Annotated in this window: 43 protein-coding genes; 23 read left to right on the top strand and 20 right to left on the bottom strand. The window is 61.6% G+C overall.

What is annotated here, in order from left to right; translation table 11 throughout:
* On the bottom strand, positions 1–194 hold a 194-nt coding region (locus VII69_11025), incomplete at its 3' end, for a hypothetical protein (GenBank protein ID HEY5095640.1).
* A gap of 298 nt (positions 195–492) precedes the next feature.
* Between VII69_11025 and VII69_11030 the strand changes: the two genes are divergently transcribed.
* From VII69_11030 to VII69_11045, 4 genes are all read left to right on the top strand, one after another.
* Positions 493–2,883: a diguanylate cyclase gene (locus VII69_11030; protein ID HEY5095641.1), complete on the top strand. Its 2,391-nt coding sequence runs from the start codon at positions 493–495 to the stop codon at positions 2,881–2,883.
* Between the two features lie 115 nt (positions 2,884–2,998).
* Positions 2,999–3,436, top strand: a complete 438-nt coding sequence (locus VII69_11035) for a hypothetical protein (protein ID HEY5095642.1) — start codon at positions 2,999–3,001, stop codon at positions 3,434–3,436.
* Between the two features lie 46 nt (positions 3,437–3,482).
* A complete protein-coding gene (locus VII69_11040; protein ID HEY5095643.1) occupies positions 3,483–4,211 on the top strand; it encodes a hypothetical protein in 729 nt (242 codons plus the stop codon).
* Positions 4,208–6,796, top strand: coding sequence for a zinc-dependent metalloprotease (locus VII69_11045; protein HEY5095644.1), 2,589 nt, complete (start codon positions 4,208–4,210; stop codon positions 6,794–6,796). Before VII69_11040 ends, VII69_11045 begins: the two co-directional genes overlap by 4 nt.
* Positions 6,797–6,953: 157 nt before the next feature.
* Here VII69_11045 and pbpC read toward each other — a convergent pair whose 3' ends face one another.
* Positions 6,954–9,287: a penicillin-binding protein 1C gene (gene pbpC, locus VII69_11050; protein ID HEY5095645.1), complete on the bottom strand. Its 2,334-nt coding sequence runs from the start codon at positions 9,285–9,287 to the stop codon at positions 6,954–6,956.
* Between the two features lie 64 nt (positions 9,288–9,351).
* On the opposite strand from pbpC, the gene VII69_11055 reads away from it, so the two are divergent.
* Both VII69_11055 and VII69_11060 read left to right on the top strand, forming a co-directional pair.
* Positions 9,352–15,141 carry an Ig-like domain-containing protein gene (locus VII69_11055; GenBank protein ID HEY5095646.1) on the top strand — a complete coding sequence of 1,930 codons (5,790 nt, stop codon included), beginning with the start codon at positions 9,352–9,354 and terminating at the stop codon, positions 15,139–15,141.
* Between the two features lie 201 nt (positions 15,142–15,342).
* Positions 15,343–15,972, top strand: a complete 630-nt coding sequence (locus tag VII69_11060) for an acyltransferase (GenBank protein HEY5095647.1) — start codon at positions 15,343–15,345, stop codon at positions 15,970–15,972.
* Between the two features lie 7 nt (positions 15,973–15,979).
* On the opposite strand, the gene VII69_11065 is transcribed toward VII69_11060, so the two are convergent.
* Positions 15,980–16,711, bottom strand: coding sequence for a hypothetical protein (locus VII69_11065; protein HEY5095648.1), 732 nt, complete (start codon positions 16,709–16,711; stop codon positions 15,980–15,982).
* A gap of 190 nt (positions 16,712–16,901) precedes the next feature.
* On the opposite strand from VII69_11065, the gene VII69_11070 reads away from it, so the two are divergent.
* Entirely contained in the window at positions 16,902–17,495 is a 594-nt protein-coding gene (locus VII69_11070) for a formyltransferase family protein (protein ID HEY5095649.1), read from the top strand.
* Here the strand turns inward: VII69_11070 and VII69_11075 are convergent.
* From VII69_11075 to gyrA, 10 genes are all read right to left on the bottom strand, one after another.
* The gene (locus VII69_11075) at positions 17,492–17,947 is read right to left on the bottom strand and encodes an Rrf2 family transcriptional regulator (protein HEY5095650.1); all 456 of its coding nucleotides are present in this window, start codon (positions 17,945–17,947) and stop codon (positions 17,492–17,494) included. The genes VII69_11070 and VII69_11075 overlap by 4 nt on opposite strands.
* Positions 17,948–17,983: 36 nt before the next feature.
* The gene (locus tag VII69_11080; GenBank protein HEY5095651.1) at positions 17,984–18,976 is read right to left on the bottom strand and encodes a TOBE-like domain-containing protein; all 993 of its coding nucleotides are present in this window, start codon (positions 18,974–18,976) and stop codon (positions 17,984–17,986) included.
* 2 nt (positions 18,977–18,978) lie between these two features.
* On the bottom strand, positions 18,979–19,767 hold the full coding sequence (gene cysW / locus VII69_11085) for a sulfate ABC transporter permease subunit CysW (protein HEY5095652.1): 789 nt from the start codon (positions 19,765–19,767) through the stop codon (positions 18,979–18,981).
* Positions 19,757–20,590, bottom strand: coding sequence for a sulfate ABC transporter permease subunit CysT (gene cysT, locus VII69_11090; GenBank protein HEY5095653.1), 834 nt, complete (start codon positions 20,588–20,590; stop codon positions 19,757–19,759). The genes cysW and cysT overlap by 11 nt, the downstream gene beginning before the upstream one ends.
* The gene (locus tag VII69_11095) at positions 20,580–21,587 is read right to left on the bottom strand and encodes a sulfate ABC transporter substrate-binding protein (protein ID HEY5095654.1); all 1,008 of its coding nucleotides are present in this window, start codon (positions 21,585–21,587) and stop codon (positions 20,580–20,582) included. The genes cysT and VII69_11095 overlap by 11 nt, the downstream gene beginning before the upstream one ends.
* Before the next feature lie 105 nt (positions 21,588–21,692).
* On the bottom strand, positions 21,693–23,579 hold the full coding sequence (selB, locus tag VII69_11100) for a selenocysteine-specific translation elongation factor (GenBank protein HEY5095655.1): 1,887 nt from the start codon (positions 23,577–23,579) through the stop codon (positions 21,693–21,695).
* Positions 23,570–24,946: an L-seryl-tRNA(Sec) selenium transferase gene (gene selA / locus VII69_11105; GenBank protein ID HEY5095656.1), complete on the bottom strand. Its 1,377-nt coding sequence runs from the start codon at positions 24,944–24,946 to the stop codon at positions 23,570–23,572. Before selA ends, selB begins: the two co-directional genes overlap by 10 nt.
* A 58-nt stretch (positions 24,947–25,004) precedes the next feature.
* Positions 25,005–25,340 (bottom strand): thioredoxin, encoded by a 336-nt coding sequence (gene trxA, locus VII69_11110; protein HEY5095657.1) that lies wholly within the window; start codon positions 25,338–25,340, stop codon positions 25,005–25,007.
* A gap of 120 nt (positions 25,341–25,460) precedes the next feature.
* Positions 25,461–27,956, bottom strand: coding sequence for a sugar phosphate nucleotidyltransferase (locus tag VII69_11115; GenBank protein HEY5095658.1), 2,496 nt, complete (start codon positions 27,954–27,956; stop codon positions 25,461–25,463).
* 100 nt (positions 27,957–28,056) lie between these two features.
* A complete protein-coding gene (gyrA, locus tag VII69_11120; GenBank protein ID HEY5095659.1) occupies positions 28,057–30,609 on the bottom strand; it encodes a DNA gyrase subunit A in 2,553 nt (850 codons plus the stop codon).
* Positions 30,610–30,753: 144 nt separating this feature from the next.
* On the opposite strand from gyrA, the gene tsaE reads away from it, so the two are divergent.
* The 6 genes from tsaE to VII69_11150 are packed head-to-tail and all read left to right on the top strand — an operon-like array spanning position 30,754 to position 33,610.
* A complete protein-coding gene (tsaE, locus tag VII69_11125) occupies positions 30,754–31,191 on the top strand; it encodes a tRNA (adenosine(37)-N6)-threonylcarbamoyltransferase complex ATPase subunit type 1 TsaE (protein ID HEY5095660.1) in 438 nt (145 codons plus the stop codon).
* A complete protein-coding gene (gene tsaB / locus VII69_11130) occupies positions 31,188–31,850 on the top strand; it encodes a tRNA (adenosine(37)-N6)-threonylcarbamoyltransferase complex dimerization subunit type 1 TsaB (GenBank protein HEY5095661.1) in 663 nt (220 codons plus the stop codon). Before tsaE ends, tsaB begins: the two co-directional genes overlap by 4 nt.
* 30 nt (positions 31,851–31,880) lie before the next feature.
* On the top strand, positions 31,881–32,402 hold the full coding sequence (gene rimI, locus VII69_11135; GenBank protein ID HEY5095662.1) for a ribosomal protein S18-alanine N-acetyltransferase: 522 nt from the start codon (positions 31,881–31,883) through the stop codon (positions 32,400–32,402).
* A gap of 47 nt (positions 32,403–32,449) precedes the next feature.
* Complete coding sequence (gene yqeK / locus VII69_11140; GenBank protein ID HEY5095663.1) at positions 32,450–32,998, top strand: bis(5'-nucleosyl)-tetraphosphatase (symmetrical) YqeK; 549 nt, start codon at positions 32,450–32,452, stop codon at positions 32,996–32,998.
* Positions 32,982–33,440, top strand: a complete 459-nt coding sequence (rsfS, locus tag VII69_11145; protein HEY5095664.1) for a ribosome silencing factor — start codon at positions 32,982–32,984, stop codon at positions 33,438–33,440. Before yqeK ends, rsfS begins: the two co-directional genes overlap by 17 nt.
* A 5-nt stretch (positions 33,441–33,445) precedes the next feature.
* A complete protein-coding gene (locus VII69_11150; GenBank protein ID HEY5095665.1) occupies positions 33,446–33,610 on the top strand; it encodes a hypothetical protein in 165 nt (54 codons plus the stop codon).
* Between the two features lie 88 nt (positions 33,611–33,698).
* On the opposite strand, the gene VII69_11155 is transcribed toward VII69_11150, so the two are convergent.
* Positions 33,699–34,868: an acyl-CoA dehydrogenase family protein gene (locus VII69_11155; protein ID HEY5095666.1), complete on the bottom strand. Its 1,170-nt coding sequence runs from the start codon at positions 34,866–34,868 to the stop codon at positions 33,699–33,701.
* A gap of 179 nt (positions 34,869–35,047) precedes the next feature.
* Between VII69_11155 and VII69_11160 the strand changes: the two genes are divergently transcribed.
* The 10 genes from VII69_11160 to VII69_11205 all read left to right on the top strand — a co-directional run bounded on the left by VII69_11160 (position 35,048) and on the right by VII69_11205 (position 45,037).
* Positions 35,048–36,562 carry an AMP-binding protein gene (locus VII69_11160; protein HEY5095667.1) on the top strand — a complete coding sequence of 505 codons (1,515 nt, stop codon included), beginning with the start codon at positions 35,048–35,050 and terminating at the stop codon, positions 36,560–36,562.
* A gap of 424 nt (positions 36,563–36,986) precedes the next feature.
* Positions 36,987–37,604, top strand: coding sequence for a hypothetical protein (locus VII69_11165; protein HEY5095668.1), 618 nt, complete (start codon positions 36,987–36,989; stop codon positions 37,602–37,604).
* Between the two features lie 76 nt (positions 37,605–37,680).
* On the top strand, positions 37,681–38,112 hold the full coding sequence (locus VII69_11170; protein HEY5095669.1) for a hypothetical protein: 432 nt from the start codon (positions 37,681–37,683) through the stop codon (positions 38,110–38,112).
* 1,057 nt (positions 38,113–39,169) lie between these two features.
* Positions 39,170–39,988, top strand: coding sequence for a kelch repeat-containing protein (locus VII69_11175; protein HEY5095670.1), 819 nt, complete (start codon positions 39,170–39,172; stop codon positions 39,986–39,988).
* Between the two features lie 231 nt (positions 39,989–40,219).
* The gene (locus VII69_11180; GenBank protein ID HEY5095671.1) at positions 40,220–40,492 is read left to right on the top strand and encodes a DUF4242 domain-containing protein; all 273 of its coding nucleotides are present in this window, start codon (positions 40,220–40,222) and stop codon (positions 40,490–40,492) included.
* Positions 40,493–40,515: 23 nt separating this feature from the next.
* Positions 40,516–41,178: a peroxiredoxin gene (locus VII69_11185; GenBank protein ID HEY5095672.1), complete on the top strand. Its 663-nt coding sequence runs from the start codon at positions 40,516–40,518 to the stop codon at positions 41,176–41,178.
* Positions 41,179–41,269: 91 nt separating this feature from the next.
* Positions 41,270–42,043 carry a CPBP family intramembrane glutamic endopeptidase gene (locus VII69_11190; protein ID HEY5095673.1) on the top strand — a complete coding sequence of 258 codons (774 nt, stop codon included), beginning with the start codon at positions 41,270–41,272 and terminating at the stop codon, positions 42,041–42,043.
* Positions 42,044–42,244: 201 nt separating this feature from the next.
* Positions 42,245–43,417 (top strand): hypothetical protein, encoded by a 1,173-nt coding sequence (locus VII69_11195; GenBank protein HEY5095674.1) that lies wholly within the window; start codon positions 42,245–42,247, stop codon positions 43,415–43,417.
* 244 nt (positions 43,418–43,661) lie between these two features.
* Complete coding sequence (locus VII69_11200) at positions 43,662–44,312, top strand: energy transducer TonB (protein HEY5095675.1); 651 nt, start codon at positions 43,662–43,664, stop codon at positions 44,310–44,312.
* Between the two features lie 230 nt (positions 44,313–44,542).
* A complete protein-coding gene (locus VII69_11205; GenBank protein ID HEY5095676.1) occupies positions 44,543–45,037 on the top strand; it encodes a hypothetical protein in 495 nt (164 codons plus the stop codon).
* Between the two features lie 54 nt (positions 45,038–45,091).
* Here the strand turns inward: VII69_11205 and VII69_11210 are convergent, their stop codons facing one another.
* From VII69_11210 to VII69_11235, 6 genes are all read right to left on the bottom strand, one after another.
* The gene (locus VII69_11210; protein HEY5095677.1) at positions 45,092–45,559 is read right to left on the bottom strand and encodes a DoxX family membrane protein; all 468 of its coding nucleotides are present in this window, start codon (positions 45,557–45,559) and stop codon (positions 45,092–45,094) included.
* A gap of 320 nt (positions 45,560–45,879) precedes the next feature.
* Positions 45,880–46,869, bottom strand: a complete 990-nt coding sequence (locus VII69_11215) for an alkaline phosphatase family protein (GenBank protein HEY5095678.1) — start codon at positions 46,867–46,869, stop codon at positions 45,880–45,882.
* Entirely contained in the window at positions 46,809–47,303 is a 495-nt protein-coding gene (locus VII69_11220; GenBank protein HEY5095679.1) for a YqeG family HAD IIIA-type phosphatase, read from the bottom strand. The genes VII69_11215 and VII69_11220 overlap by 61 nt, the downstream gene beginning before the upstream one ends.
* Before the next feature lie 20 nt (positions 47,304–47,323).
* The gene (locus tag VII69_11225) at positions 47,324–48,235 is read right to left on the bottom strand and encodes a lipid kinase (GenBank protein HEY5095680.1); all 912 of its coding nucleotides are present in this window, start codon (positions 48,233–48,235) and stop codon (positions 47,324–47,326) included.
* Between the two features lie 111 nt (positions 48,236–48,346).
* Positions 48,347–49,351 carry a hypothetical protein gene (locus VII69_11230; GenBank protein ID HEY5095681.1) on the bottom strand — a complete coding sequence of 335 codons (1,005 nt, stop codon included), beginning with the start codon at positions 49,349–49,351 and terminating at the stop codon, positions 48,347–48,349.
* Between the two features lie 40 nt (positions 49,352–49,391).
* Positions 49,392–50,327 (bottom strand): hypothetical protein (locus VII69_11235; protein HEY5095682.1); only part of this gene is annotated, 936 nt, incomplete at its 5' end.

Genomic DNA, 50,327 nt, shown 5'->3' on the forward strand with positions numbered 1-50,327 from the left:
CCGTCGTCCACGCCTGAATTCCAAAGCTCGCGCGGTGCGAAATCCGGCGCCTGCGCGTACCACAGACTTCGCACGCCGCGCTCGTCCAAAACGTATGCGATGCTGTGGCCCTTTTGGCCGGAGACGAGCGCCAACGGCATCGGGAAACTCAATACTTGGCTAAGCGAGAACAACACGCTTAAGAGTAGGTACATATTGCAGACCCTCCGTCGGGACGTGCGTTTCGCTACGGTTTTCGGCTTGCCCTACGGAAAAAATGGTGGTGTAGGGCCACTGTACTAGGGCAAGCATCGCTTGCCCGAAAAACGGGTGAGCGCTGCTCACCCTAGTACGGGTTGCCTACCCTCCCACAGAATCGCGAGGGGGGGGGTAATATCTGCTACGAGGACACGGTTCCTGTGAATGCTACGCGCCGACCCTTAATGACCGAAACATAATAGTATAGATAAAGCGCTCGCGCGATCGTAAGTCTTACAACGAGCGGGAGAATCAATGTCCCCGAATACGAAGAATATCTCCAATTCCGGGTCGCCTGCCCGACTCGCACTGTTCAGCGCCACAGCCCGCTTGCTGGCAAAAGATCTGTCGCTCGATGATATGTTCAAACAAGCCGCATCGCTATTGGACGACGCCTTCGATACGGCATCGATCGAGATCTCGCTCTCCGGCGGCGCGCCGCGAAGATTCCACTACGGCGTCAAAGCCGAATTCGAACTAGGCGCGACCGTAAGTCTGCCACTTCAATTTCACGAAAGCGACATAGGCACGCTCCGTATCGTACGAAAAACCGTGCAGGCATTCTCAGCCGCAGAAATCGAGTGCCTCGAGACGTTCGCGCTATCCATTGCGGCTCGCCTAAACGAGGCGACGATCACCTCTGAGAAAGATCACTATGCGTCGCTCGCGGGCATCGACCCGCTGACCGGAATCCCGAGTCGCCGAGAGTTCAACGCGCGGTTCGAAGCGGAGTGGTCACGCGGGGTGCGACAAGGCGGCTTGCTTTCGGCGATGATGATCGACGTAGATTTCTTCAAACAGTATAACGATCACCACGGGCATATCGCAGGCGACGCTTGCCTGCATATGATCGCGCAGATATTGACGCAGTGCACCGCGCGACCTGGCGACACGGTCGCGCGCTACGGTGGCGAGGAGTTCGCCATCATATTGCCTCAGACAGACAATGCCGGAGCGGTCGCGCTCGCCGAAAAGATGCGGTCTGCCGTAGCAGCGCAAAGGATCGCTCATGACGGTGCGGTGCTTGAAGTGGTCACGGTGAGCATCGGCGTGGCGACACAGACCCCGCTGCAATCAACCACTTCGTCGGAATTGCTCGAAATAGCAGACATCGCGCTCTACTCGGCAAAGCAGGCGGGTCGCAATACGGTTGTCGGCGATCGCTATCGAACGGACGCGGCTCAAACAGGCAAGCCCCCGATCCAATCGAATCTACCCCCGAAGCTCACGAGTTTCTTCGGCAGAGCCGCGGAACTCGACGCCATCGAATACCTTTCCGCTCAGACACGGTCGATTACGATCACCGGCATCGCCGGAATCGGCAAGACGCGCGTGGCGCTGCAAACCGCCAACAAGGACTTGCACAAATATCCCGACGGCGTGTGGTTCATCGACCTTGCGAGAATCACGGACGCCGCTCTGGTCGTCGGCAGCGTCATGTATGTGCTCGGACTCAGCGAAGAACAAGGAAAGCAGCCGGTGGCGACGCTGGTCGAACGCATCGGCAGCCGGCGGATGCTTATTGTGCTCGACAACTGCCAACGTTTGATCGAGGAATGCGCAGCGTTGACCGAGTCACTTCTGCGCAAATGTCCAAATGTCTCAGTCATCGCCACCTGCAGGAAACCCCTCGGCATCGCGGGCGAGATCGCGTACAGAATCCCGGCATTGGCGTTTCACGATGCGGCGGATCTTTTCGTCGCACGCGCGACGGCGATCAACCCCGATTGCGATTTCAAGGCCGAAGACCGGGGATTGGTCGAACGCATCGTGGCTCGGCTTGCGGGCGTTCCCATGGCCATCGAATTGGCCGCAGCCCGCATCAAAGTGATGACGTTCAACGAGCTCGAGACTCGGCTATTGGAACGCTTTCCGGTGCTGCTCCCGGGCGGCGACATCGCCTCATCGCGCGAACATATCTTGCCGGCATTGGTCGATTGGAGTTACATCATCCTCGACGACGAAGAGAAGCGCTTGCTGCGCCGGCTCGCAGTGTTTCCCGGCGACTTCACGATCGATGCATCCGCGCACGTCTGCATCGAGCGAGAAGACGAACGACGCGCGGAGCTTGAAGTTCTTTCACGTCTCGTGGACAAGGCTTTCTTGCTCGACGAGAAGCGCGGCGATTCTCGATACGACATGTTCGAAACGGTTCGCGACTATTGCCGTCGGATGATGAAAGAGCGCAACGAAATAAGCGATTTGCAGAATCGTCACGCGAATTACTATCTTGAACTAGCGACGCGTATCGAACTCAACCGGAACGACTCGTCAACCGCGAACTGGAAAAAAGACGTGGAGACGGAGCTACATAATTTCCGCTCGGCGCTTGAGTGGTCCGTTCTTGGCGACGGAGATCTCGTCGTCGGCACGTCGCTCGCCGTCGAACTAGCGACGTGGTGGGCCGAAACAAGCCATTTCAGTGAAGGACGTTATTGGCTCGACCACATCATCTGGCGGACGAACGACGGGAAGATGGCCACCGATCTGCACACGCGACTCTTCGCTGCGGCAGGCCTTATCGGCAGCCGCCAGGCGGGCGCCTCGACAAACGGCCATCCACTGAACGGCCATCCAATGAACGGCAATGCGCTAAACGGCCATGCGGCAATCGATCACGCGACTGAACCGCAAGGCGCAACATAGGCCACGGATCCTGTTTCCAAGGGAACGGTCGGTGACGCGAATTTTAGCCCACTCTCATCTGCCAGCGATATCCGTTGCTGTGGGACGGGTATAAGTACGGTGGGAGATTATGATAATGATGAAACGCTTCACCGCAGCGGTCGCCGCGACCGCACTCGTCGCGATTTCGGGGGCCATCACAATGCCGGCCGCGGCATCCGCCAGCTCCGCGACGCAAATGTCTTATACCACTACCCTGATGCAGGTCGAGCCGATTTCGGCGCCGGGCGAATTTGACGGAAAACTGAAACTCACCGTCTCATCGGCGGGCCTTGTCAGCGGTTACTATATCCCGGCCGATTCTGGACAGATCATGTCGGTTGTCGGTGGCGTTGCCGACAGCAAGTACTGGATGGACATCGGCGGCACAGCGCCGTTGCATATCATCGCCTCGCTCGGCAAGGACGGATCGCTAGTCGGCACAGCCACGCCGAGTCCGTTCTCCCGCAGCCAGCGCTACGAGGCAGCGGCGGAGACGTACTCGTTCGTCGCAAAACCGCAACCGGCGACATAACCGCCGCAAAGGTCGCGTAGAATGACCATGCGAACCCCAGCGCCTGATGAAGGCCAAGCTGGGGTTCGCTTTAGTTTGGGGGCTCACTGCGGCCGCTCTTGCGATGCAAGTTCCCGCCGACGCCCAGCCATTTGCTGCGGTATCCGATGCAACGCCGGCCCCGACGGCGACGCCGAAAACCTTGGGCCATCAAACGGTTAGCGCGTTCTGCACCGCCTTCGTCACGCGATACAATGACGCCGAAACAACATTGCTAGGCGACGACAGACTACTTGACGACGCGATCGCGGCCGAGACCGACTTCGAGAACGATTTCTTCAGGCTCGACGGCGAATCTCGCCGGTGGAATCACCGCCTCGCGATGATCGCGGCGCTGACCCAGATCATTCACACAATACCGAAAACGCAAGCCGCGGTGAACGATCTCCGCGCGCAAGCAGCGGCCAGCGTCGACGCCGAACGCCGGGCCGCATTATCTGAAGGAGCGTCCGAACTCCAATCGTCGGTGGACCACCAGCGCATTGTGGCCAATGAGTTGACCGACGCCGTCGATTCGATGCTTGACGTGCACACGGGCGACGATGCAGTTTCCGCCCATCATGGTGGTGATTTGCCGCCGGTGCGGGCCGCCGGTGCGTATTACGGATCGGCGCTCGAGGTCGTCATGCACATGCCGCGCGACCGCCAGCTCGCGGCGGATGCCGAATCAAACGCTGCGATGGCCGTCACCGCAGTCGTGAGGAGCTGCGCGCTGGAGTCTAGGAGCGTGCAATGAAGAGCATCGCGTCAATCGTCGCGTTCGCAGCAATTTTAGGTCTTGCCATTCCAGCCAATGCCGAAGGTCAGAGCTCGCTCGGCGAGTACGACTCGTTCACCCAATCGGCGCAAGCGCAGCACGGGCTGTTCACCGTTTGGCGCAAGGACGATCACGTCTACCTCGAGCTGACGCCGGCGCAGCTCGATCATGATTTCATCGAGACCATCGTACCGGGCACCGGCGCGGGCGGCTGGTTCATCGTGTGGGGCAACACCGATCATCTGCCGGCGATGCTCGTGCGCTTCGAGCGCATCGGCGACAAGGTGGCGATCACGTGGCCCAACACCAGCTTCGCCGCCCAAAACGGGTCGCCGGCGGCGCTGGCCATCGCACGAAACTTCCCGCAGTCTGTCGAGGGCGTGGGCCAAATCACCGCGACCGACGCCAAGACGGGCGACGTCATCTTCGATGCGTCGCCGCTGCTTCAAGACGAATTGGATTTCAACAACATCATCAACCCGTCGTTGAACGTCGCGGACACGCCGAAGGAATATCGCCTCGATGACAGCCGCACGTTCTTCGGGCCGACCAAGTCGTTCCCCAACAACGTGCTGATCGAAGCCGATCAGACTTGGGCGACGTCGGCGGCCCACGTGCTCGACACCGCGCCGGACGCGCGCAGCGTGCAGATCCGCGTCGAGTATAATTTTGCCGAGCCGCCCGGCGACGTGGACTACACGCCCCGCTACGCAGACGATCGCGTGGGCATATACGATGACATCTATCTGCAGTTCGACCGCGACCAGCAGCAAGAGCGCCAGTTGCGCTACCTCATCCGCTGGAACATGCAGCCGTCCGATCCGTCCAAGCGGATCTCGCCGGCCAAGCATCCCATGATCATGTACATCAGCAACACTATTCCCGTGCGCTATCGCGCTTCCATCAAAGGCGCCGTCCTCGCGTGGAACGCCGCGTTCGAGCGCATCGGCATCAGCGACGCGCTGCAAGTGCGCGATCAACCGAGCGACCCGAATTGGGATCCCGACGACATCCGCTACAATGTCATCCGCTGGGTCCCCGAATGGCAGCCGTCGTTCGGCGCGGATTCGCAAACCTTGTACGATCCGCGCACCGGACAAGAGTTTCGCACGGGCATTCTCTTGAGCGCCGATTCTGTGGGCTTAGCGAATTGGATCGACAACATAGATCCCGTGGGTCACGGCGGCGCCGGCCAGAGTCCGGCGTCTGAAGAAGATGCATTCGTCCAGCAGGACCGCGCATTCGGCGCGGCGGCGCTGGAGGTGATGAATCCACTGTGGGGCGACCGCCTTCCAGACTGGTACGTCGACGATGCGATGCGCTCGACCGTGCTGCACGAGATGGGGCACAACATGGGCATGCAGCACAACTTCATCGGCTCGGAAGCGTACACGGCCAAGGATCTGCAAAGCCTCGACTTCACGCGACGTTATGGCACGACGTCTTCCGTCATGGAATACGCCCCGCTCAACATCTGGCCGAAGGGCTACGGTCAAGGGATGTACTTCGCCGACGCGCTCGGCCCATACGATTACTACGCCATACGATTCGGATACGCGCCCATTCCCGGCGCCACCACGCCCGACGCCGAATGGCCAACTCTCGAACGTTGGGCGCAAGGCTGGTCGGACCCGAAGTACCGCTATGCGTCGGACGAGGACGTCTCATGGGGCGACGGACACGCCGCGGATCCGCGCGCGCAGACCGGCGATCTCACCAACGACTCGTTGAGCTGGTGCGCGGTGCGCTTCGGACTCGTCCACTCGCTGGTCAGCACGCTCGACAGCCGGCTCCCGCGTACGGGGCAGCCGTATCAGTTCGAGCGCAACGCATTCCAAGCGTTTTTCCGCCAAGATGCCGCGCTCGCGCGCATCGGCGAGAACTTCATCGGCGGCCAGTACCTTTCGCGCGCGCACCGCGGTGACCCGGGCGCCGCCGCGCCCATCGTGCCCGTGCCGCGCGCCGAGCAAGAACGCGCGCTCGCGCTCCTCGACCGGTTTGTGTTCTCACCCGACGCCTGGAACTACTCGCCTGTGCTGCTCAGCCACCTTGGCTATTCCGAATGGTCGGGATACGGCTATGTAGGCTGGACGGGCTACGGCAACTTGCCGTTTTGGGCATACAACCCGCCGGCCCAACACGACGTCTCCATCGTCGAAGCGATCGGCGGCCTTCAACAGAACACGATCGATGCGATGTTCAAGCCGGCCGTGCTTTCGCGGATCGAGCGTAATCCGCTCGAATCGCCCAGCGGTCCGACGCTCACGCTTGCCGATCTTTTCGACCATCTGCAGGCCACCGTGTACGGCGATCTTTCGAAGGGTTCGTTGCGCGATATCCCATTGCTGCAGCGGAACCTGCAGGAGCGTTATGCGCAAACGTTGGCCACCGTCGCCACGGCGCCCGCAGAGGGGACGCCGTTCGAGGCGCAAGCGTTGGCGCGCGAGCACCTTGCCGCGCTCGGCCACAACGTGGATTTAAGTCTTCGCGGGACCAGCCTCGACGCGGCCACGCGAGCGCATCTTGACGCGTTGCGCGCGCGGGTCGCTAAAGCGCTTAAGTAGGAATCTCGGCTCGTAGGAGGGTGAGCTGTACTGGGGCAAGCATCGCTTGCCCGTTCCAAAAAAAATCTGGGCAAGCGATGCTTGCCCTAGTACGCGCGAAGAAAAAAAAGGGGCAAGGGATGCTTGCCCTAGTACAGCCGACCATAAAAGTCGGCCCCTACGTGGATCGGCCCGGCAACGAGAATCCGGTGGGCAGCGGCTGAGCGACGGTGCGCCGCACATAGATGTGGACTTGGTCGGCTGCTGAGCCATCGGATGCCTCCACCGTCCACGCGCCGTCGCGCAACTTCCAGATCGCGCGCAACCCATTTGCGGTCAGCGCTGCGATTGGTTTGCCGTTCACGCGCCACCGCACATACGAATTCGGCGCCGCCGCAGCCTGCAATTCGAGCGCTTGCGCATCGCCGATCTCGACGCCCGCGTTGGTGGCGTGCAGCACGAACTCGTCGCCTTCCCGGGGAAACACGATCCGCACGCGCGGAATATGCATGGCCACCGGCTTCGATGCGATCGTCGCGGCGGTACCGATCGAACGAGCCGGCGGCATGGCCGTGCGGAAATATCCCGTTAGATCCTGGGGATAAAGATACTCCGAGACGACCGCCGGACAATTAGGGCCCGGAACGTTGCCGGTCGTCGCGCAGATCGGTTCTCGCACGAGCGTCGCCGGAAGCGCGAACGGCGCCGGATCGCGGCTCTCGTGCAGATGCAGCATGATGCGGTTCCACAACGGCGCAGCGCCCACAACACCCGAAACGCGCCGCATTGGGCGGCCGTCGAAGTTGCCGGCCCAAACGCCGACGGTGTAATCGGTGGTGTAGCCCACGGTCCACGTGTCGCGGTAGTCCGACGATGTTCCGGTCTTGACGGCCGCCGGAAATGGCGGCGCGAGCATGGAGTCGACACCGAACGACGCGGCGCGAGCGTGCGGATCGGCCAGCATGTCGGTGATGAGTTGCCAGGCGGCCGGATCGCCGATCTGACGGCCGGCGGCGACGGCGCTTCCATGAGGGCTCGCATCTCCAGCGCCGGCTAGCAGCACTCGCAGCGGAATCTCGTCGCCCGAGCGCGCCGCAGTGAGATACGCGTGCGTCAGCTCCCACAGGCTCACCTCGCCCGAGCCCAACGTGAGACCAAGGCCATAAAATTCCGCCGGCTTGTCCAAGTGGACAAACCCGAGCGCGCGCAGCCGGTCGAGAAACGTTCCCACACCGGTGAGCGACAGAACACGCACGGCCGGAACGTTGAGCGAATCCGCAAGAGCCACGCGCACCCGCACGGGACCCAGATACGTCTCGGAGTAGTCGCTGGGACTGTAGAGCTGCCCGCCGGGAATAGCGTAGTACGCTTGCGTGTCTTGGAGTATCGTGTTCGGCCGGATGACGTGACTTTCGAGCGCATCTTGATAGAGGAACGGCTTCAACGTCGAACCGGGTTGGCGCAGACTTTGCACGCCGTCGTTGCGGCCGAGCGCGAGATCGTCGAAGTAGTCGGCCGAGCCGGCGTACGCGAGGACGTCGCCCGTCCGATTGTCCACCACCAGCACGGCCGCTTGGCTGACATCGTGGCCGGCAAGTCCGGCTAACGTCTGGCGTATCTGCGTCTCGACGAACTCCTGCAGCGGACGATCGAGCGTAGTTCGGGCGCGCGTGGTCCCAGGCGGCAGCGTCCCCGCCGTATAGAAGAGGAAATGCGCGCCGGCGACGATGCCTTCATCGCGCGGCTGCAACGCCACCGATTCGTCGCCCGCGGTGTTTTCTTGCGCGGTCGTGATGTAGCCATCGGCTACCATCCGCGCCAGCACGTATCGCTGACGGCTTCGCAGCGCGGACAGATGGCCGTACGGATTCAAGCCGGTCGGATCGTTCGGAAGCGCCGCGAGCAGACTTGCTTGTGCAAGGTCGAGCTTTGCCGCGGGAATGCCGAAGTACGTCCGCGAGGCCGCTTCGACGCCATAGATGTTGCCGCCCATGGGCAACCGGTTGACATATGCCTCGAGGATCTGCTCGCGATCCATGCCGGCGGCGATGCGCCAAGCACCCCATACCTCGAGCAGCTTGCCGGAGATGCCAATATGGCCGGCCGACAACATCCGCGCGAGCTGCATTGGGATCGTCGACGCGCCGCTCACCACCCGGCGCGTTTCGATCATCTGCCAGGTCGCGCGTGCGACCGCGGCCGCATCGACGGGCCCATGATGGTAGTAGCGGCCATCCTCGGCGGCGATGATCGCGTGCAAAAAATAAGGCGACACTTGCGCGAGCGACACGAACGCGGTATGCTCTTGGTCGCGCGATAACAACGTGCCGAGCGGCAAACCATTGCGATCGGAAAAATCTATGGCCGCCGACGTCGCATGAAGGTCGGCGGCGCGGATGGGTGCCAGGTAGGCCGAGAGCCGGATCGCGATGCACGCGAACACGGCCGCAGCCACCGCCCGCCAAAGCGGGCTGAGGGGCCGCGAGGTGAGACCGACGAGGAATGTGCGCACGGGCTAAAGCATTTCTTGGAGCGCGCGTTTGACGCAATGCATTCGCAGGGACGGATGGCCAGTCATGCCGAGCAACGGTGCCACAGCCCGCGGGGCGAGATTTTTCGCCTGCACGATATTCCTATTGGGTCTTGGCGCGTTAGGGGCCGGATGCGCGCATAAAGAAGCGCCGCTGCCTGCCGTGGCGCCCGTGCCTGCACCCACTCTGCAGTCCTGGATCGCCGAGATAAGTCCGCAAGGCGAGGCCGATCCGCTTTCGCAGATACGCATCATCTTCAAACAGCCGGTCATTCCGGTCGAAAGCATCGAGAGTCCCGACGCGCAAACCGAGCTCGCGAGGTTTTCCTTGCTGCCGTCGCTGCCCGGACATTTCCGCTTCCTCACGCCGCGCATGGTGGGTTTCCAAGCCGACGCTGCGATACCCGTGGCGACGCGAGTTCAAGTCAGGATCGCAGCCGGTCTCACCGACGTCAAGGGCGACCGGCTCGACCGCGACCTGACCTGGACATTTCAAACCGAATCGGTCACCCTGACCGGCTTGCCGGGCACGGACGAAAACGGCGCGTTGATGGAAAATCCCGATCCGGGCGTCATCCGGCCGCGCTTGGTGGTCCGCGCGAATACCGAACTCGACATCGCGTCGCTGCGGTCGCATACGTCGCTCGCGCCCGAACGGGGCGGCGCCACCGCGTCCGTCGATGTCGAGCGCGACACGTCGTCGCCGCCGCCGTGGCAATGCGATGCGTGCGACGGCGACAACGCAAGCTCGGGCTTCGACCCTTCGAAGGCCGACTGGGCCTACACCATCACGCCGACAGCCGACTTGGCGAAGGGGACCCGCTACGCGTTGGTGTTCTCTCCGGGCATAAACCCGACGCACGGCAATCTGCCAAGCACGGACAAATTCGCCGGCCGGGTCGTCACGTTCGCGCCGTTAGCGCTACAGAAGCACGAATTGACCGGTCAGCCCGGCCCCGACGGACCCTCCGGCCGGTTCGTCAACGGCGTGCTCCAGCTTGCGTTCAACAACGGCATCGACGCGGCGTCGGCAGGCACGAACATCACGATTTCGCCGGCCTCCTCGGATGCATCGCACCTGCTCGATGTGTACGATGGCGACAACACGGCGACGCTCAATCCGCTCGTTCTCGCTCCGGACACCGCCTACACCGTCACCATCGGCGCGGGTTTGAAAGATCAATTCGGTCAGACGCTCGGGGCGGCGCAGACGGTCGCCTATAGCACCGGCGATTTGGCCGGCGATATCTGGGCAGCCGAGGGCCTGCACGTCTTTCCGCTGGACACCGGTCTGCGAATCGATGTCGCGACGGTCAACCTTCCCAAAAAACGATACAGCGCGGCGTATCGCGTGTTGACGCCGGCCGATCTCGTATGGCTCGATCCGCAGGATACCGATATCTCGCGCATCTTGCCCGATTCGAAGGCATGGACGAACTATCCGGTGACGGCGCCGAAGAACCAACTCGTCACCACTGCGGTGCCGATCGCCGACAAGCTCGGCGGCCCCACCGGCCTGCTGGCCTACGGTATCCAAGCGGACACAAACCAGTACGGAGCCGACAGCCCGAAGGCGTGGCGCACTCGCCAACTCTTCGGTGTGGTGGAGTTGACAAACCTCGGCGTCTTCGCACAGTGGTACCCGTCATCGGGCCTGGTTCGAGTCAGCCGCCTCTCCGACGGCGCACCGGTCGGCGGCGCAACGATCGAAGTTTATCCGTCGCGCGTTTCCTACGACCCTACGCCGGCCGGCGCGACCGCGCCATGCGCGACCGCGATGACCGACTCCACAGGGACGGCGCACTTCGGTTCTGCAGACGTGAAGCCGTGCATGACGTTCTCGCAGTCACCGGATCAGGCGCCGGACTTGCTCACGGTCGTGAAGACGTCCGCCGATTGGGCGTACGTCCGCACGTCGTCGTGGGATGGCTCGTACGGCTATGGTCTCTACGGCGGCTGGGACGGGGGAGGCGTGCCGCAATCGTGCGGGTCCGTTTACTCCGACCGGCAACTCTATCAACCCGGCGAAACCGTTCGTTTGAGCGGCGCGGCGTTTGCGTTGAGCGGCGGCAAGATCCAGCGCGAAAGCGGCGTGCGATTCCGCGTGACCCTCGACGATCCGAACGGAAATCACACGCTCGCCGGCACGACCGCCGCCGATGCGTTCGGCGCCTTCACGTTGTCGATTCCACTTGCCATGAATCAGGCTCTCGGCTACTACAGCGTGACCGCCAAAGGCGATGACGGGGTCGTGATCAACGGCGACTTCCGCGTGGCGCAGTTCCGCGCTCCTAACTTCAAAGTCGCGCTGACGTTGGACAAGCAGTACGCGCCCGCCGGCGGCACGGTCAGCGCAACGGCCAGCAGCACGTACCTCTTCGGCTCACCGGTCGAAGGCGGCTCGGCGCAATACTACGTGACGCGTTCGCAGGCCGACCTCAATCCAAAAGGTTGGGATACATATCAGTTCGGTCCAAGGTGGTTCTGGCCCGACCAGGCGCCCGACGCGACAAGCGATGTGCTCCAGAGCGCTCAGACGATCGACGCAAAGGGCGCAAGCGCGCTGACGATCCCGGTCGCGGCCGACCTTCCGTATCCGATGTCGTACCGCGTCGACATGCAGACGACCGACGTCTCACATCTGTCGGTGAGCGACTCGAAATCGTTCACGGCGTTGCCGTCGCTCGACCTGATCGGCCTGCACAACGATTGGGTGGCCACGGCTGGCAAGCCGTTCGCCGAAAGCGTGATCGTCACCGATCCCGACGGAAAGCCGCAATCCGGCAATCGCGTGCATCTCGAACTGCAGTCCATGAAATACATATGGGCGGGTCAGATCGTGGAAGGCGGAGAGGCGCCGCAGGACCGTGTGCTCTACACCACGGTCGCGCAAGACGACATCACGTCCACCAGTTCGGCCGTCGCCGTGTCGTTCACGCCGAAATCGTCAGGAGAATATCGCATCCGCGCGAACTTCCCCGGCGCGAGCAATGCAGCGACTGAATCAGACGACATCATCTACGCGACCGGCGACGAGCCGTACGCGTGGGGCAGCGACAATCCGGCCGGCATCCAGGTGAAGCTCGACAAACCGAACTACAAAATCGGCGACCTCGCAACAGCCCTGATCGAATCTCCCTATCCGGCCGCCGAACTCTACTTCGCCGTGATCCGCCACGACGTGATCTCGTCGCAGATCTTGCAGGTGAAGGGCAGCGCGCCGCGCGTGCAGTTCCGCGTCGCGCCGGACATGGTGCCGAATGCAGCGGTAGAGGCGGTGCTCGTGCGTCGTGGGCGGCCGCTCGGTCAGTTGGCGTCGGGCACGTTGGACAGCCTTGCGCGCGCCGGATTCGCGCCGTTCAACACCGATCTGGGTTCGCACTATCTCAAAGTGGGAGTCCGTCCGGCACACGCCACCATCGAGCCCGGCCAAATGCAGACGATTCGCCTTTCCTTGCACGACGCAAATGGCAGACCAGCGGCCGGAGAGTTCGCCGTGATGGTCGTCAACGAGGCCGTGCTGCAATTGACCGGTTACCGGCCGCCGGATCTTGTGAAGACCGTTTTTGCCGATCAGCCGATATCAACGCGGTTTTCAGACAACCGGCCCAACGTCGTGCTGAGCAAGCAAAAGCTTGCGGGCGAAAAAGGTTGGGGTTACGGCGGCGGGTTTGGCGCCGGCGCTGCGGGAACGCGCGTCCGCACAAATTTCCAGCCGATCGCGTATTACAACGGCGCTGTGCGCGCGGATTCGTCGGGGAATGCGGTCGTCTCGTTCGCGCTTCCCGATGACCTGACGACTTGGCGCGTGATGGCGGTCGCCATCGGTCCACCCGGCGCGCCCGGTGCGCCCGATCCGCTCACGTTCGGCAGCGCCGACGCCACCTTCATCGCGAACAAACCGCTCGTCACCAACGCGCTGCTGCCGCAATTCGCCCGGCCGGGCGATGAGTTTCTCGGCGGCGTGACGGTTACCAATTCCACGGGCGCGCCGGCGCAAGTCGCGATCACGGGCCTCTTGGCTGGCCCGCTCGCATTCACGAGTACGTCGGCCCAAACCAACCGAGTGCAATCGACCGAAACGGCGGCCGTCGGCACGAGCGCCTTCCGGTTCGACATGAAGATCACGGGCGATGGAAGCGCCACCGTGCGATTCGATTCAGGCATGGCGGGCCTCACCGATGCGTTCGCATTGCCGCTCGACGTCGTTACGCGCAGCGTCCTCGAGTCCACAGTCGACACCGGCTCCACGCAGACCACCGCCACCGTGCCGATAAACGTCGGTCCGGACGTGACGCACGACGCCGGCGGGTTGCAGCTCACTGTGGCTAGTTCGCTCGTGCCGTTCGTCGCCGGGCCGGCGGCCCGGATGATCGACGATTACCCGTTGCCGTTCGCCGAAACCGCCGGAAGCAGATTGCGTGCAGCGGCCGATATCGCGATCATCAACAAGCGCTTCGCCAGCCCGCTGACCGGCGTCGACGTCGCGGCCACATCCGGCCTTGCGATGCAACAACTCGCGGCGCTGCAGCTTAGCAACGGCGGGCTGGCCCCATGGCCCGGCGCGACGAAGGCGGCGCCGCTCGACAGCGCGTACGCGGCGCTCGCACTCGCCCGCGCTCGAGAAGCCGGCCTAAAAGTCGATGACGTGGTATGGCGCCGGCTCAGCGACTACCTCGCAGTGAACCTTGCGAATCCTTTCGACGACACGTGTACATCGGATCTGTGCGCCGCCGAAGTGCGCCTCGCCGATCTGCAAGCTCTTGCCGCGCTCGGAGAACGGCGCACCGACTTCTTGCAGGAGATATTCGATAAACGCGACCGGCTCTGCGACGTCACGCGCGTGGAGCTGGCGAGGTATCTCTCGCAAACGCCGGGTTGGGAGTCGCAAGCCAAGCAGATGAGTGACGCGATCGAGCGCAACGTCTACATCACAGGCCGCGGCGCGGCGGTGAGCCTGCCCGGCTCGTGGCAATGGTATAACTCGGAGACCACCGCGCAGGCGCAGGCTTTGCGTTTGTTCGTCGCGCGGGCAGGCTCGACAGATATCGCCGACAACATGCTCAAGACTTTGCTCGGCATGCGCCGCAATGGAACGTGGGGCGATTCTTACGACAATGCCGAAGCACTGGACGCGATCGTAGACTACGGCGTCGCGCAAGGACCGGCGCCGGCGTTCAACGCGATGATCACGCTCGCGCGAGCGCCGATCATGGCCGAACGGTTCGCCGGCTATGTCGACCCGGAGCGAAGCAAGTTCGTACCGATGACGGGTTTGGCGCGTGGGCGCAGCGACCTCGCTCTTTCTAAAGAGGGAACGGGGACGCTGCACTACGTCGTCTCTTACCAATACCAGCCGGTCAACGGCGAGCCCGGTGCGATAAACGGCTTGCGCGTACTGCGCGAGATCCGCCCGGCCAACAAAGAGCAGGTGCTCGCCACGATCGGCGTCGGCTACTCAGGTCAGCCGATCGAACTGCCGGCGGGCAACGTGTTCGACATAGGTTTGCAGATCATCACCGATCACTTCGTGGATCACGTGGTCATCGACGACCCGCTCCCCGCTGGTTTCGAGGCGGTCGACACCTCGTTCGCCACCTCCACGCCGTACTTTCAAACCACGAGCGCGTGGCAGATCGACTTCCAGACGATTGCGCGCGACCGCGTGACGGCGTTCGCGTCCGAGCTTTCGCCCGGCGTGTATTCGATGCACTACCTCGTGCGGACGGTCACGCCCGGTACGTATGTCTGGCCGGGAGCGGAAGCGCAGCTGCAGTACGCGCCGGAGGAGTTCGGCAGAACAGCGTCCTCAACGGTAAAAGTGACCCAGCCATGATCGCGCGCGGCCCTACAGCCCACGTCGCATGTAGGAGGGTGAGCACACCGTACTAGGGTGAGCAACGCTCACCCATTTGGGCAAGCGATGCTTGCCCTAGTACGGACGTAGAAAAAACGGGGCAAGCGATGCTTGCCCTAGTACAGTTGCCCTCGTACAGAGATGAAGGTCGGCCTCGCATGCTGCGCGTAGGTCTACCGTATGGCCGGAGAAGGGTTACCAGCTACGCGGACGTGGTGGCACGCGCTGCCCGGTGCGACGCACCTGCGCGCGTTTGTGAGGCTTATGCGGCAGGGCGCTCGCGACGTCGCCATGCGCGATCGGCTGCCGAACGCCACGATAGGCGAGGGAGTCATCATCCGCGGCATCGAGCGCTTCACCTCGGGCAAGAACCTCATCCTCGATCATCGCGCGTACATCAATTGCCGGGGCGGCGCTTGGAACAAACGCGCCGGTTTTGTGACCATCGGCGACCATAGCGAAATCGGCCCGTTTTGCGCGCTCTGGGGAGCCGGCGGCATCACGATCGGCAACAACGTCCACCTCGGCTCGCACGTGAGCATCAGCGCGCACGAAGGCCGTCAGGTGAAACCAGAAGATCTCGATGTGATGAAGCCGCTGGATTTTGATTTCGCGCCGGTCGTGATCGAGGATCACGTGCTGGTCTGCTCGGGGACGTCGATTGCGCCCGGAGTGCGGATCGGCCATCACTCCATCATCGGATGCGGATCGGCCGTCGTGAAAGATGTACCGCCGTATGCGGTGGCGGCGGGGTCTCCGGCGCGCGTGATACGCTTTAGCGTACCCCAGGCGCCGGATGCGGTTTCCTGATTAGGGTTTACGGATAGTCGGGCGGGAACAGATACGTGGGCGGCGGACCGTCGAGCGGTATGCCTTCTTCAATCGTGATCTGCATGTACGGAGCCAGTTGGATAAGTCTCGGATTGCCGATGTACGTCTGCCCATTGACGATGACCGTCTGCGGGCCGACGTAGCCGGCGACATTGCTCGTGGTGAGCGGCTCACCCCACATGTCGAACACGTTGCCGAGCTTGAACGATCCCTGACCGACTCGTGGTTCCATGTGGACCATGCCGGTGTCGTCGTGCGTGTGCAAGAAGTACAGGCAAGTCTGGTGGTAGATGAAGACGTTGTGATCCGGTTGGAACATGCCGATGCCGCGCGGTATCGCGATCTGCTGGCCATCGACGAAGAGGCTCAGATGGATGTGGTGATGGCCGGGGCCGCCCACGGTCTTCAGGCAATTCAAGGTGCCGTCGATCGTCTGGCCCTGTCCGCCCGTGGCGGTGTCGCCTTCGGGGAATGTGGGCGTGCCGATCGTGGTGCCGATGAACATCTGGATAGGCGGAGGCGTATCGCTCGGGTTCGCGGTGGGCGCAACCGCGATGGAACCTACTTCGGGATCGATGGGCGGCTGGTTGGCCCCCGTGGCGGCCGGAGCCGACGCGGATTGCCCGCTGCAAGCGGCGAGACCTAATGCTAACGCCGCCGGTGCGGCCCAGGCCAACACGGCGAACGCCGAATGCTTGCGGAACGATTGCTTCATCATGCGTAACCTCAAGAATTGAGTTGTGGATCGTGTACGGAACTATGCACAGCTATCCTACCGTCTGCATGCCGATCCAGCCTCGGTCTTAAAGTCCCTAATTCGCCTGGTAGGAGACCTAGCACGTCGCCGCACGATTGGCCGCTTTAGCCGTATGTCGCAAGCCCCGTGAAAGTCGATATAATGTGTAGAGATGATCTATCACTTCTGTAATGCGGCCTTTGGCGAGACCTTTCGCGTTTTGGCCGCCGATTTCGGACAGCGTCACGGCTTGCCCATCACGACCGTGATGTCCCGGCCGCCTGGCCGTCAGGGAAGACTCGCCGATCCGGTGGTCGTGGCGGACGTCAACGCGCCGGATTTCTTGGCGGGAATTGCGCCGGCCGATAGAGCCATCGTCACCGGATTCAGTCAGATCTTCTCGCAAGCGGCGATCGACAGATTTGCGTCAATCGTCAATATCCATGCGTCTTTGCTGCCGTTCTACCGCGGACCCACGCCTACATATTGGTGCATCGCAAACCACGAACGCACCACCGGATACACATTGCACGGGATCACGAAAAAGATTGATTCTGGGCCGATCTTATATCAGGGAATCGTGCCGGTGGATGGCATACGAAATCCTATGACGCTTAGTTCTCGAATTAGTGCCGCAGCAGGCGACACGTTTGTCCGGTATCTCGATCACTTGCGAACGGGATCACCGTGGGAGATCAGGATCGTCGATGCCGTCGCCGCATATACGACGCACGTCAACTACCGGTCATTTCCCCCAGAGCATTAGTGCGGCAGCCAGGCCTCGGGCTTGGCGAGCAATCGCTTGATCTGACCGGGCAGCGTCCCCGAGACGACGTCGGCGATTGTGACCGACTCCAAGACGATGCGAAGCGACGCGCGCACTGCGATCCAGACATCGCGCAGCGGCTCGGACAGGCCTTTGTAGCCGACGCTCTCAGGCCTCACGCCGCGGACGTTGGCGAGCGGACCTTCGACCACCCGGATGACGTCGGCCAACGTGATGTCGTCGGCAGATTTCGCGAGGCCGTAGCCGCCCTCGAATCCGCGCTGCGACCGGACCAGGCCGCCGTGCTTGAGATCCAACAGGATGTTCTCTAGCAATTTGAGGGGGATGGCCTGCGCATTGGCGATTCGTTCACCTTTCACCAAATTGGGCTCCCCTGCGGCGAGTTCGACCATCGCTCGCAGGGCATAGTCAACCCGGGCGGTGATGTGCATGGCGCTTGATTTTTCCGAATGAACGTTCAATTCCCACTAGCCGGTGTTGCCGAACAACATGCGCGTGCGCGATACGGGCGCAAAACGTTTTTCGCGGCTCGGCCGGACGTAGACGATCTGACCTTGCGTCAAGTCGAGTTGCTCGACATCGTCGCGCGTGATCTGAGCCCAGATATGCCGTCCGTCGGCGAGCATGAGATCGACGCGTACCTCGAAGCCGAGATGGATGATGCGCTGGACCATGGCTTCGTACGACGAACTCGTGGGCTCGACGCGTACGTCGACGTCGTGCGGCCGGACAAACGCGTCGTCGAATGCGGTCATCGGACCGATGAACGACATGACGAATGGATTGGCGGGTTGTTCGTACAGTTCGCGCGGCGTGCCGACTTGTTCGATGCGGCCGCGATGGACGAGAACGATGCGGTCGGCGATTTCCATGGCTTCGGCCTGATCGTGCGTGACGAAGACCGTTGTGACGTGGATCTCGTCGTGCAGGCCGCGCAGCCACGCGCGAAGTTCCGCGCGGACGTTCGAGTCGAGGGCGCCGAACGGTTCGTCGAGCAGCAGCACGCTCGGCTTGATGCAAAGCGCGCGCGCCAAAGCCATGCGCTGGCGCTGGCCACCGGAGAGCTGGCTAGGGTACCGCGATCCGAGCCCGTCGAGTTGGACGAGCTTCAACAATTGGTCGACGCGCGCGCGGATCTCGCTCGCCGGCCGCTTGCGGATGCTCATGCCGAAGGCGATATTGTCCCACACGGTCATGTGTTTGAACGCCGCGTAATGCTGGAAGACGAATCCGACGCCGCGATCCTGCACGGGGACATCGAGCGAGTTGACGCCTTCGATCTCCACTTCGCCCGAATCGGGGCGTTCCAAGCCGGCGATCACCCGGAGCAGCGTGGACTTGCCGCCGCCGCTCGGACCGACGAGCGCCGTCAGCGAGCCGCCGGGAATTTCGACCGACACGTCGTCGAGAGCAGCGAACTTGTCGAAGCGCTTGCTGACTCCCCGGAGCACGATGCTCATGATCAGGCCTCCTTGCGCGCGAGCGCATTCATTGAGAAAAGTGTTGCGAACGCGAGTAGCGCAAGCACGACCGACGCCACGTACGCGCCGGTGAGGTCGAACGCTTCAAATCGGTCGTCGACGTAGAGCGTGAGCGTCTGTGTGACGCCTGCCAGGTGTCCGGCGACGACGCTCACCGCGCCGAACTCGCCGAGCGCACGCGCGGTGGTGAGCACCACACCGTATGTGACGCCCCAACGGATCGACGGAAGCGTGACGCGCCAAAACGCTTGCCATGGCGATGCGCCGAGCGTGCGTGCCGCTTGTTCTTGATCTTCGCCCGTTTCACGCAGCACGGGCACGACTTCGCGCACCACGAACGGCAGTGAGACGAAAACGGTGGCGAGCACCATGCCGGGCAATGCGAAGATCACCCGTATGTCGTGGGCGAGGAGCCAAGGGCCGAACCAGCCCTGGCGGCCATAGACGAGCACGAGAGCGAGACCCACGACGACGGGCGATACGGCAAAAGGCAGATCCACAAGCACGTCGAGGATGCGCGCGAACCGCATCTTCGATCGGACGAGCAGCAGCGCGCACAACACGCCGAAGACCGTGTTCATCGGAACGGCTATACCCGCGATCAATAGCGTGAGCCATAGCGCGTGCAACGCGTCGGGCTGTGTGACCGCTTGCCAAGCAGCAAAAACGCCATGCTCGAAACTGCGATAGAAGATCATGCCGACCGGCAGGGCCAGGATGGCCGCCAGATAGGCGAACGCCGTGTAGCGCAGCGCGAGCTTAGCCACCATGACGCAAACCCCGGCGCTGCAGCGCGTTGAGCGCGAGCAGCACGGCACAGGACAGCGCCAAGAGGACGACCGACACCGTGGCGGCGCCGGCGATGTCGCCGCTCTCGATCTGTCCGAAGACGTGAACCGCTGCGACCTCTGTCTTGAATGGAATGTTTCCGGAGATGAGGACGACCGATCCGAATTCGCCGATGGAGCGAGCGAAGCCGAGCGCGACGCCGGAGATCAGCGCCGGCAAAATGGTCGGAAAGATGATGCGCGCGTACGTCTGCAGGATGCCGGCGCCTAGCGACGCGGCGGCCTCTTCCATCTCTCGGTCCAGCTCCATGAGCACCGGCTGCACCGAGCGCACGACGAATGGCAGCGTGACGAAAAGCAATGCGAGAAAGACGGCGGCCTGCGTGTAGGCGACGTTGATGTGGACCGGGCTATGCGGTCCGTACAAGGCTACAAGCGTAAGTCCGGCGACGATCGTCGGGAGCGCGAACGGCAAGTCGATGAGCGCGTTGAGGAAAGGTTTGCCCCAGAAATCGTCGCGCACGAGCACCCACGCGATCAGCGTACCGGCGACCGCATTCACAACGGCCACACCGAGCGATGCGATGAGGCTCAAGCGCAGACTCGCGAGCGCGTCCGCGGCGAAGACTTCGCTCCAAAACGACCCGCCGGTGAACGCGCGCGCTGCCACCGCAGCGAGCGGCAGCAGTACGATCACGCTCAAAAACGTCGTGACGATTCCGGCGGGCAACAACGAATCGCTGCGTGCGGCCTTGTTCCGGACCGCCACCCGCTCGACTTGAATGGCCGCCGCGCTAGTGGCCACCGGCGATGCCTAGCGCTCGTTCGATTTGCGCGACCTGGCCGTTCTGCGGATCGAAAAACTTCGTCTGCACGGCTTGCCATCCGCCCAAGTAGTTGATGTCGAATAACGTGTGCGGCTGCGGGAAGCGCACCTTCGTGGGCACGTTCTTTAAGACCGGCCGGTAGCCGTGAGCGGCGAAGATCGCCTGCGCCTGCGGGGTGCGCAGGAAGTCGACAAAGGCGCGCGCTTGCTGCGGGTGCTGCGATCCCGTTACCACCGCGATCGGATTCTCGATCAAGATGGTTTGATCGGGCACGACGAAGTCGACATCGGAGCCGTTGCTCTGCGCGAGGATGGCTTCGTTCTCATAGGCGAGCATGACGTCGCCCTTGCCGGACGTGAAAGTCTGAAGCGAGTCGCGGCCGCTCTTGTCCTGCACCGAGATATGATCGAAGAGTTTGCTCAAATAGGCGATGGCGTAGTTGGGAGACGAGCCACGTTTGAGCATGGCGCCGTAGGCCGCCATGATGTTCCAGCGCGCGCCGCCGGACGTGAACGGATTGGGTGTGATCACATCGACGCCCGGCTTGATGAGGTCGGCCCAGGCCCGTATGTTCTTCGGATTCCCCTTGCGCACGACGAAGACCACCACCGAGTCGGTGACCATGCCGTGATACTTGTCTTTGTTCCAGTCGGCCGAGACCAGGCCGGCGGTGACGAGCTTGGTGATGTCCGGCTCGAGCGAAAATGCGACCACGTCCGCGGGCAAGCCGGCTGCGACGGCCCGGCTTTGCTCGCCGGATGCGCCGAACGATTGCGAAAAGGTGACGTTTTGGCCGGCTGGCGTGGCTTGGAACGCCTTGACGAGATCAGCGTAGGCTTCGCGCGGCGTCGAGTAGGCGATGAGGTTCAGCTGAACCGATCCGTCCGCCGAAGCGGGACGCGGCTGCAACGCGAGGGCGGCCGACGTAGCGATAAGTGCGGCCGCAACGGTTGCACGGCGGGCGAATAACGTCATGAGAATCTCCGTGTACCCAAGTAAGTCTATTAACTTAGTATAGAATGACCTAAATCGGTGTTTAGGTCAAGATGCCCATGCGTCCCTATCGAGGGGAGCTTAGGACTAGCTAAGCGGTCCCGCGGGGGTGCGAAGGCGGCGCAGATCGCCGTCGCGCTGCGTCAGACCGATGCCGTCGAAGTACTCCATGAGCGGAAGCGCGTACTTGCGCGAAGTGCCGAAGGCGTCACGAACGCGCGCCATCGTCGCGCGTCCGTCGGCGTGCAGCAGACTGACCAACACGTCGCGCGCGCGCCCGATCTGCGTGCGCCGGTAGACATCTTCGCCGACGCGGACGAGCGCGCCGGTCGCGAAAAGCATGGTCATGGCATCGGAAGCGCCGTCGACGGTAGAGGTCGCGATGGCCGAGTGCAAAGCTTCATATGCACACGGCACGAGCGGATTCGCGTCGCCGGTCAAGAGTGCGCGCTCGATCAGCGCTCGTTGCTCGGGCTCGAGCTCCGGAACAAAATCGGGCAGATGCCAATAACGCGTGCGGAGTGCGACGCGGCCGTCTGCTTGCCAGGCGGCAAGTAAGCGCGCCGCCACCGGGTCGGTCAACGAAAGCACGGCGGCGACCTCGGCGGTGGTGCAGCCCGCAGTCCACGGCATCGTCTCGTGACGCCTGCGCAGCGTGACCGACGCGACGGCGAACGCCGCGTCGGTCACGCTCGTGGCGAGATACTCTTTTGGTTTTGCCAGCGCGATCGCCATGCCGTGCTCGAGCAACTGCACGAGCGCCGGCTCGACATCGTGCACGACGACGTTGGCAGCGGAGGCGATCTTGACCGCTGCGAGCGGCACGAGACCAGCGGCCTCGAGCGCGTGAAGCGACGCCGATGCGACGGCCGACAATTCGCGCGCGGCCGGCGCTCTCGTCGAATTCCGTTCCGCCGCGTGACGCGTGACGGCCCCACCTAAAAGATCTTTCGGCGACATCCGGCGCAAGACGAGACGGCTGCCGGGATAGAATGCCACCGGCGAGTTGAGTGCGAGAACAGCGGGCGTCGCGTTTGCGTCGCTTGGCGCCCGTTTCTCAAATATGAGCAAACCCGGAATCTCAGCCGATCCGATGTGGGCGCGGACGGGAGTGCGACGGCGCAGCATCGGCAACGCCGCGGGAAGCGGCGTGAATTCGACTTCCAGCGTGCGCGTGGGTTCGAACTCGGCGGGCGCGGTGAGCGTTTCACCCCGTGCGATGGACGCGACGTCGATGCCCGGCAAATTGAGCGCCACGCGCGCGCCGCCGGAAGCTTCAGCTACGGTCCGGCCAAACGTTTGGATCTTCCGGATGCGGACGTCGACGCCGCTCGGCTGCAGCCTCAGCCGGTCGCCGGTGCGGATCGTGCCTTGCATGAGCGTGCCCGTCACAATCGTGCCTTGACCGGGCAGCGCGAAGACTCGATCGATCGGAAGATAGGCGGGCGCTTCGGGCGCACGCGGCGGCAGTGCGAGGAGTTCGTCGTGAATGGCGGCGCGCAGTTCTGCGATGCCTTCGCCGGTGACGTTGGAGACCGCAAGGGCGGGCGCGTTCTCGGCGATCGTCGACCGGCATGCGTCGCGCGTGAGCGCGAGCGCGGTCGCGACGCCTGCCGCGTCGGTCGCGTCGGATTTGGTCAACACCACAATCGCGCGCCGCACGTTGAGGAAACTCAAGATCTGCAGATGCTCGAACGTCTGCGGTCTCGGTCCTTCGGTGGCAGCCACGACGAGCAATAGCAGTTCCATGCCCGCCGCGCCGGCCAGCATGTTGTGGAGGAAGCGTTCGTGGCCGGGTACGTCGATAATGCCGGCTTCGATGCCATCGTCATATCTCAGCGGCGCAAAACCAAGGTCGAGGGTCATGCCGCGCTCGCGCTCTTCGAGCAAGCGGTCGGGATTGTGGCCGGTCAGCGATATCACGAGCGCGCTCTTGCCGTGATCCACATGTCCGGCGGTGCCGATTATGTGCAAGCCATAAACGCGGCACAAAGATCCGCGTCTTCGTCCTCGCGCACCGTCCGGAGATCGACGATGAATTCGTCGTCTTGGACGCGTCCGATGACCGGCGGACGATGCGCGCACATGCGAGCGGCGATCGCGTCCGGCGCGTTCTCGCCCGACGCGACGGCGATGCCCGCTGATGCTATCTCAGTGGTGGGCATGGTGCCGCCGCCGGTCGTGGATGTGGTCCGTACCGGACGGAAGCGCGGCGGGTCGCTGTCTGCATTGAGCGCCGTGCAAAGCGATGCGGCTCGGTCGAACAAATCGTCGCTGCTCAAGATCAACATCGCTACGAGCGGCAACTCGCGCAACCGCTCGGGTTCGAGGTAGAGGGCGAGCGTGGCGGAGAGTGCGGCGATCGTGGTCTTGTCGGTGCGCAAGGCGCGCAATAACGGATTGGCGCGCACGCGGGCGATCAGATCCGCGCGGCCGCAGATGATGCCGCACTGGGGCCCACCGAGCAGTTTGTCGCCTGAGACGGCCACCAGATCGAGTCCCGCCGCGATCTCTTGTGCGACCGTGGGTTCGTGCGGCAATCCAAACGGCGCGAAGTCGACGAGCGCACCCGAACCAAGATCTTCGAACGACAGGACGTCGAGTTCTTTTGCGAGTACCGCCAGCGCTTGCGCGCTGACTTCCGCGGTGAATCCCTGAACGCGATAGTTGCTCGGATGCGTGCGCATGAACATGGCGGTGTCCGCCGACCAGTGTTCGCGGTAGTCACTTGCGTACGTCTTGTTCGTCGTACCGACTTCGATCAGCTTCGCGCCGGTCTTGCGCAGCACGTCGGGCAGCCGAAAGCCGCCGCCGATCTCAACGAGCTGTCCGCGGCTCACGACGACTTCGCGACCGTTCGCAAACGTGTCGAGCACCAACACGACCGCGGCCGCGCAATTGTTCACCACGAGCGACGCCTGGGCGCCGGTCAATTCGCGCAGTTGCGCGGCTACTCGCTCGTAGCGGCTCCCACGCTTGCCCGTCGCCAGATCGTACTCGAGGTTCGTATATCCCGCGCCCAGCTCGCTGATCGCCGCGAGCGCTGCGGCTGCGAGCGGCGCACGCCCAAAATTCGTGTGCAGGATGACGCCGGTGCCGTTGATGACGCGGAGCAAGCCCGCGGTCTCGCTTGTCGCGAGCCGGCCGAGGATGCGGAGTTTGAGCGCGGCGTCGTCCGGCGGGACCGCCACCGCATGCGCCGCATCGCGAGCTTCGTCGAGCACGTGCTGCACGGCAGCGCGCACGGCGGCCCGGCCGAGCACGGCGTTGAACGCCGCAAGATCGGGGTCGGCGGTGAAGCGATGAACGGCGGGGATGGCCCGCCGGAGGCTGCCGTCCATGGGATCGCCCTAGTCGAAACGGCGGCCTAGCGCTTGCGGCGACTAAGCGGCCGTGGAGTTACGCGACCGGTTTGAGATGTTTCTCGACGGTCATGACGATTTGTCTCTCGGGCACGTAACCGACGATGCGATCGACCGGCTCGCCGCCTTTGAAAAGGATGAGGCTCGGGATGCTCGACACTTCGTACTTGCCCGCGATGCTCGGCGATTCGTCGGTGTTGAGTTTGACGACTTTCAACCGGCCCTTCATGTCTTTCGCGACCTTGTCGACGATCGGTCCAACCATCTTGCACGGGCCGCACCATGGCGCCCAAAAATCCACGAGAACGGGCGTGGCAGATTGTAGGACTTGGACATTGAAGTCGGCTTCGCCGACGTTCACGGCATCACTCACGGGGGACTCCTTCGGATATTCGCTGGTTCAACAAGTTGAGCCGGTGTTATTCGTGCCGGCGCGGTGACGCGCCTTTCGGGCGGCGACCGTACTAGGGCGAGCATCGCTTACCCAAACATGTCACGCATCGACGAGCGTCTTGATGCGGCCGACGTAGTCGTCCGCAAGCTTTTCCGCGGCTTCGTCATCGGCCGCTTCGGCCACCACCGTGAATAGCGGATCCGAGGGATCGGGAAGCACGAGCACCCAGTCGCCGTCCCCGACGATTTTCACGCCGTCGAGGAGATCGAGCCTCTGGTCGCGGGCTTGCGAGATGAGTTCGCGCATGATCACGCCCTTGCGTTCCCACGGGCACGTCACTTTTCTCCGCACGAGGTGAAGCGGCGGCACCGTCGCGATCAATTCCGATGCCTTGCGGCCCGTGCGCGCGAGCATTTCCAATATCTTCGCGCTCGCGTAGATCGCATCGAACGCGGGCGAAAACTCAGGAAAGATCAAGCCTTCGCGGGCGCCGCCCGCAAACGTGGGCGCCGCGGGACTCGCGCAAAGTTCCATCATGGACCTGCGGTCGGCTTTCGTGCGAACGATCCGGCCGCCACTCTTGAGCGCGACCGCATCCAGCCGCGACGACGCGGTGACCGGAACCGCGACCACCGCTCCGGGCGTGCCGCCGAACACAAGCTCGGCGACGAGCGCCAACAACAGATCATTTTCGGCGATGCGGCCGGTATCGTCGACGATACTGACGTTTTCCGCGCCGGGTTCCACCAAGATGCCGATATCGGCGCCAAGCGTGGGGACGATGGTGGACAACTGGTGGAGATACTTCTCGCGCTCTTCGCCGAAGCGGCGCACCTTCGCGTCGTCGAGGTAGGCGTTGAGCGCGACCATCTCGATGTTGAGCTTGCCGAGCAAGTGCGGCAGCGTCGTGGCGGCGTTGCCGTAGGCATAGTCGACGATGATTTTGAAACGGCGGTCGCGGATCTGCCCGACGTCTAGCGATTTCAAGAAGCCGGCGTTGTACCGGTCGAGCGCCCGCTCGGGAAACGAGAGATAGCCGACGTCGTCCATGGACGTGCGGCGGAAATCGCCGCGGAAGAAGAGGTTCTCGATCTTGCGCTCGGCGTTCTTGTCGAGATTGGTGCCGCCCGCGCCGAAAAGCTCGATCAAGAAGAAGTTCGGATCGTCCGGATGGATGCGGACGTGCATGCCCCCGTCGCCTTCGCTGCGTACTTCGTAGCGCGCGAGCGGAATGGGCGATGTCCTCAGGTCGTGCACGTCGCAACCCACCGACATCAGGCCGGAAATGAGGCAGCGGTTGATCATGCGGGTGGCGTGGTGGGTGTCGCGGCTCGTCATGACCACCGCATGCGGATCGAAGAACGAACCGAAAGCCTGGCCCAGCTTGAGCGCGAATTCTGGCGTGATCTCGATGTTCGCGATGCCCTTCACGCCCTCGCCGCCGAACAGCGATCCCGGCCACTTCGTTCCCCAGACGAGCGACATAGAGACGACACTGCCCGCCGAGACGAACTTCTCAGGCCACAATTTGATGTGCGGACGCACTTGCGCGCCCGCATCGAGGGTGCAACGCGCGCCAATGACCACGCCCTCGCCCACCGACACGTCGTCCTTGATGATGACGTGCTCGGCGACCGTGCAGGCTGTGAGCTTGCTACGCTTGCCGACGTAGGCGTCGTTCCAAACCACCGCGCTGACGAGCTGCGCTTGCGATTCGATGATGCATCCGTCGCCGACGCACGAGTACGACTCGATCACCGCACCAGCGCGCACGTCGGCGTTCTTGCCGATCACGACAGGTCCGGTGATGACCGCGCCGGCGGCGACGGACGCGCCGGCGCCGATGTACACGCCGCGCGAGCGCTCTCTGCCGGGCAGTTCGAGACGGCATCGCCCCGCGAGCGCGTCATAGTTGGCTTCGCGATACTGCTGCAAGTTTCCGATGTCGGTCCAGTAATCGCCGGTCACGAATCCGTGCACGGGGCGGCCGCGTTCGAGCAGCTCCGGAAAGACGTTCTTTGAGAAATCATAGATGCGGCCGCGCTCCATGAGCGCGAATATCTCGGGTTCGAGGATGTAGATGCCGGTGTTGATCGTGTCCGAGAAGACCTCGGACCAGGTGGGCTTCTCGAGAAAACGTTGCACGAGGCCGCCGTCATCGAGGATGACCACGCCGAACTCGAGTGGATTTTCCACTCGCTTGAGCACGATGGTGGCCGCCGCGTTCTTGGCTCTATGCGCCGCGAGCACCGCAGTGAGGTCGATATCGGTGAGTGCGTCGCCGGACATGACGATGAACGTGTCGTCGAGACGCTCTTCGGCCATCTTGACCGCGCCGGCGGTGCCGAGCGGCGTATCTTCCACGACGTACGACATCGTCACACCGAAGTCGGTCCCATCGCCGAAGTACGCCTCGACTTCGTCCGCCAAGTAATGGACCGTGGCCACGATTTCGGTGACACCGTGACGCTTCAGCAGGTCGACGATGTGTTCCATGACCGGTTTGTTGGCGACGGGCGCGAGCGGCTTTGGCCGGCTTTGCGTGAGCGGGCGCAGGCGCGAACCCTCGCCTCCCGCCATCACGACAGCTTTCATGCCGGCTCCCTAATTTTCGTACCGCGCAATTCGTACTAGGGTGAGCAACGCTCACCCAAATGGGCAAGCGATGCTTGCCCTAGTACTAATCTGAATTTGTTTAACTAGAAACGATCTTCTCCGCGCTTTCCTCGTGTTTGCCGATGTTCGTGGCCGCGATCAATTCGATTCCCTCATCGACCTTTTTGACTCGTACGCCCTGCGCAGAGCGGCCGGTTTCGCGGATCTCAAACACTCGAACCCTGATGACGACGCCCGAACTATCGACGCACATGATCTCATCGTCCGGCTTGACCAGCATCTGTTCGATGATCTCGCCGTTCTTCTCGGTTTTGTTGAACGTCTTTATTCCCTTGCCGCCCCGGTTGGTCTTGCGGTAGAGATCGATGTCGGTGCGCTTGCCGTAGCCTTTGCTCGTGAGCACGAGGACCTCGCGGCGTTCCGCCGTCACCACGTCGAGCGCTTGCACGCGATCCTTCGCGCCGAGCCTGACCGCGCGGACGCCGCGGACGGCGCGGCCCATGGGGCGCACGGTCTTCTCTTCGAAACGGATGGCGTACCCGCCGGTGGTGGCCAGCACGAGCTCCGCTTTGCCGTCGGTCTGCACCACGTGCAGCAGTTCGTCGCCATCCATCAGGTTTATCGCGATGAGGCCGTTGCGCCGGACGTTTTGGAAGTCGCCAAGTTTCGTCTTCTTAATGTAGCCTTTTTTCGTGGCCATGACGAGATAGCCGTCGGCATCGTTGCGCTTCACCGGCAACACCGCGGTGACCGTCTCGCCCGGCGGCAGCGTGAGCAGATTGATGAGCGCGGTGCCGCGGGCTTGGCGCGACGCATCGGGGATCTGATACGCCGGCAGGCGATAGACGCGCCCGCGATTGGTGAAGAACATGATCTGCTGATGTGTGGTGGCCGCGAAGAGGTGGCGCGGAACATCTTCCTTTTTCAGATTGACGCCGGTGATGCCCTTGCCGCCGCGATTTTGCGCGCGGAACGTGTCCACATTCTGGCGTTTGACATAGCCGACATCGGTGACGGTGATGACGACATCGGTATCCGGGATGAGATCCTCGATCTCGAATTCGCCTTCGGCTTCCACGATTTGCGTGCGGCGCTTGTCGCCGAACTTCTTTTTGATCGCGAGCGTTTCGTCTTTGACGATCGCGTACACCCGACGCTCGCTTCGTAAGATCTCTTCCAGGTTTGCGATGGTCTTGAGAAGCTGGAGGTATTCGTCTTCGATTTTCTGCCGCTCGAGTGCGACGAGGCGCTGGAGGCGCAGATCGAGGATGGCGTTGGCTTGGATCTCCGACAGCTCGAACGTCTTCATGAGGCCCGATCGCGCGTCTTCGGTGGTCTGCGATGCGCGGATGAGCTTGATGATGGCGTCGATGTGGTCGAGCGCTATGCGATAGCCCTCGAGGATGTGCGCCCGTTCCTTGGCCTTACGCAATTCGTACTGCGAACGCCGCGTGATCACGATCTTACGATGTGCGACGAACGCGTCGAGCATCTGCCGCAGTGAAAGCGTGCGCGGCGCGCCATCCACGAGCGCGACATTGTTCACGCCGAAGCTCGTTTGCAGCGGCGTGTGTTTGTAGAGCTGGTTCATCAACAACTGCGGTTGCGCGTCGCGTTTGAGTTCGATGACGATGCGCATGCCTTTGCGATCGCTCTCGTCGCGCAGGTCGGAGATGCCAGACACTTTTTTGTCGGTTACAAGTTGGGCCATGGTCTCGATGAGGCGGGCCTTGTTCACCTGGAACGGAATCTCGGTGATGACGATGGCCTGTCTGCCGCCGCGCAATTCTTCGAACTCGTGCTTGCCGCGCATGATGATGGAGCCGCGGCCGGTGAGGTAGCTCTGACGGATGCCCTCGCGCCCGAGGATGAGGCCCGCGGTGGGGAAATCGGGGCCGGTCACGATCTTGAGGACGGCTTCGTCGGCGATCTCGCGGTCGTCGATGATGGCGACCAGCGCATCGCAGATCTCGGTGAGGTTGTGAGGCGGGATGTTGGTGGCCATGCCCACCGCGATGCCCGACGATCCATTCACGAGAAGATTCGGCACGCGCCCCGGCAGCAGCGACGGCTCGCGCGTGGAGGCATCGTAGTTGGGGACGAAATCGACGGTCTCTTTGTCGATGTCGGCCAACATCTCGAGCGCAAACGGCGTGATGCGCGCTTCGGTGTAGCGCATGGCGGCAGGCGGATCGCCGTCGACCGAGCCGAAGTTGCCGTGGCCGTCGATGAGCGGGTAGCGGAGACTGAAATTCTGCGCCATGCGTACGAGAGCGTCGTAAACCGAGACGTCACCGTGCGGATGGTAGTTCTTAAGCACTTCGCCGACCGTGCCGGCGCATTTGCGATGCGGTTTATCGGGGTTGAGCCCGAGCTGCGACATGGCGAACAGGATCCGCCTATGTACGGGCTTGAGGCCATCGCGGACGTCGGGAAGCGCGCGCGCCACGATCACGCTCATGGCGTAATCTAGGTACGACCGGCGCATCTCGTCTTCGACGTTGACGCCGATGATCCGGTCCGACGGCGTTGAGTGGCGGTATTCGTCCAAGCTGATTTCAGGCTTGATTTTCTTGCCGCGACCCTCGCGGGATTGGTCGTCGTCTTTGGGCGTCAAAGCAGTACCGGCCACCTCAAGAACGTAGCACGCCGAGCGAAGCTCGGCGAAATGCTCTATTGCAGATTGGTTCTTTTTTCGGCCTTGTTATCCCCGCTTTTTCGCCGCTGTCGAGGGTCGTGGAAGGAAGCGTCATAGGACCACGGTAAGCGCGAGTCGGTGAAGATTCAGGACCTGGCCGACGAAGCGCAGACGCGGGAGCTTGGCGCCGAATTGGCGCGCTCGTGCCCGCCGGGCTCGGTCGTGCTCCTGCGCGGCCCGCTTGGCGCGGGCAAGACCACGCTCGCGGATGGATTTATCGTGGCACTCGGCGGCTCGCGGGCGACGAGCCCCACTTTCACCCTCGCGCATCGCCATGACGGCGCGCGGATGCCGCTTTGGCATCTCGATCTTTACCGTCTCGACGACCCTGAAGACGTCGACGACCTCGACCTCGAGCAATATCTTCCTTCAGACGGCATCGCGGTTGTGGAGTGGCCGGAGCGGGCGGGTGATGTGTGGCCCGAAGACCGGATCGACGTCACATTGAGCGTCGTCGGCGATGCGCGGCGCGCGACGATCGCGGCATACGGCCGCTGCGCGACGGCCATTGCGTGACGCCGGAAAAGGTCACGCTCGGCATCGATACCGCCGGCGGCGTCGCCGCCGCTGCGCTCACATCCGACGCGCATGGAGTTTCGACGACTGACAGTCAGGCGCTCGAGGGATTGTTGCCGTGCGTGCGCCGCGCACTGGCGTCCATCGATCGCGAGCTTTCCGCGGTGAGCGCGATCGCGGTCTGCATCGGGCCCGGGTCGTTCACCGGATTGCGCATCGGCGTCGCGTTTGCCAAAAGTTTAGCGCAGGCGCTCGGCGTCGCGGCCGTCGGGATCTCGTCGTTCGACATCGTGACCTCAGTACGCGCTGCGATCGAAGGCGCGCCACCTCGCGTCGCGGTCGTCCAAGGAAAGCGCGGATTCTACTACGCTAGGATTGCCACGCCAATCGACACCCCGCCGATCGCCGTCGCCGGAGACCGCGGCGTTCTCATAGATGCTGCGCGTGAGGCGCTGGGCACTCAGGCGGGCGAATCGGAACTCGCCGGTGCGCTCGCAGCAGTCGATTGCGGCCCGGACGTGCGGGCGGTCGCCGCGGCAAGGCTCGGCCGCGCCGCGCTCGACGCCGGCGCGAGCGGCGACTGGCGCTGCCTCGCGATCGAATACGGGCAGCGCCCAAACGCGGTGGTGAATTGGGAGCTACGTCACGGCCCGGCGTAGAGGGGCGTCGCTTTGCGTCCCGCGAAATCCATGACCATCGTGAAGTCGCCGCCCCGGGATTTGAGCATCGAGCCCATGAGTGTCGATGACATACCCACCGTCCTCAACGTCGAGGCGCTCTGCTTTCCCACGCCTTGGCCGCGCAACGCCTTTCAAAACGAGCTCACCGACAATCGGCTCGCACACTACTTCGTGGGGCGGGCCGACGAGGGAATCGTCGCCTACGGCGGCCTTTGGGTGATTCTTGAAGACGCCCACATCACGACGATCGCCGTGCATCCGTCGCACCAGCGTCGCGGTTTTGGCGAGCGCCTACTCGTCGCGCTGCTCGAAGAGTCGATCGGGCGCGGCGCGTGCTGGGTGACGCTCGAAGTCCGCGAGTCGAATCAGGGCGCCCAGAACCTCTATAAGAAGTATGGCTTCACCGTTGTGAACACGCGGCGTGGCTACTACTCGGATAACGACGAGAACGCGCTGGTCATGTGGGCGGGCAATCTCAAGGGCGAGATCTTCCGCAATCGCCTCGCAGCCCTGAAAGCGGGCTTGGGCTGACGCGTTCCGAATTCACTTCGTTCGATTTCCTGTCGATGTGCCGGGCGATGCGCGATCGCGTACCGCGAGATCGTTATCGTCATTGCTTGAGCGTGGCGCGATCGGCCGAGAAGTTGGCCGGCCGGCACGGCGCGTCCGCATTGAAGGCGCGGGTCGCCGGGGTGCTGCACGATGTCGCGCGGGCGTGGAGCAACGCCGATCTGCTGGGATATGCGGTCGCGCACGGGATGCGCGTGAGCGAACCGGAGCGTGCCCATCCCGTTCTCTTGCACGCACAGATCGGCGCCGATATCGCGCAGCATGAATTCGGCATTGAAGATACGGAGATTCTCGGCGCGATCAAGCGGCATACGGTCGCCGTTCCGGGCATGAGCCGCTTGGAGATGATCGTGTACGAGGCTGATACGTTCGAACCTGGCCGGACCTTTCCGGGCCGCGCGATGCTCGAAGCCGCCGCCCAGAACTCGCTCGATGTGGGCCTGCTCGCCTGCGTCGCATCGTCGTTGGACCACCTGAAGTCGCGCCGGATACCGCCGTCGCCGGAAACACTCGCTCTCTACGATGAATTGGTGAACATGTATGGCCGTACGTCCTAAGAAGAAGCCGCTGACGCGCATCACGACCCGGCAGCGCGAATCGCTCGCGCCTGCCCGCGATGGGATCGCTTCGGTGCGCGAACCGGTGGGCTCTTTGACGGAGGCGCAGGTGAAGCGTCTTGCCGAAGCCTGCCGTAAGGCTGCGGCCGATAAAAAGGCGGACGATATCGTCGTGATCGATATCCGCAAGAAGGCGTCGTTTGCCGATTTCTTCGTGTTGGCGACCGGCCGGTCCATCATCCAGGCTCGCGCCGTGGCCGATGCGGTGGTCGAGGCGAGCGAGACGACGTTCGGGGCTCCGGTCCGCACCGAAGGTTACAAAGACGGCGCCTGGATCTTGGTCGATTACGGCGCGGTCATCGTTCACGTGTTCACGCCGCAGGCGCGCGACTTTTACAATCTGGAGCGGCTGTGGGGCAAACCCGCCGCGACGAGGAAATAACTGTCATGTGGATGATCAAGAATCCCAAGACCCGCGGCCGGTTCGCACGCGTATTCACCACCATATTTTTGGCGATTTTCGTGCTTGCCGTTGCCGGCGGATTTATCGTGATGGTAATCCAGAAGCCCGGAGCGCCCACGCCGGGCCCCATCGCGTCGTCCACGCCATAGTGCAACATTCGGCCCGCGCCGCAGTAGAAGCAAAGAGAGCGCGGATCGCGGGCCCGTCACCAACGTCTGCGCTCTCCCGCGTTCATCTCTACTTCAGCAATTCCTCGGCGATGATCATGCGCTGGATTTCGTTCGTCCCTTCGTAGATGGCAAGGATGCGCGCGTCTCGATAGGCTCGTTCGATGCCGGTCTCTTTCATGAAGCCCATTCCGCCGTGGATCTGGAGCACGCGATCGACGACCCGAATGGCCATGTCCGAACAATACCGCTTCACCATCGCTGCCTCAAGCGAAAACCGCTCGCCGCGATCTGCCTTCCACGCGCCGTTGTAGACCATGTTGCGCGCGGCGTAGATCTCGGTCGCGATATCGGCGATCATGAATTGTACGGCTTGCTGTTTGGCGATGGGCTTGCCGAACTGCACGCGCTCTTTCGCATGTGCGATCGCTTTTTCGAGCAAGATCTGCGAACCGCCTACGCATCCCGCGCCGAGCGAAAGCCGGCCCATGTCGAGCGTCTTCATCGCGGTGACGAAACCCATGCCGACTTTGCCGATGACGTGATCGGCCGGAACCTTGGCGTCTTGGAAGATGAGTTCGCAGGTGTGGCTGCCGTACAGCCCCATCTTCGCATCTTTCTTGCCGCGCGTGACGCCGGCTTGATTGAGATCGACCCAGAACGCAGTGATGCCGCCGCGCGCGCCGAGGCTCTTGTCGGTGACCGCGAAAACCGTTGCGAAGTCGGCGATATCGCCGCTGGTGATGAAGTGTTTGACGCCGTTGAGGATGTAGACGTCGCCGTCCTTTCGCGCCGCGGTTTGGATGTTCGCCGCGTCGGAGCCGGCTGCAGGTTCGGAGAGCGCGAAACAGCCGAGCTTTTCGCCAGCGCACAAAACCGGCATATATTTTTCTTTGAGCGCCTTGTCGCCGTCGAGATACAGCGCCATGACGCCGATGCTGCAGTGCGCCCCGATAAGATTGGAAAACGCAGAGTTCGCGCGGCCTAGCTCTTCGAGCGCGACGCAATAGCCGAGCTCTCCCAAACCGGCACCGCCGAATTCTTCGGAGAACGGCAAGCCGAAAAGGCCCATCTCTTTCATCTTGTCGATGGCGAGTTTTGGTATCTCGTCGTGTTCTTCAAGATGGTTGGTGAGCGGCCACAGCTCCTTTTCGACAAATTCCCGGATGGAGCTCTTGAGTAGCTTGAGATCTCCCGGCAATTCGAAGTTGAGACCTTGATCGGTGGTTGCGACAGCCATTGCGCTCTCCTGATCGATTGCGATTTCGCGCGTCATATTATTACTAGCAATCATAATCGTGACGATGTGACGGTTATCGTATCGCGGGCAGAAGCGGGTGTCAAGCGCTTGCCCGCGCAGGGTCGGCTGCCGGCAATGACGTACGGCTTATTGAGCAGAGAAAGCGACGGTGAACGGCCTTGGCCACCGACGTCCGCAATTATCCTAAGTGGATTCCTAAGCGGCCGTGGCGCGACTGGCTGCCGGAGCGCAATGCGCGACTCCATCGCTTTGTCAACGAGCAGCTTTATCCATACAGCGCATTCTATCGCCGGCTGTTCGACGAGAATAAGATCGACCCGCATTCGATCCGGACGATCGACGATCTGCGCCGGCTTCCGTTCACCACAAAACGCGACATCGCTCCGACGGTCGACAACGCCACGCGGCACTTGGACCTCGTGCTGCACCCCGATCTCGCGAAGCTTCGTCAGTTCGCGCCCAAGACTAAGCTGATCGATCTCTTGTGGACGAAGATGATGGCCGGCGATGCTGCGGCCGAGCGCAAAGTCTTGCTGGAATACGGTCCGGTGCACGTCATCTTCACCACCGGGCGCACGTCGTTGCCCACGCAATTCGTGTACGCGCCACCGGATTTCGATCGGCTGCATATCGTCGGCAAACGAATCGCCGACGTCGCGGGCATCGGGCCCGTCGCGCGCTCGCTGAATGTGTTCCCGTTCGCACCGCACCTCGCGTTCTGGCAAGTGTTCGCCGTAGGCCAAGCAAATGCGACGCTCGCGGTCCACACCGGCGGCGGCAAAGTGCTGGGGACCGCCGGAAACATTATGGCATTGCAACGCATGCAGCCCGACACGCTCATCGGCATTCCCGGATATGTCTACCACATGCTTCGCCAGGCGCAAACCGACGGCGTTCGTTTGGAGAATATGAAGCGCATCTGCTTGGGCGGAGAGCGCGTGCCGATTCCGCTCAAACATCGTCTGGGCGATTTGTGCCGCGAGATGGGCCGGCCGGATGTGGTGGTGCAGAGCGTGTGGGGTTTCACCGAGTCGCGCCACTGTTGGTCGGAATGCACGCCGCCCGATTACGATTCGACATATGGATTCCACACGTATCCGGACTTCGACGTGTTTGAATGTATCGATCCCGACACCTGCGACCCAGTAGGTCCCGGCGAACGCGGTGAGATCGTGTACACGACTCTATCAGGGCGCGGCTCGTGCGTGATGCGGTTTCGCACGGGTGACATCGCTGAAGGTGGGATCGTGTACGATCCGTGTCCGGGCTGCGGGCGCATCGTTCCTCGAGTTTCCACCAATCTGTCGCGGCGATCGGAGATCGCGGAATTTCAGTTCACAAAGATTCGCGGTACGCTGGTGGATTTGAATGGGTTCTTACCGTCGATGGCGTCGGTTGCCGACGTCATTGAGTGGCAGCTGATCGTGCGCAAGGCAAATGACGATCCGGACGATCTCGACGTGATCGATTTGCATATCGCGGTTCGCGACGGTTGCGATGTAGAGGCGCTGAAACACACGCTGCAGATAAAGCTTTTCGCCGACACTGAAGTAACGCCGAATGCAATCGAAGTCTTGCCGCTCGACCGCCTGGAATCGGACTTAGGGTTGGACACGCAGATGAAGGAACTGCGCATAAGGGACTTGCGGGCTCAGGCCAAACCGATTTCTTAGACGCCCGTTTTCGTCTTGATTCCAACAGAGTGGACATCCGACCGTGCGCCCGAGCTGGAATTACGAGCGTGCAGGCGCAGTCCCAACCGGGAGTGTATAAGCCGCATGCCCATGCGATAAACGACTTCATAACCGTCGCGCAGGAGCTCATGACATAGGCTGACTGCTCGACAGGGTTAACGCCCCAAGTTATCCGCCGATAGATAAGGTGATGGCTAGACTGAAGGGGAGCGACCCGAAACGTCCGATTTTTCTTATCGCGTGGTTGGTCGCCTGCGTGGCCGTAGCCGGCTGTGGTCAAGACGCGCCGGGTAAGCCAGAATATCGCACTAGCTATCCATCGTCGCTACCGTCGTCCGTCGCGGCCGAGCTCGTTGCGCAAGCGCCAACAATAGGGAAGACTTCCTTCGGCCGAGGCGTTGACGTGAGTATCTTCCTGCCATCGTGGCTGTTTAGTGGGGCGCGCGTCGTCGACGGGACTCTCTACGTGATGTACTACACACAACAGTCGGCCAATCAGCAGATTGCGAGCGTATCGCGCGGCGTGCTACACCCCGTCTTGCTTTCTCACGAATATATGGCGATGACGTTCGAGAACGACAATCGCTTGATCTCTGCGGTGCGCGAGGGTAACGTAAGGGACTGGTACCGGCTCCGGGGCGGTAACGCGATCGCGGTTCCAAGACCTGATTCGCCGGTTTATGGGATTCCGCATCACGTGCTCGCCGATGGGGATTCGTGCTCCGACGGCATGATTGGAACCGGCAGTGCGCTCGACGACCTTCTGGCGCACCATCGGGTCAGCATCCTATCGGACGCGGCGATGTCTCACGCGACCAACGGTTCGCTCGCGAAAGCCGTCGGAGTCTATTGCGATCACTTCCATGGCAAGAACTATGCGACGATAGACAGCCCGGGTGTCATCTTTCGGCTCGATGGACAGGTTGCGTCGCTCATCTCGACCGGTTGGATCGAAGCGGCGAGCGATCGGCTCCTCTTGATCCAATCCAACACGATGTTCATCGAGGCTGAGGTTCACTAGCACTGCAATTCGTTGGATGAAGTAGGTTATTTGAGAGAACACGAAAATCGATCGGATCATAAGTAAGGAGTTGCAATTGTCGGCGATCATACAACCTATCCCGCAGACGAACGACGTTTCGCTGGTTCGTCTGTACGTCTTACGGGCCTTGTACTTGTTTATCGTGGTCGGCCTCGGCACACAAATTTGGCCCGACATCTTGAATCCTGGAAGACGATGGGATTTACTGGAGGGCATCGTCTCGTGTGTGCTCGCCGCCTTTTGGTTTCTGTGCCTGCTCGGACTGCGCTATCCACTCAAGATGCTCCCCGTACTCTTTTGGGAGTTGATCTGGAAGACGCTTTGGCTCGGCATTGTCGCGTTGCCGCAGTGGTTGGCGGGGCATATCGACGAGTCGATCGTGCCCAACCTATACGCCTGCTCGCTCGTCGTGCTTGTGTACATCGCCATGCCGTGGACTTATGTCTACGCGCGCTACCTGAAAGCGCCCGGCGATCGCTGGCGGTGACGGCGCGGCAAGTCACCACTACGGGTGATTCAACATGGCAAAACGCGATACGCTGTGAGAATATACCGTCGAGCGCGATCACTCACAAATGACGCACGGTGACACGAAGTGGTACATCCAGAAACAACGGTGCGAGCACGGTGAAGGAGTTGCAGATTCGGGATCTGCGGAGCCAGGCGAAGGCTTGAGAAACCGGTCTAGTGCACGTTTGTTAAGAGCGCGAGATCGAAGCTGATGAGCATGACATCGAACGCGAAGAGCGCGAGTTCGGTGCGCCTCGTGTGATTGGGCGGGAGCGACATGACAGCCCTCCCATAACCCGCGCTGTTCTGCGCACAATTAATGCGTTGCTCGTTACCTCGGATAGCTTCTGCTCGATGGTGCGAGAGCATCCGTCGGTCGGGTTCGAAAGAGCGTAGCCCCATTGCGGGATAGTCGTCGTGGATTGTTCTTTGGACTTGCAGCATACAATTGGTATATCGGTAAACGATCGCTGACGATGCGTCGGCCGAACCGATTGTGATACACCGCCACCGTGATGTGAAGGACCTGGACGGCGTAGTAGAAGTACCTATGACGAGCCCGTGAAGATGTTGCGAAGCCACTGCGTGACGTGCCTAACACAAGAGTTCTCGATCCGACGCTCGTCTCGTCGTGAGGCAAAGAGATCGCCGATGGCGGCGTCCGAGCGCGCCGTTCCAACGAGTTCGCGCTCGCTCTCGAGAGCGATGGCTAGCTACTCGCGAACACCGGTGCGAAAAGCGCTCCAACATCCGCACATGGTGGTCAATACCTAATCGAAGCATAGGTGTGCACGCGCCCAACGTCACATCTAGCGTCACCCCAGTTTTCTGGCTCGTAATCGCTCATGACGGGGAGTTACGCTTTGCGTCGTCAATCTGCCAGTGTTTACGCCACGATTGTTGTCGCGTTTATCTCGGTCGGCTCCGGTTGCTCAAGTGCCTCGAATCCGATTCTGGCTCCTCATTCTACTGCGGCCGGCATCGGAAAGATACGGCATTCCGTCGGGAGCGAGAGCTGGACCACCAAGGCACCCATGCCGACGGCGCGCCTTGCCTTGGCAGCGGCCGTCGTCGTCGGCACGCTTTATGCTGTTGGCGGATCAGACACGAACAACGAAATCGTGAACACATTTGAGGCCTACGATCCAGAGACGGATACGTGGACTACCAAATCACCGATGCCGAAAGCGCGCGTTTATCTGGCCGCATGTGCCATCAGCAGAATTCTCTATGCGGCCGGAGGTGCGGATAAGAGAGGCGCTTCGGACGCTCTTTTTGCATATGACCCTGTGACGGATGCCTGGACGAAAAAAGCGGACATGCGACATAAGGTCTCCGGCCTGGCGGTTGGCGTCGTTCACGGCGAACTCTATGCCGTCGGCGGCAACAACGGGAACCAAGTCTTCAAAACGGTCGAGGCGTACGACACCGCGGCGAATACTTGGACTACCGAGAATCCAATGCCGACCGCGCGTTGGGGTTTAGCCGTGGGTGTCGTTAACGGTATTTTATATGCCGTCGGCGGATTGGGAAGCAGAGGTCCGCTGAATACGGTTGAGGCATACGATGCCGCGACGAACCGCTGGACGTCCAGAGCCGCTATGCCCACGGCGCGCTTTGGGCTAACGGTAAGCGTCACGAATGGCAAGCTCTATGCCATCGGCGGTGAAGGGGTCGGGAACTATTTGGATACGGTAGAGGCATACGATCCCGCGACAAACACTTGGACCGCCAAGGCTGCCATGCCGACGGCGCGATTCGCGCTCGCCTCAGGCGTCCACAATGGCACAATCTATGCAGTCGGCGGCTATAGCGGCGACGTCCTGAATACGGTTGAAGCTTTCAGGCCGTAGTTATGACCGATCGAATTACCACCGCCGCATTCTTGGGTCCTATGACCGAAAGCAATCAAATAGTACAGTCCTCCAAGGTTCATAATGTCCGCGACGCGCACGCACGTGCGATAATAAAAATCTCGTTAAATCGGCCGCATCGAACCCGGGATGCATCGGGCCACGCAACGTGGAAAAGACCGCGCACCGAAAAATAACTTCTCACAAGACAACAAACCGGAGGATATTCCGATGCCGCGATACTTAGTCGAGCGCAGTTTTCCGAATGGGTTAGAAATCCCAATGTCCAATGAAGGTGCGACGGCGTGCTTAAATGTCGTCAAGAACAATCTTCATGAGGGCGTCTCTTGGGTTCACTCATACGTCTCGACCGACAAGAAAAAGACGTACTGCATCTACGACGGGCCGGACGAGAAGGCGATCCGGATCGCGGCAGAGTCGAACGGGCTGCCGGTTGACACCGTCAGCGAGGTGAAAGTACTCGATCCGTATTTCTACCACTAGGCATTACTTGACGGAGATTCGCAATGGCACTCACGATTGGCAGCACGGCCCCCGACTTTGAAGCCGAGACCACCGAAGGCAAGATCCACTTCCACGATTGGATCGGCGACGGCTGGGCGGTGCTGTTCTCGCATCCAAAGGATTTCACGCCTGTCTGCACCACCGAGCTCGGCTACATGGCGAAAATAAAGCCCGAGTTCGACAAGCGCAATACCAAGATCATCGGCTTGAGCGTCGACCCCATCGACGATCACGCGCGATGGTCCGCTGATATCAAAGAGACACAAGGATATGCGCCCAACTATCCGATGATCGGCGACACCGATCTCGCGATCGCGAAGGCTTGGGGAATGCTGCCTGCGGAAACGTCAGGCGACGCATCGAAGCGCACGGCGGCCGACAACTACACAGTGCGAAACGTGTACATCATCGGTCCGGACAAGAAGATCAAGCTGATCCTCGTCTATCCGATGACGACCGGCCGCAACTTCGACGAAGTGCTCCGCGTGCTCGATTCACTTCAGCTCACCGCGAAGCATAAGGTTGCAACGCCGGTCAATTGGAAGAACGGCGAGAACGTGATCATCGCCGGTTCGGTCTCGAACGAGGAAGCGAAGCAGACGTATCCGCAAGGCTGGGAATCGCCGAAGCCCTATATTCGCATCGTGCCGCAACCGGGGAAATAGCGAGCGTCTGCCAGGGGCGGTAAAAGTGCCACTCGACTGCCATCGCACAAGACTTAGATAGAGCGGTCGCTAACTGCGCGATATGCGCAATGTGATTCGACCTCTGTCGGGTGTTCTGATCGCAATCGCGATCACGGCGACAATGGACGCGACGGGCCTGACTGTATTCAGCGCCCTTCCGCTCTTTCCACTGATGGCGCTGTTTTGGTACTTGGAGCGGCTGCCCCGCACCAAAGTGGGGTTCGTCTGGGGACGATGGGCCGACTACGGTCTGGCTGTCATTTTCCCATTGATCGTGCTGAGTATAGCGGCGGCGATCGCCGTGATGGCCGGTCAAACGCATACCGCAAGCACCGATTGGGGAAAGGCCGTCCTCAATGTGTCGATAAACGCAGCAGGCACGATACCAGTCGCCATTTTAACGGAGGAAGGTTTTTTTCGCGGATGGCTGTGGGCGTCACTCGAACGCTCCGGTTTGAAAATATTGAACATCGTCGTGTGGACAAGCGTGGCATTTGCGCTGTGGCACATTTCCGAAGTCACGTTGGCCAAGGGCTACACATTGCCACCCACTCAAATTCCGATCTTCATCGCGAATGCTGCCGTCTTGGGCGCCATTTGGGGACTCCTACGTGCTATTTCCGGCTCGGTGATCGTGACAAGCGTGAGCCATGGCCTTTGGAACGGCGGCGCATATGCTTTATTCGGCGTTGGAACACGAGTCGGGGCTCTCGGAATCGCGGACAAGGCGACCTACGGCGTTGAGGTCGGAATCGTGGGCTTAGTGCTGAACGTCTTGTTTGCCGTCGCGCTTTGGCGGTGGTGGATGCTGCAAAATCAATCGAGCCCGAACCCCGCTCCATAGTCGGTAGACCCGAGAGGCGTGCAAGGCCACTGGACGGTTCAGTACACGCCCGGGCTCTAAGCTATTTTTCCGTGCAAGACTCCCAACGTCCATTTCGGACGGATGACGGACGCATGGATGATAGACTCCGTTGCGTGTCGGCCCTCGAGACCATTTGGTATCGTAAATTATGCCGCACATCTTTAACGTGAGGAGAATCCAATGCAGTTCAAATCCATTCGTCCGGTTCTCATGGCGGCGGTAGTCGTCGCGGGTTCTGGCATTCTCGCGGGCGGACTTGCTCTCGGGCCGGCACACGCGGCTGGCAATCAATCGCAAGTCAACCCGATGTCCGTCACCAACTGCAACAGCGGTAACCCCTGCAAGACGTTCAGCAACTCAGGCATCGGCGCCGGCGTCAAGGGCAGCAACACGAACAGTTCGCCGTTCAGCTCCGGCGTCATCGGATCTTCGACCAAGAATGGTAACGGTGTATCGGGCTTTGGCGTCAACGGCTTTGGCGTCAACGGCGTTTCGTCTAGCTCGACCGGCGTCTCCGGCAGCAGTTCGTCGGCATGGGGCACCTTCGGCTACAGCACCAATGGCATCGGCGCTGAAGGTCAGAGCGTGAACAACATCGGCGTGGAAGCATTTTCCAGCGGACCGTCCGAGGGGCTCCTCGCAGCCAGCGGCAGCGGCGACGCGATCGTTGCCATCTCCGAAAGTTCTGCTACGGCTGTGGCTGCACTTGGCGGCACGGGAGACGCGATCGACGCCACCACGTTCGGCGGCATCGGCATTTATGCGAATAACGGCAACGGCAACGGCGGAGACATCAGAGGCACGTACATCGGATCCATGGGTCGCGCTCCGGCGGGAACCGGCGGATTCCCGCTCGTGGCGACCGACCTGAACGGCAACGACCTGATGTTCGTGAACGGCAACGGCGATCTGTTCTACCACGGCGGTCTCAGCAATTTCTCCAAGACGCGTGATGGGAAAATCGCGGTAGGCTTCGGCACGACGACGACTTCGCCCACGGTCGAAGACAACGGCACGGCACGGCTCGTCGGCGGCGTGGCCACCGTCCAGCTCGACCCGACGTTCGCCAACTCGATCGACATGAGCAAAGCGTATCAAGTCATGCTCACGCCCGATGGCGACACGAAAGGCCTGTACATCGCAAGCAAGAGCCCGACCGGGTTCGTCGTGCGTGAAACGCAAGCCGGAAACGGAACGCTCAACTTCGACTATCACATCTACGCGCCGGCACTCGGACAAGCAGGGAAGCGGATGGCCGAGATGACGACCACGCAAGCGCAAGCGTTCATGCCACACGCACAAGCGTTCACTCGCCCGGTTCCCAAGGTGAACATCTCAGTGCGCCCTCACTAGCGCCGCGCTAGACTACATAAACGGGGCTGCCGCAAGGCGGCCTCGTTTTCTTCGTTGTTGCGAACAGAGGCTCGAAAATGGTCGCGGAGAAGACGACGTGGTGCACAACTTAAGACGGAGATACATCCTCGCGAGTCTCGCCTTCGCCGGAATTTTGGCCGGCCCAACGGTTGCGAGCGCCGATTGCGCTGTCACCGTGTCGAGCTTGTTTGCGCTCGGATCCGATTCCGCGAAGTCCACGACTGTGTACGGTTTCAATATTTCGAGGAGCGACGGTAAAGCAATTGATGCGCGGATCGCAGCGCTTGCGTCGGACGGCAGTCAATTGCAGCAGTTCGAAGTTCAAGGCGCCATCCCAACTGTAAAAGCGAAACCGAACGAATGGGCGGGTTTAGCATTTTCAATAGACGGCGGATCGCTTTCATCAATTGAAGTCACTGCAGAGTCCGAGCCGGGCAGTGACGAAGTCCGCCCATGTTCGGCGGCTGCGGTAGGTATCCAAAGGGATATCGCACCGGCGAGAGGAGCAACTCCGGCCGGCCACGGCGACTTGGGCGCGCTCGAACTAAGCGGGTCACTGGTACCTGCATTAAACGCGGTCGCCGCGGTGGATGTTGTTTTCACGCGAGTCACAACAATGACTGCGCTGGCCTATCCGTCCAATGCAGTCAACGCCGGACGTCAAGGTCAGACGATCGTAGGAGTTACGATCGACATCGATGGACGTGTAAGAGATGCCGAAGTGCTGACGTCGTCGGGCGTGAAAACGCTCGACGATGCTGCAATTGCTGCAGCCCGAAGTTCCATTTACAGCGTGGCAACAATGAACGGTTTGCCGGTCGTCAGCCACTTTTCTGCTACGTATGAGTTCCGGATCGATAACAACCGCAGATAAAGTCTGGGCTAGTTCGCTTGATGCGCTGACGATTTGTCTACGTGACTGATACAATGTCCGCAAAATGCGGCACATGGTCGCTCAGCCCGGAGTCGATCCACTCGCTGCGGGAACCGATCCCAACCGTCATCCGGTTATCAACAAATTTTTTAGGCACGAGTCCTCGCGAGTCATCCCGTAGCGCAGCTGCGCTCGGCGGAGAACGCGGCGGTCGCCGCTAAGTTACCGTCGTGCCTAAGAAACGCAAGATCAAGAAAGAGCCGCCGCGATGGAAATGGATCGACGGCTGGCGCGCCGCAGCAGGCTCCGCTCTGTGCGTTGAGGGGATTTTAGCGGGCGGCAACCGGCCGTGCATGCCGTCGTTAGACACAGACAAATTGATCGGTCTCCTGCTTTCGATGAACGCCGTCGGGATCGCCGAGCTTTACGGTCTCTTCGCGGCAGTACCGGCATTCATCGTCGCGGCGAGTCCTATGTCGCTCGGTATAGATCCAAAGAACCGCAACACAGTGATCATCGTGCTTGCCGTCTTGACGCTCTCGTTTCAACTCTTCGTCAGTCTTATGGTTTGGCTTCCGCTGTTGGGCGTCGTGATCGGCTTGCTCATTAGGTGGTACCCATGGGTACGGCAACGCTGGTTGCTGTCGGCGCTCTTCGCAGCCGCCGCGTTCGGAGTCATACAATTTTCGGGACTCCAGTACGGTCACATCCATTGCGGGCCGTGAGCACCTGAATCGGACGCTTCGGCGAAACGAACGAACGGCGGTCTCGTCGGATTTTCAGACGCGATCGCGTGCGGCGCCGCCCCGGACCGTCGCACCGATCACGATGCCTGCGCTGATGAGCACGAGATTCTTTATGATGTACTGTCCTACGAGGGTCGGCACGAACGGAATGGATTCAAAGGTCTGCGACGGGAAGAAAAACAATGGGAGCAGCGTTCCCAACATCTGCGCGAAAAGCAAGAACAATGTGACGCGTTTGGCGACGCCGGCGATCAACCCGAGACCTATCAGACATTCCCACGTCGCCAAAATTGGAAGACTCACGTGCGGTCCGATGTGGCCGAAGGTCAGCACGAGAATTGTATCGCTTGCCATTTTCTCGGCCGGGCTTTGATTTGGGAAATATTTCAAGACGCCGAACCAGAAAAAGACGATGCCAAGACTTAGCCGCAAAACGGTGATGCCGTTAGCGGCCATCCATTTGACGATCGCGCGGTCTATTTTGTCGAATGTGGCACTCATGCAAACAGTATACCCCGAAAACGGAGACATGCCGGGGCGGTGAAGCAAAAGTTTTCGACGAAAAGGTCATGGAGGCATTCGCTCCGCGCCGGCGTGTGCCGGTCAAGCCACCGTCAACCGTCACGCCTATCGCACCACTTTCGTGGACATGGGCGGATCGAGATCACCCTGGAACTTGATACGGAAGTTCGCACGGTCGACGTGCCGGCCGATCTCGCAAAAGTTCTAGGCAAACGTCGATAGGATTCAAGCGGCGAAACAAATCGAGACGCGCGTGCGCCGTATAGAACAAGTCATCGGCAAGGTTCAAGAACGTGCGGCTAGCGCGCCGGCCCGGCGGGCTGCCTCCAAACATCCTCGATCGGCGCCACATTAGCCGAGTATCCTAAATACGGCAAACCGTAAAAATCTTCGACGGTTCGGAGCACCCGGTAGTCGTCTACCGGTTCGTCGTAGACGCCCGGCTTCACGTCCGCACCGATGAAGATCAGCGGAATGCTGTTGCCCATCAGCGTGTCGCTCTCGTCCCAGGCGATAATGACCAATGAATTGTGCGATTGCACCCAATCGATGAGCGGCGCGACGTTTCGACGGAGCCACGCGTCACCGGCCGCGATGCTGCCGGTGTGCATGTCGTGGGCGAGATTGGGGATGACGAATGCGACCGTCGGCAATCGATTCAGACTCGGCAACGCAGCAAATGCAAGGTTGTCTGCCGCCGGCACATCGCTGAAATTGACCCAGGGCGAATGCTTGCGGGCGTATCCTTCGTTCAGCTCACCGCTGAAGCAGCCGGCAAATCCCGGATGCGGCAGATCTTCGGAATATCCGGCAAACGAGAACCCGGCGGCTATCAGCGCGCCTCCGAGCGAGGGTTGCGATGGCGGGAGGTCCTTCTCCGGACAAGAATCCGCGTCGGCGTTTGTCCGGCCCGTGAACAACGCGATATAGTTCGGCTGACTTGGATGGGCGACGCCCGTCGCTTTCGCGAACAAGGCGGCTGATTTCGCCAGTCCATTGAGATACGGAGCCTTGCTGCTGCCGATGATCGTCGTGTCGGCTTTGTTCTCCTCGATGACGAAGATGACGTGCGCCGGCCGGGGGAGCGTCGCGCGAGGTACGCTCGATCCGACCGGAATCAGCGGGGGTAGTTCGGTCGGCTGCGTGTGACTGCCATAGTAGTTCGCGAGCGCGAGCCAGCAGACGATCACAGTCGCCACCGAGATCGCCGCGATGGTCCACCGTCGCTTCACTGAGGCCGCTTGATGGTCTGCCGGAGCATATAACGTTCCATCGCGCGGATCGGCCACATCGCACGATGCTCGTGAGGAACGATAGGCTCGGTCAGGATCGCGCGGATGCCGAGCAGTTTTGCAGCGAGGACGTCGGCGAACAGTTGATCGCCGATGACCACGGTCTCTTTTCGCCGGACGCGTAACTGCCTGACCGCGCGGATGACGCCGAACGGAAGCGGCTTGAGCGCAGTGTGCACGAACGTGATGATGCCAAGAAGCGTGGCCACGCTCTTGACCCACGCGCGCACGTTATTTGATACGATCGCGATCGCGAAGCCGCGATCGAGCGCCTCGCGTACCCAGGCGGCCACTTCGGGCGCCGGTTCGAGCAGTTTCCAGCCGATGAGCGTATTGTCGAGGTCGATGACGATTCCGCGAATACCTTCGGCGCTCAGCTCCTCTAGCGATATCGAACTGACGTTGCGCACGATGCGAAACGGTCTCATCATCTGGCGCGGATTTCGGAATCTCATACCGGAGCGTCGACCGGCGGAACTTCGACCGGCGGAGCCGGCACGAAGACTGCGACCGCGCGGGGAACGACTTCGAAGACAGCGGGTGTGGCGGTGACGATCTCTCCGTCGGCTTCGATACGCTTCGGCCTGTGCGTTCGTACTTCGAATCGCTTGCCGTGCGTGGTATGGACGCTTCGCGCCTCGTCGTAGCGGCGCTGCAGCAACGCCCTGAACGCGTCGAAATACGTCCATCCATGTTCGAATCCCACGCTGTAAAAGTCAAGCAGGCGGTCGTCGATCTCGGCTTCGTCGCTTGCGACAAATCCGCCGAAGTTGCGGCTGTTTCCCAGCGTGAGCTGGAGGGTCTTGACATCGAATTCATCGCCGCCGTCCACCCGCACGTGCGCGCGGAACCGGTGCATCCTGAAAAGCAAAACGACCGCATTGTACAAGAGCGCCAGTATGCCAAAGCGAGCCTTCGCTTCGCTGGTCAACGCGCGGCAGAGCGCCACGCTCAGTCCAACGCTCGCTTCATTGAAGAAGTAGGCGTCGTTGACGCGCCCCACATCGATGCGGCGCGAATGCCCTTGGGCGATCACGTCGCACGCCTCATCCAGGTCATTGGGAATGCCAAGAGTCTTTGCCAGATCGTTCGCCGTGCCGAGCGGCAGCAATCCAAGCGGGAGATCGGTGCCGACGAGACCCTGAAGAGCCCCGTTGAGCGTGCCGTCACCGCCGCCGACGATAACGCAGTCGACGTCATCGCGGTGTTCGCGAATGGCGTTTGCGATGGCCGACCTGCTTCGAATGACCGACCTGACGACGTCGATATCGCGGCTTCGAAGCGCTTCGAGCACGCGCTGGACGTTCGGCGCGACGCTGCGCGCCTTTGCGTTGAGGAATACTAAGGCGCGGCGCCTAGCCACCGGCGTCTTAGGAAGAGCCTCGCCAGCATGTCCCAAATCCTGCGTGGTCTGCACGCCATGCTTGTTCCCAATCGAGGGGGTGAGTAACCGCGAGGCGCTCGTCGCGGGTGGTTAGTGGCTCATCGCGTTAGAAATCAAGACCGCCCATTTCGCCGGATGCGCCGGCCCGCCGGGCAGAGCGTTGAAGTATTCCCAAGCGAATACGCCGCCGAAATCCGGATACTTCGCGACGAGCTGTTTCACCGTGCTCTTGACCGTGATGATCGGAAGATAGCCGGATCCATCCGACGGATTGGCAATCGTGCCCGCGACAGCGAGATCGGCAGGGTAACCATGAGCGACCACTTTGTCGTAGTCGGTCGTGGAGACAAGCGAGCCGAATCCGCTGTAGAACTGCGCGTCGAACCACGCGATGTCCGCGCCTTCCGGGCTATGGTAGAGTTGATCGTAATTGAAGCCCGAAAGATTCGCGCCGCCGGATAACGCCGACGACACCGGCGCCAGCGTGATGAGGAATTTCTTGCCGAAGTCGGTGTGCAGCCTCCCGATCAATTTTCGGATGTCAAAGAGCGAGACCGACTCTTCGACATCTAGATCGATGCCGTTCAACTTGTATTGCACGATCGTCTGTTTCAGGATCGGATAGAATATCTTCCATTGTCCGAACAGGTCCTTGTACGAGCCCTGCGCCGCGCCGCCGAGCATCATCCGCGCGGTCACGCCGTAGCCTTGAAGGGTGGCTACTTCCGGCCACATGACGTCGAAGATCGGATCGCCGGGTGGATTGTCGTTCAGATGGATGTAGGGAGCCCCTTGGTTGTCGTAGCCGAGATGAAAGGCGGCGACGATCAAATCGGTGACGTACGGTTTGTTGTTGGCGGGGTTCAGCTTCGTCCAGATCGGCGACAAGGAGAGGTAGTTTCCCTGACTATATTGCGTCTGATAGTAGTAGATGACGCGTTTCGACGCTACCACAGACGGCGGGACGAGCATCGCAGGCCGCGATTGCGCTGCCGAACGCTCGTGAACTGCCGGAGTCGTGGCGCTCGAGCACCCGCCGGCGGAAATAGCGCAAAGTAGCGCCGCTGAAATAGCGATGCGATTCGATGATCTCATCGGTGTTGAACCTCCGTCGTGGACGACTAGGCGGCGGTTATTACGCAGGCCCGGCGGCAGTTCCCACTCGTGCTGAGTCCAACGTGCTGTCGTGCGCGGTCCGGCGCGAGAGCTCGTCGGCAAGGTCTTTGACCTGTTGCCGCAACTCTGGCACTGCGGTGGACTCGTACAGCATTCCGCGGCGCAACGATCCGATGGCGTAAATTCGGGGCGAGGCGCATCCGTCTTTGCCGACGACCGCGCCGGCGCCGTCGACATCGATCCCGAGTCCCAGCGCATCGGGCCGGATCGCGTCCCCGGCGATGAGATTGCGCCACAACGGATCGTTGGAGCGGGCGTAATCGCCGCGGGGACCGGTGCAGTTCACAACGAGATCGGCACTGACGATGACCGCGTCACCTTCCACGCGACGCACGAAGCTTGCGACCGCACGCCCCGCGCTTTCCGAGAGCGAAGTGAGGCGGCCGGCACGCACGTCGAGTAAGCCAGACGCCTGCATGCGTTTGATCGCTGCGTCGACCGCGGGGGCAGCGCGGTGGCGGTGGATTTCCCAGAGCGGACGCGCGTGCCGGAGAAAACGCTTTTTGGCATTTGGCGAGAGCTCTCGCCAGACGCGCTGCGTATGCGGCCGAAGCGCATCGAAGACCGATCGCCAGTCGCTTCCCTTCGCTTCAGCGTGCCGCACGTGCATGCGCACGGAGCGGCTGATGTCGACGATGGATTCCCGACCGGTGAGCGCGCCGAAATCACCGTCGTACGGCGGAGCCGCACGGTGCACTTGCGGCAGGCGCCCGCGCCGCGAGAGCATCGTCACCTGCGCGTGCGGATTGCGCGCCTGGATCGTCAGCGCGACGTCGATCGCCGTGAGCCCCGAGCCGACAAGCAACACCTTGCGCACCGCATCGATCTTTTCGACAAGCGCACGGCCCCACGGATCGCGGACATAGACCGGCGAGCGCAGGAACGAAGGGCTCGC

It is taken from the genome of Candidatus Eremiobacteraceae bacterium (assembly GCA_036511855.1).
Taxonomy (GTDB): Bacteria; Vulcanimicrobiota; Vulcanimicrobiia; order Eremiobacterales; family Eremiobacteraceae; genus JABCYQ01.

What these genes read in the sequence shown, in the direction of transcription:
- VII69_11030 (HEY5095641.1), top strand. Translation starts at nt 493, where the DNA reads ATGTCCCCGAATACGAAGAATATCTCCAATTCCGGGTCGCCTGCCCGA.
- VII69_11035 (HEY5095642.1), top strand. Translation starts at nt 2,999, where the DNA reads ATGATGAAACGCTTCACCGCAGCGGTCGCCGCGACCGCACTCGTCGCG.
- VII69_11040 (HEY5095643.1), top strand. Translation starts at nt 3,483, where the DNA reads ATGAAGGCCAAGCTGGGGTTCGCTTTAGTTTGGGGGCTCACTGCGGCC.
- VII69_11045 (HEY5095644.1), top strand. Translation starts at nt 4,208, where the DNA reads ATGAAGAGCATCGCGTCAATCGTCGCGTTCGCAGCAATTTTAGGTCTT.
- VII69_11055 (HEY5095646.1), top strand. Translation starts at nt 9,352, where the DNA reads ATGCCGAGCAACGGTGCCACAGCCCGCGGGGCGAGATTTTTCGCCTGC.
- VII69_11060 (HEY5095647.1), top strand. Translation starts at nt 15,343, where the DNA reads ATGGCCGGAGAAGGGTTACCAGCTACGCGGACGTGGTGGCACGCGCTG.
- VII69_11065 (HEY5095648.1), bottom strand. Translation starts at nt 16,711, where the DNA reads ATGATGAAGCAATCGTTCCGCAAGCATTCGGCGTTCGCCGTGTTGGCC.
- VII69_11070 (HEY5095649.1), top strand. Translation starts at nt 16,902, where the DNA reads ATGATCTATCACTTCTGTAATGCGGCCTTTGGCGAGACCTTTCGCGTT.
- VII69_11075 (HEY5095650.1), bottom strand. Translation starts at nt 17,947, where the DNA reads ATGCACATCACCGCCCGGGTTGACTATGCCCTGCGAGCGATGGTCGAA.
- VII69_11080 (HEY5095651.1), bottom strand. Translation starts at nt 18,976, where the DNA reads ATGAGCATCGTGCTCCGGGGAGTCAGCAAGCGCTTCGACAAGTTCGCT.
- cysW (HEY5095652.1), bottom strand. Translation starts at nt 19,767, where the DNA reads ATGGTGGCTAAGCTCGCGCTGCGCTACACGGCGTTCGCCTATCTGGCG.
- VII69_11095 (HEY5095654.1), bottom strand. Translation starts at nt 21,587, where the DNA reads ATGACGTTATTCGCCCGCCGTGCAACCGTTGCGGCCGCACTTATCGCT.
- selA (HEY5095656.1), bottom strand. Translation starts at nt 24,946, where the DNA reads ATGGACGGCAGCCTCCGGCGGGCCATCCCCGCCGTTCATCGCTTCACC.
- VII69_11115 (HEY5095658.1), bottom strand. Translation starts at nt 27,956, where the DNA reads ATGAAAGCTGTCGTGATGGCGGGAGGCGAGGGTTCGCGCCTGCGCCCG.
- rimI (HEY5095662.1), top strand. Translation starts at nt 31,881, where the DNA reads ATGACCATCGTGAAGTCGCCGCCCCGGGATTTGAGCATCGAGCCCATG.
- yqeK (HEY5095663.1), top strand. Translation starts at nt 32,450, where the DNA reads ATGCGCGATCGCGTACCGCGAGATCGTTATCGTCATTGCTTGAGCGTG.
- rsfS (HEY5095664.1), top strand. Translation starts at nt 32,982, where the DNA reads ATGGCCGTACGTCCTAAGAAGAAGCCGCTGACGCGCATCACGACCCGG.
- VII69_11150 (HEY5095665.1), top strand. Translation starts at nt 33,446, where the DNA reads ATGTGGATGATCAAGAATCCCAAGACCCGCGGCCGGTTCGCACGCGTA.
- VII69_11155 (HEY5095666.1), bottom strand. Translation starts at nt 34,868, where the DNA reads ATGGCTGTCGCAACCACCGATCAAGGTCTCAACTTCGAATTGCCGGGA.
- VII69_11175 (HEY5095670.1), top strand. Translation starts at nt 39,170, where the DNA reads ATGCCGACGGCGCGCCTTGCCTTGGCAGCGGCCGTCGTCGTCGGCACG.
- VII69_11180 (HEY5095671.1), top strand. Translation starts at nt 40,220, where the DNA reads ATGCCGCGATACTTAGTCGAGCGCAGTTTTCCGAATGGGTTAGAAATC.
- VII69_11185 (HEY5095672.1), top strand. Translation starts at nt 40,516, where the DNA reads ATGGCACTCACGATTGGCAGCACGGCCCCCGACTTTGAAGCCGAGACC.
- VII69_11195 (HEY5095674.1), top strand. Translation starts at nt 42,245, where the DNA reads ATGCAGTTCAAATCCATTCGTCCGGTTCTCATGGCGGCGGTAGTCGTC.
- VII69_11210 (HEY5095677.1), bottom strand. Translation starts at nt 45,559, where the DNA reads ATGAGTGCCACATTCGACAAAATAGACCGCGCGATCGTCAAATGGATG.
- VII69_11220 (HEY5095679.1), bottom strand. Translation starts at nt 47,303, where the DNA reads ATGATGAGACCGTTTCGCATCGTGCGCAACGTCAGTTCGATATCGCTA.
- VII69_11230 (HEY5095681.1), bottom strand. Translation starts at nt 49,351, where the DNA reads ATGAGATCATCGAATCGCATCGCTATTTCAGCGGCGCTACTTTGCGCT.